Annotated in this window: 38 protein-coding genes and 2 tRNA genes (1 of these 40 only partly in view); 25 read left to right on the forward strand and 15 right to left on the reverse strand. The window is 61.0% G+C overall.

Annotated elements, in window-relative coordinates:
* A protein-coding gene (trmB, locus tag AWB64_RS02985; RefSeq protein ID WP_060817101.1) for a tRNA (guanosine(46)-N7)-methyltransferase TrmB crosses the window boundary here: on the forward strand, window positions 1-217 show its 3' end. 539 nt of this gene lie to the left of the window's left edge; only the last 217 of its 756 coding nucleotides appear in the window; its start codon lies beyond the left edge, outside the window; it ends in the stop codon at window positions 215-217.
* Between the two features lie 104 nt (window positions 218-321).
* Here the strand turns inward: trmB and AWB64_RS02990 are convergent, their stop codons facing one another.
* From AWB64_RS02990 to AWB64_RS03000, 3 genes are all read right to left on the reverse strand, one after another.
* Window positions 322-1155, reverse strand: a complete 834-nt coding sequence (locus AWB64_RS02990) for an undecaprenyl-diphosphate phosphatase (RefSeq protein ID WP_060817102.1) — start codon at window positions 1153-1155, stop codon at window positions 322-324.
* Window positions 1156-1236: 81 nt separating this feature from the next.
* Window positions 1237-1836 (reverse strand): DUF1439 domain-containing protein, encoded by a 600-nt coding sequence (locus AWB64_RS02995; protein ID WP_060817103.1) that lies wholly within the window; start codon window positions 1834-1836, stop codon window positions 1237-1239.
* 38 nt (window positions 1837-1874) lie between these two features.
* Window positions 1875-2189: a YkgJ family cysteine cluster protein gene (locus AWB64_RS03000; RefSeq protein WP_060817104.1), complete on the reverse strand. Its 315-nt coding sequence runs from the start codon at window positions 2187-2189 to the stop codon at window positions 1875-1877.
* Window positions 2190-2326: 137 nt separating this feature from the next.
* Here AWB64_RS03000 and hemN point away from each other — a divergent pair, with 137 nt between their 5' ends.
* The 3 genes from hemN (at window position 2327) to AWB64_RS03015 (ending at window position 8224) form a co-directional block, all read left to right on the forward strand.
* Window positions 2327-3700: an oxygen-independent coproporphyrinogen III oxidase gene (gene hemN, locus AWB64_RS03005; protein WP_060817105.1), complete on the forward strand. Its 1374-nt coding sequence runs from the start codon at window positions 2327-2329 to the stop codon at window positions 3698-3700.
* Window positions 3701-3821: 121 nt separating this feature from the next.
* Window positions 3822-4994, forward strand: a complete 1173-nt coding sequence (locus AWB64_RS03010) for an efflux RND transporter periplasmic adaptor subunit (RefSeq protein WP_060817106.1) — start codon at window positions 3822-3824, stop codon at window positions 4992-4994.
* Between the two features lie 14 nt (window positions 4995-5008).
* The gene (locus AWB64_RS03015) at window positions 5009-8224 is read left to right on the forward strand and encodes an efflux RND transporter permease subunit (protein ID WP_060817107.1); all 3216 of its coding nucleotides are present in this window, start codon (window positions 5009-5011) and stop codon (window positions 8222-8224) included.
* Between the two features lie 52 nt (window positions 8225-8276).
* On the opposite strand, the gene AWB64_RS03020 is transcribed toward AWB64_RS03015, so the two are convergent.
* Window positions 8277-8738 (reverse strand): DUF2442 domain-containing protein, encoded by a 462-nt coding sequence (locus AWB64_RS03020; protein WP_060817108.1) that lies wholly within the window; start codon window positions 8736-8738, stop codon window positions 8277-8279.
* Complete coding sequence (locus tag AWB64_RS32690; protein WP_075643224.1) at window positions 8722-8973, reverse strand: DUF4160 domain-containing protein; 252 nt, start codon at window positions 8971-8973, stop codon at window positions 8722-8724. The genes AWB64_RS03020 and AWB64_RS32690 overlap by 17 nt, the downstream gene beginning before the upstream one ends.
* 294 nt (window positions 8974-9267) lie before the next feature.
* On the opposite strand from AWB64_RS32690, the gene AWB64_RS03025 reads away from it, so the two are divergent.
* The 9 genes from AWB64_RS03025 to AWB64_RS03065 all read left to right on the forward strand — a co-directional run bounded on the left by AWB64_RS03025 (window position 9268) and on the right by AWB64_RS03065 (window position 21126).
* Window positions 9268-10656: an amidase gene (locus AWB64_RS03025; RefSeq protein WP_060817109.1), complete on the forward strand. Its 1389-nt coding sequence runs from the start codon at window positions 9268-9270 to the stop codon at window positions 10654-10656.
* A gap of 148 nt (window positions 10657-10804) precedes the next feature.
* Window positions 10805-11317 carry a disulfide bond formation protein B gene (locus AWB64_RS03030; protein WP_060817198.1) on the forward strand — a complete coding sequence of 171 codons (513 nt, stop codon included), beginning with the start codon at window positions 10805-10807 and terminating at the stop codon, window positions 11315-11317.
* A gap of 363 nt (window positions 11318-11680) precedes the next feature.
* Window positions 11681-13183: a xanthine dehydrogenase small subunit gene (xdhA, locus tag AWB64_RS03035; protein ID WP_060817110.1), complete on the forward strand. Its 1503-nt coding sequence runs from the start codon at window positions 11681-11683 to the stop codon at window positions 13181-13183.
* A 67-nt stretch (window positions 13184-13250) separates the two neighbouring features.
* Window positions 13251-15701 (forward strand): xanthine dehydrogenase molybdopterin binding subunit, encoded by a 2451-nt coding sequence (xdhB, locus tag AWB64_RS03040; RefSeq protein WP_075643225.1) that lies wholly within the window; start codon window positions 13251-13253, stop codon window positions 15699-15701.
* 9 nt (window positions 15702-15710) lie between these two features.
* Window positions 15711-16736, forward strand: coding sequence for a xanthine dehydrogenase accessory protein XdhC (gene xdhC / locus AWB64_RS03045; protein ID WP_060817111.1), 1026 nt, complete (start codon window positions 15711-15713; stop codon window positions 16734-16736).
* Between the two features lie 25 nt (window positions 16737-16761).
* A complete protein-coding gene (locus AWB64_RS03050; RefSeq protein ID WP_060817112.1) occupies window positions 16762-17790 on the forward strand; it encodes an adenosine deaminase in 1029 nt (342 codons plus the stop codon).
* A 14-nt stretch (window positions 17791-17804) separates the two neighbouring features.
* On the forward strand, window positions 17805-19166 hold the full coding sequence (locus tag AWB64_RS03055) for an NCS2 family permease (RefSeq protein WP_060817200.1): 1362 nt from the start codon (window positions 17805-17807) through the stop codon (window positions 19164-19166).
* A gap of 26 nt (window positions 19167-19192) precedes the next feature.
* Entirely contained in the window at window positions 19193-20536 is a 1344-nt protein-coding gene (gene guaD, locus AWB64_RS03060) for a guanine deaminase (protein ID WP_060817113.1), read from the forward strand.
* Complete coding sequence (locus tag AWB64_RS03065; protein WP_341845186.1) at window positions 20479-21126, forward strand: hypothetical protein; 648 nt, start codon at window positions 20479-20481, stop codon at window positions 21124-21126. The genes guaD and AWB64_RS03065 overlap by 58 nt, the downstream gene beginning before the upstream one ends.
* A gap of 69 nt (window positions 21127-21195) precedes the next feature.
* Here AWB64_RS03065 and AWB64_RS03070 read toward each other — a convergent pair whose 3' ends face one another.
* The 8 genes from AWB64_RS03070 to AWB64_RS03105 form a co-directional block, all read right to left on the reverse strand.
* Complete coding sequence (locus tag AWB64_RS03070) at window positions 21196-22260, reverse strand: 2-aminoethylphosphonate aminotransferase (RefSeq protein WP_060817115.1); 1065 nt, start codon at window positions 22258-22260, stop codon at window positions 21196-21198.
* A 5-nt stretch (window positions 22261-22265) separates the two neighbouring features.
* Window positions 22266-23441 (reverse strand): phosphonopyruvate decarboxylase, encoded by a 1176-nt coding sequence (gene aepY, locus AWB64_RS03075; RefSeq protein ID WP_060817116.1) that lies wholly within the window; start codon window positions 23439-23441, stop codon window positions 22266-22268.
* Window positions 23438-25144 carry a phosphoenolpyruvate mutase gene (gene aepX, locus AWB64_RS03080; RefSeq protein WP_060817117.1) on the reverse strand — a complete coding sequence of 569 codons (1707 nt, stop codon included), beginning with the start codon at window positions 25142-25144 and terminating at the stop codon, window positions 23438-23440. The genes aepY and aepX overlap by 4 nt, the downstream gene beginning before the upstream one ends.
* A complete protein-coding gene (locus tag AWB64_RS03085) occupies window positions 25141-25908 on the reverse strand; it encodes a phosphocholine cytidylyltransferase family protein (protein ID WP_060817118.1) in 768 nt (255 codons plus the stop codon). The genes aepX and AWB64_RS03085 overlap by 4 nt, the downstream gene beginning before the upstream one ends.
* A 21-nt stretch (window positions 25909-25929) precedes the next feature.
* Window positions 25930-26937: a flippase-like domain-containing protein gene (locus tag AWB64_RS03090; protein ID WP_060817119.1), complete on the reverse strand. Its 1008-nt coding sequence runs from the start codon at window positions 26935-26937 to the stop codon at window positions 25930-25932.
* Window positions 26934-27752 carry a HalD/BesD family halogenase gene (locus AWB64_RS03095; protein WP_060817120.1) on the reverse strand — a complete coding sequence of 273 codons (819 nt, stop codon included), beginning with the start codon at window positions 27750-27752 and terminating at the stop codon, window positions 26934-26936. The genes AWB64_RS03090 and AWB64_RS03095 overlap by 4 nt, the downstream gene beginning before the upstream one ends.
* On the reverse strand, window positions 27749-28447 hold the full coding sequence (locus tag AWB64_RS03100) for a CDP-alcohol phosphatidyltransferase family protein (protein ID WP_060817121.1): 699 nt from the start codon (window positions 28445-28447) through the stop codon (window positions 27749-27751). Before AWB64_RS03100 ends, AWB64_RS03095 begins: the two co-directional genes overlap by 4 nt.
* 211 nt (window positions 28448-28658) lie before the next feature.
* Entirely contained in the window at window positions 28659-29393 is a 735-nt protein-coding gene (locus AWB64_RS03105) for a DUF4136 domain-containing protein (RefSeq protein WP_082850342.1), read from the reverse strand.
* 251 nt (window positions 29394-29644) lie between these two features.
* Between AWB64_RS03105 and pepN the strand changes: the two genes are divergently transcribed.
* The 9 genes from pepN to AWB64_RS03145 all read left to right on the forward strand — a co-directional run bounded on the left by pepN (window position 29645) and on the right by AWB64_RS03145 (window position 40401).
* Window positions 29645-32356: an aminopeptidase N gene (pepN, locus tag AWB64_RS03110; RefSeq protein ID WP_060817123.1), complete on the forward strand. Its 2712-nt coding sequence runs from the start codon at window positions 29645-29647 to the stop codon at window positions 32354-32356.
* A 150-nt stretch (window positions 32357-32506) separates the two neighbouring features.
* Entirely contained in the window at window positions 32507-33532 is a 1026-nt protein-coding gene (locus AWB64_RS03115) for a class 1 fructose-bisphosphatase (protein WP_060817124.1), read from the forward strand.
* Between the two features lie 53 nt (window positions 33533-33585).
* Window positions 33586-33661 (forward strand) — tRNA-Thr (locus AWB64_RS03120).
* A 248-nt stretch (window positions 33662-33909) separates the two neighbouring features.
* Window positions 33910-34230: a YtcA family lipoprotein gene (locus AWB64_RS03125; protein WP_157766577.1), complete on the forward strand. Its 321-nt coding sequence runs from the start codon at window positions 33910-33912 to the stop codon at window positions 34228-34230.
* Window positions 34227-35276 carry a multidrug transporter subunit MdtN gene (mdtN, locus tag AWB64_RS03130; RefSeq protein ID WP_060817125.1) on the forward strand — a complete coding sequence of 350 codons (1050 nt, stop codon included), beginning with the start codon at window positions 34227-34229 and terminating at the stop codon, window positions 35274-35276. The genes AWB64_RS03125 and mdtN overlap by 4 nt, the downstream gene beginning before the upstream one ends.
* Window positions 35257-37299 carry an FUSC family protein gene (locus tag AWB64_RS03135; protein ID WP_060817126.1) on the forward strand — a complete coding sequence of 681 codons (2043 nt, stop codon included), beginning with the start codon at window positions 35257-35259 and terminating at the stop codon, window positions 37297-37299. The genes mdtN and AWB64_RS03135 overlap by 20 nt, the downstream gene beginning before the upstream one ends.
* A complete protein-coding gene (locus AWB64_RS03140; RefSeq protein ID WP_060817127.1) occupies window positions 37286-38839 on the forward strand; it encodes a TolC family protein in 1554 nt (517 codons plus the stop codon). Before AWB64_RS03135 ends, AWB64_RS03140 begins: the two co-directional genes overlap by 14 nt.
* A gap of 613 nt (window positions 38840-39452) precedes the next feature.
* Window positions 39453-39599, forward strand: a complete 147-nt coding sequence (locus AWB64_RS31850) for a hypothetical protein (RefSeq protein ID WP_167353895.1) — start codon at window positions 39453-39455, stop codon at window positions 39597-39599.
* Between the two features lie 193 nt (window positions 39600-39792).
* A complete protein-coding gene (locus tag AWB64_RS03145; protein WP_060817128.1) occupies window positions 39793-40401 on the forward strand; it encodes a chorismate mutase in 609 nt (202 codons plus the stop codon).
* Between the two features lie 10 nt (window positions 40402-40411).
* Here the strand turns inward: AWB64_RS03145 and AWB64_RS03150 are convergent, their stop codons facing one another.
* Entirely contained in the window at window positions 40412-41569 is a 1158-nt protein-coding gene (locus tag AWB64_RS03150) for an exonuclease domain-containing protein (RefSeq protein ID WP_060817129.1), read from the reverse strand.
* A 319-nt stretch (window positions 41570-41888) separates the two neighbouring features.
* Between AWB64_RS03150 and AWB64_RS03155 the strand changes: the two genes are divergently transcribed.
* Together AWB64_RS03155 and AWB64_RS03160 are read left to right on the forward strand one after the other, a co-directional pair.
* Window positions 41889-42176, forward strand: coding sequence for a hypothetical protein (locus AWB64_RS03155; RefSeq protein ID WP_244163912.1), 288 nt, complete (start codon window positions 41889-41891; stop codon window positions 42174-42176).
* A gap of 572 nt (window positions 42177-42748) precedes the next feature.
* Window positions 42749-43903, forward strand: a complete 1155-nt coding sequence (locus AWB64_RS03160) for a porin (protein WP_060817130.1) — start codon at window positions 42749-42751, stop codon at window positions 43901-43903.
* Window positions 43904-43984: 81 nt separating this feature from the next.
* Here the strand turns inward: AWB64_RS03160 and greB are convergent, their stop codons facing one another.
* Window positions 43985-44545 carry a transcription elongation factor GreB gene (greB, locus tag AWB64_RS03165; RefSeq protein WP_060817131.1) on the reverse strand — a complete coding sequence of 187 codons (561 nt, stop codon included), beginning with the start codon at window positions 44543-44545 and terminating at the stop codon, window positions 43985-43987.
* Window positions 44546-44684: 139 nt separating this feature from the next.
* Between greB and AWB64_RS03170 the strand changes: the two genes are divergently transcribed.
* Window positions 44685-44761 (forward strand) — tRNA-Arg (locus AWB64_RS03170).

Genomic DNA, 44761 nt, shown 5'->3' on the forward strand with positions numbered 1-44761 from the left:
GTCGCGGCTGAAACCGGGCGGCTACCTGCATCTCGCGACCGACTGGCAAAACTACGCCGAGCAAATGCTCGAAGTGTTATCAGCCGAACCGGCGCTGGAAAATACATCGGATGCGGGCTATGCGGCGCGTCCCGATTATCGGCCGGTAACCAAGTTCGAACGCCGGGGCCTGAAACTCGGCCACGGCGTGTGGGATCTGGTCTTCAAGCGGCGCTGATATCGCGCGGCCAAATGCAAAACGGGCCGTTCCGGCTCACGCTGGAACGGCCTGGTTCATTTGCATCGGCCATTTTGGAGTCGGCAAAAAGCAACCGCGCGAACTTACTCCGCCCAGCTCAATCCGCCGCTGTACCCCACGATCAGGATCAGCAAGCCAAAACCGATCCGATACCACGCAAACGCGGTGAAATCGTGCGTGGCGACATAGCGCAGCAGCCATCGGATACAGATGAACGCGCTGATGAACGCCGCCACCAATCCGACCAGGAAGAGCCCGAGCGAATCCACTGATAACGTCTTCCAGTCCCTGGCAAGCTCATACAGCGTCGCGCCGAAAATAATCGGGATCGCGAGGAAGAATGAGAACTCGGTCGCGACCTTGCGCTCCAGCCCGAACAACATTCCGCCAATAATCGTCGATCCCGAGCGCGACGTGCCCGGAATGAGCGCGAAACATTGGGCAAGGCCAACCTTCAGCGCGTCGGAGTAACTGAGGTTGTCGACCGAGGTCACGCGCGGAGCGATATTCCTTTCGCGGTTTCGCGCCTCGGCCCACAAGATCACAATCCCGCCCACGATCAACGCCACCGAAACGGGCACCGGCGCGAACAATACAGCCTTGATGTGTTTTTCAAGCAGCAGCCCCAGCACGATGGCCGGAACGGTCGCAATGATCACGTTGAGCGTGAACCGCCGTGCTTGCGGTTGCGTGGGAATCCCGGCCACGACAGCGCCGATCTTGCGACGGTATTCCCAGACAATGGCGAGGATCGCGCCGAACTGGATCACGACGTCGAACGTTTTTGCCTGCGCGTTCGTGAAGTTGAGCAAACTGCCCGCGACAATCAGGTGTCCCGTACTCGATACCGGCAAGAACTCGGTCAACCCTTCCACCACGCCCAGAATCAGCGCCTTGCAAAATAGAATCCCGTCCATCTGTCCGCCCTTTTGCCATGGTTCGGCCGTCGCCGGCCTGTCGTTCCGGCGCGCCGCGTGCGGACTTGCATCGAAAAAATGCTACTTTTCGACGATCTGCACGCGTATGCCGTTTGTAAGGACGGTGATTGTACCGGGTTCGTAATTCACTCCGGCAAACTGCAACTGTTCGGGCTTGAACGTGTAGATAGGGTAACGATCCAGAAACTGCGTCGCGATGACCGCGCCCGCCGCGTTGATCTGCTGGTTGTACTGCGCGGCGTCGCCCGTTACCTGGCTGTCGTCGACTGTCGGCGACATCAGGATGACCGAATGACTGGCGGCGTCGTAAGCAAGCTGACTCGACAGCGTAAAGACGCCCGTCACCGGATTTGGCATGAAAGGCGTTGCCAGACGCGCGTCGACTCGCACGGTAATGCGGTTGCGGTCCGGCGCGAGGCCGACCAGCGGATTGGCCAGCGTGACATCGAAAATCTGCGATGCCGTGCGTTGAAACGGAAACTTGCGCTGCACGGCGTCCTGGACTTCTGCCCGGCTGAACGTGTAGTGATCCGGAATGAACGGGAATATGGATGCAGCGCGCGCAGGGGTCACTCTTTGCGTTCCCAACGCCACCGCGCTTGCTCCGCCCAAAGCCGCGAGCAGGAACCGGCGCCGCTTCGGCGCAACGGCTTGAGTCATGCGAGATTCTCCAGTAACTTGAATGAGCATTCGACCATTCAGGCGCGCTCGGGTTGCGCGGGTTGTGCGGGTTTCGTATCGAATTCAAGCTGCTTGAGCCAGGCGAGCGCGTGGTCACGGGTGTTTCCGCACATTGGCTCCGATGGCTTGAGGCCCGAGCAACACGCCGGCCGCAGCGGATCGCCGAAAATCGCGCAGCGCAAATCCTCTCCGAGTTGCACGCAGCGCACACCCGCCGGCTTGCCGTTGGGCATGCCGGGAATCGCGCTCGAGATGGACGGCGCGATACAGCACGCGCCGCACGCTTCGCGGCAGGCATGGACGGACCTGATCGGATTGGGGACAACGGCCATGGGTCGGGCGGCTTTTCAATACATGTAACCCTGCATTGTGCCACCGCGTGTCAAGCCACGCGGCTGCGGCGTTATCACGCAAGAATCGTGGAAATTTGTCGGCTAGACTCGAACGATCTATTCATGGCCTGTCAGCAATGTCCCTCTTTCGCCCCGATCTGCTCACGAAATATGACGCGGCCGGGCCGCGCTACACGTCGTATCCGACCGCCGTTCAGTTCACCGAATCCTTCGATCGCGATCATTATCTACGGGCGGCGGCGGACAAGGACGCGGCATCGGCAGATCTTTCGCTGTACTTCCATATCCCCTTCTGCGACACGGTGTGTTTCTATTGCGGCTGCAACAAGATAGCAACGAAAAACCGCGGACACGCGCGGCCGTATCTTGATCGGCTAAAACGTGAAATTGCCTTGCAGGCAGCGTGTTTCGATACAGCCCGTCCCATCTCGCAATTGCATTGGGGCGGCGGCACGCCGACGTTTTTATCGCACGAGGAAATGACCGAGCTGATGGTCGCGACCGGCGAATCGTTCCGGCTCCTTCCGGACGCGCAAGCCGAGTATTCCATCGAAATCGATCCGCGCGAGGCGTCGGCGGAAACCATTGGCGTATTGCGGGAACTGGGCTTCAACCGGTTGAGCTTCGGCGTGCAGGATTTCGACCTGCGCGTGCAGCAAGCGGTCAATCGCGTGCAGCCGTTCGAGATGACCGAAGCGGTAATGTCGGCGGCTCGAGCGGAGCAATTCAAGTCGGTCAGCGTGGACCTGATCTACGGATTACCGCATCAAAGCGTGGAGAGCTTCAGCCGCACGCTCGATACGATTATCGGCCTGGCTCCGGACCGGCTGTCCGTATTCGGCTACGCGCATATGCCGAGTCTTTTCAAGATGCAGCGGCATATCGATGAAACCGCGCTGCCCTCGCCCGCCGTGCGTCTTGCGATACTCGAACGGGTTATCGAGAAGCTGACCGGGGCGGGTTACGTGTATATCGGAATGGATCACTTCGCGCTTCCCACCGATGAACTCGCGATTGCCCAGCGTGCCGGGACACTTCAGCGCAACTTCCAGGGCTACAGCACGCAGGCGGATTGCGACTTGATTGGCCTGGGCGTTTCGTCCATCGGCAAAGTCGGCGATGTTTATGCGCAGAACGCCAAGGACATGGCCGGATACGCGGCGGCAATCGACCGGGGCGAGCTGGCAATTGCGCGCGGTGTGCGGCTTGGCGCCGACGACCGCATGCGGCGCGACATCATCGCTCAACTGATGTGCCAGTTTTCGTTGCGCTTCGACGCCATCGAGGCGGTGTATGGCATCCGGTTTCCCGTGGCGTTCGCAAGTGAACTGGAACGGCTGAAACTGCTCGAAGCCGACGGACTGGTAGAAGTGACGCGTACCGGCATCAACGTGCTTGCCGACGGACGCATGCTGGTGCGCAACGTGGCGATGATCTTCGATCGCTATCTCGCCGGAAACGCCGAGCGGCGTTTCTCAAGAACAATCTGATTTGATCTGAACCTGGCCGCGCTTGCAGCGCCCGCCTGCTCGCGATACCTTTGGCAGCTTTGCCGCCCGTCGCCGTGAAACGCGCTATCGTGCGGCGTGCTCCACGTTCCACAGGCAGGCAATGCATTTATCTAGAAAACGGGCAAGCGTTATTGCGGCTATCGTTATCGTCATCCTGCTGGCGATTGGCGTCGTGCATTCGCTGCGCAAACGCGCAACAGCCAACGCACCGGCTCCTTCTTCGGCCAATGAACCGGTCATCGAATTCACGCAGGACGATCTCACTGCCGTCGCCCGCCATACGCTGTCCGAAACACTGCCGCTCACCGGCTCGCTGCGCGCGGTCACGCAGGCGGCAGTGAAAGCGAAAGTCGCCGGCTCGGCGCTCGATGTCCGCGCGCGAGAAGGCGATACGGTCAAGGCCGGACAAATCCTGACCACGATCGATGCCCGCGATTACGCCGCGCGTGCCGACCAGTCGCGCGGACAAATGGCCGCGATGGCCGGACAACTCGACATCGCGAAACAGACGCTGGAAAACAATCGCGTGCTTGTGGAAAAAGGCTTCATCTCGAAAAATGCCTTCGATACCGCCCAAAGCCAGTACGCCATCGCCGCGGCGAATCTGGCCGCGGCGCGCGCGGCGTTGTCGTCGTCGAACCTGTCGGTGGCGGACACCATCGTGCGCGCGCCGTTCGGCGGCCAGATTGCGTCGCGTAACGTGGAACCGGGCGAACACGTGGCGGTCGACGCCAAGCTTTTCGATATTGTCGACCTGACCCAGCTCGAACTCGAAGCACCCGTGCCGGTGGGCGAGATCGGACGCGTGCGGATCGGCCAGCCGGTGCTGCTTCGTTTCGATGGAATCGATTCTCCCGTCAACGCCACCGTCACCCGTATCAATCCGGCCGCGCAAGCCGGCTCGCGCTCGATCATGATCTACGTCCGCGTGGCAAATCCGCAATCGACCTTGCGCATCGGCATGTTTGGAACTGGCAGCGTGATTGTCGGCAGCACGGCGAATGCGGTGGTCGTGCCGGCGACGTCCGTTCGCACGGACGGCCCGCGCCACAGCGTCTATGCAATAACGAACGGCAAGCTGGTCGAGGTTCCCGTGACAACCGGCGCGACCGGCGACGCTGGAGGCTCAAGCTGGACCGAACTCGTGAATGCGCCGCTTGGCGAAGGCCAGCAGGTTGTGAAGAACAATCTCGGCGCTTTGCGTGTTGGCAGCGCGGTGCGTCTGGTGGGCGCCGGCGTGAACGCCGCGTCGTCACCCGTCACTTCCAGATAGCGGGGCCGCGGATCATGTGGTTCACGCGAATCAGCATCAACAATCCGGTTTTCGCCGCCATGATGATGGCGGCGTTTCTCGTGATCGGCCTGTTTTCGTATCAGCGGCTAAAGGTGGATCAGTTCCCCGACATCACGTTTCCTGTGGTTGTCGTGCAGACGGCGTATCCGGGGGCATCGCCGGAATCGGTCGAGTCCGACGTCACGCGCAAGGTCGAAGAAGCGGTCAACACGATCAGCGGTATCGATGAAATCTCGTCGCATTCGTACGATGCGCTGTCGGTCGTGATCGTCCAGTTCGACCTGTCGGTGAACGTGATGCAGGCGGCGCAGGACGTGCGCGATAAAGTGGCGCTGATCCGGCCCGATCTGCGTGACGGCGTGAAGGAACCGCGCGTGTTGCGCTACGACCCGGCCGATATGCCGATTGTCACCGTCGCGGTTTCGAACGCGCCGGGTTCGTCGCTGAGCACGCGCGATCTCACGACCACCGCAGACCAGATCGTGCGCAAGCGCCTGGAAACGGTGCGCGGCGTGGGATCGGTGAGCATTGTGGGAGGTGTGAAGCGGCAAGTTCGCATAGATGTCAGTCCCGACCGGCTGCAGGCGCTTTCCGTTGGCGTGGATCAGGTGATACGCGCCGTGCAGAACGAGAACCAGGAAATCCCGGCGGGGCCGCTGACATCGGCGGGTATCGAGCAAACCGTGCAGGTGAAAGGCCGTTTCCAGACGCCCGATGATTTCAAGCGGATCATCGTCGCGCGTCGCGGCGCGTCGAATGCGGGGCACGCCGTCACGCTCGATCAGGTCGCGCAAGTCGTCGACGGGCAGGAAGAACCCGACAGCATGGCGCTGCTCAACGGAAACCGGGCGCTGTTTTTATCGGTGATCAAGGCGCAGGGGGAGAACACCGTCGACGTCGCCAGCGGCATTCGCGCCGAAGTCGAGGCGCTGCAAAAGTCCGTGCCGCCGGGCGTGAAGCTCGACATTACCGACGATTCGTCGCGCGAAATCGAAAACAGCGTGAGCGAGGTCAAGGGCACGTTGCTCGAAGGCGCGCTGCTCACCATCGCGATCGTGTTCCTGTTCCTCGGCTCCTGGCGCAGCACCGTGATCACCGGCCTTACGTTGCCGATTGCGCTGATCGGCACCTTCGCGTTCATGTACATGGCCGGATTCACGATCAACGTGATCACGCTGATGGCGTTGTCGCTGTGCGTGGGACTGCTGATCGACGACGCAATCGTGGTGCGCGAGAACATTGTCCGGCATGTTCAGCTTGGCGCGGATCATCGCGCCGCCGCGCTCGATGGCACGAAGGAAATCGCACTCGCCGTGCTGGCGACGACTTTTTCGATCGTTGCCGTGTTCCTGCCCGTGGGGTTCATGAGCGGCATTATCGGACGGTTCTTTCATCAGTTCGGCGTCACGGTCGCGGCCGCCGTGCTGATCTCGATGTTCGTGTCGTTCACGCTCGATCCAATGCTTTCGTCGATCTGGCCCGATCCTGCGCTTCACGTCCGCGGCACGAAATATCTGGCGCGCTTTCTCGCGTATTTCGAGCACGGCGTGGAACGGCTCGCACGGTTTTATCAACGTCTGCTCGGATGGTCGCTCCGGCATCGAGTCGCGACCCTGGTGGTTGCGGCAGCGACTTTTGTCGGCAGCCTTTTTCTCGTGCCGTTGATTGGCACGGAGTTCGTGCCCAACGCCGATTTCTCCACCACGCAGATTGGTTTGAATACGCCTGTGGGAACGTCGCTGGAAGCGACCGCCGAAAAGGTCCGGCAAGTCGAAACCGTGCTCGCGCAGTACCCGGAAGTCCGTTACAGCTACGCCACCATCAACTCGGGCAACGCACAGGGCAAGAACAACGCGCTGATCACCGTGCACTTGAAGGAACGGCGCGATCGCACGCGGGGCGTGCAGGAATTGAACCAGGTGTTTCGTGAACGGTTGAAGAGCGTCGCGGGCATTGTCGTGACCGAAATCGGCATGTCCGACGGCGCGGGCTCAGCCAAAGCCGTCCAGTTCAGTCTTCAGGGTGACAACCTCGACGAGTTGCGCCGTCTTTCGGCCGACGCGCAACAACGCCTGCTGAAAATTCCCGGCCTTGTGGACCTTGACGCGAGCCTGAAAGACGACAAGCCGATTGTCGCCATCGACGTACGGCGCGAACTCGCCTCGGACTTGGGCGTAGGCGTGGCGGAAATCGGTCAGGCGCTGCGCCCGCTGCTTTCGGGCGACGCCATCAGCACATGGCGCGCGCCGGACGATCAGGATTACGACGTGAGCGTGCGGTTGCCATCGGCTGAACGGCGCAATGTTGACGACTTGTCGAGGCTCATGATCGCCACTAGCCGCACCGACGCCAACGGCGCGCCGCTGCTCGTGCCGTTGCGCCAGGTTGCCGCAATCGCTGAAACCACCGGGCCGGATGTGATCAGCCGACGGGATCTGTCGCGGGAAGTGGAAATCTCCGCGAACGTGACGGGACGCTCGCCGGGCGAGGTCGCCGCGGACGTCAAGAAGACGCTCGACGACATGCATCTTCCAGCCGGCTACCGATACCGCTTCGGCGGCTCCACAAAGAGCATGAACGAGTCGTTCATCTACGCGGTCCAGGCGCTGGCGCTCGCCGTCATCTTCATTTACATGATCCTCGCCTCGCAATTCGGCAGCTTCCTGCAGCCGCTTGCGATCATGGCGTCCTTGCCGCTGACGCTGATAGGCGTGCTAGCCGCGCTGCTGCTGTTCGGTAGCACCCTGAACATGTTTTCGATCATCGGCTTCATCATGCTGATGGGGCTCGTCACGAAGAACGCGATCTTGCTCATCGACTTCGCGAATCAGGCGCGGCGAGGAAGCTTGCTCGATGCTTCCGGCCAAGGTCACGCCATGAGTTACGCCATGACCCGCCGCGACGCGCTGCTTGAGGCCGCGCGCGTGCGTCTGCGGCCAATCCTGATGACCACGCTCGCAATGATCTTCGGCATGCTGCCGCTCGCGCTCGGTCTGGGCGAAGGCGGCGAACAGCGTGGGCCGCTTGGCCAGACCGTGATCGGCGGCGTGATTACTTCGTCGCTGCTGACGCTGGTTGTCGTGCCCGTGGTGTACACGGTCCTTGATGACTTCGGCGTGTGGGTATCGAGGAAATGGCGGCGCAACGGCAATTCCACAGCGAATGCCGGGACGCTCGAACGTCCACGCGATGCCGACCGATTGCTGTAAGCGCGGGTAGAAAATCCCCATGGCGGCTCGACCCCGGCCGCATGCGCGACGGCTATTTTTTCTCCCGGATCAAACTCGCTTCCTCGCTCCCCGTAACGGCCTTGCGCGGGCGCCCGCCGCGAGCGCCGTTCGCTCTTGCGGCTTCCGCCTTCACAGCGCTGCGGCTGGCACCGCCGGCCTTGCCCATTCGCCTCGCCATGAACGATCGGGATCCAAGCACGCCCGCGAGCAGCGGAAGAACGAGGATATCGGTGTCAACGGCGGGGAAATACAGGCCCGTGCCCGAACCCGTGATCTCGATCAACTCCAGGTCGTCATTCGACGCGTTTTCCAGGCCCTGAATCAACCGGGCCGGAATGGCAAATGATGCGCCGTTCGACAGTTCGATGGAAAGCCGCCCATCTTCTGGACGAAATATTGCGGCCAGCGCCACCGGATTCTCGGCGACGTACTTGCGCGAGCGCTCTTCGGCTTCGCGCATCTCGCGTTCGGTGATTTCAACTAAAGCAGTCATGAAGCGTCTTCCATTCAGTGCACAGCGAGCCGACTACGTTTTGCATCCGGCGGGCGAAGGTGTTGGCAGCGGTCTGTGAAAATCCGTGGTTCCTGAGCAAGGCTGGCGGTCCATGCGGACATTGCAAGTTAAAAACTGCATGTTGATCCCCGTCCAGCACATGTACGTGGGCAGGCAAGTGATCATTGAGGTAAATCACGACGCGGGCAGCGCCGATGCGAAAAATCGTTGGCATAGGTTCACTCTATCCGTTAGCAGCGCTCAAGTAAACCTAAGCGCTTAGGTTTTTTGGCACTGTTGTTTTCTACCTGCAGACAACCGCACGGCAGGCCGTAATCAAAGCTTATGGAACGTGCTGCACCGCCGCTATCAGCCGGATGGCTAACGTGCCCATTTTTCGGGCCAGCAGGCCATTGCAGCCGGGTATTCGTTACCGGGCTGGCTTAGAATGACAGCCACTTTCGGGGAAGGCTGGCTCACTGCGGGTTGCCAGTCGATGCCCCGTTCACGCCACTGATTCTGGTCGACCATGCCTATTACTTCGTCGCAAACTTCGCCGCAATTCGCACCGCTCGCGCAACTCGCTGCAGCCCTTCGCGACGGCAGGACCACCAGCCGGGAACTCGTTGAACAGGCGCTCGAACACATTGCCGACCCTTTGGGACAAGGTTCCACGGCTTTCATCCACGTCGATGCCAACAGTGCCCGCGCAGCCGCCGACGCTCATGACGCGCTGCGCCGCGCGGGCACTGTCCTTTCACCGCTAGCGGGCATTCCGGTCTCGATCAAGGATCTTTTCGACATTGAAGGTCAGGTCACGCGCGCGGGTTCCCGCGTGCTGGCCGACGCACCACCGGCCAGGGCCGACGCAGTCGCCGTCGCGCGGCTGCGCCGTGCAGGCGGAGTGATTGTCGGGCGAACCAACATGAGCGAATTCGCGTTCTCCGGCCTGGGCCTGAACCCGCATTACGGAACGCCGCGTTCGCCGTATCGGAGCGATGTGGCTGGCGACGAACGCATTGCCGGCGGATCGTCTTCCGGCGCGGCGGCATCGGTTGCCGACGGCATGGCCGCCATTGCGCTTGGCACCGATACCGGCGGATCCATCCGTATCCCGGCCGCCCTCTGCGGGCTGACCGGTTTCAAACCGACCGCCGCGCGCGTTCCCACGCAGGGCGGCGTGCCTTTATCCACAACGCTTGATTCGTTTGGACCGATAGGGTTGTCGGTAGCGTGTTGTGCGCTGGTCGACCGGATTCTGGCCGGCCGCGACGCCGTCGTGCCGGCAACCCGCCCGCTCGACGGCGTGCGTCTGGGCGTGCTGACCAACTTCGTGATGGATGGCGTCGACGAGACGGTCGCCAGCGCCTATCGCGCCGCTATCGGGCATTTATCGGCAGCGGGGGCGCTGGTGGAAGACGTGCGTTTTGGACCTCTCGACCGCATGGGCGAGATCAGCCGCTTCAGCTTTGCGGCCATGGAAGCTTACGCGTGGCACCGCCCGCTGCTTGCCGCACATGCGGACCAGTACGATCCCCGCGTCCGCACGCGAATCATGAAAGGCGCGCCGGCAAGCGCCGCCGACTATCTCGACCTCTTGCAGGCGCGCGCCGGCATGATCGATCAGGCGCGCACGTTGTGGCAGCGGTTCGACGCCATCGTGTGCCCCACCGTGCCCGTCGTCCCTCCACGCATTGCCGAGCTCGAACAGGACGACGAAGCGTTTGGCCGGATCAATGCGCTGATCCTGCGCAATCCGTCAGTCTTCAATTTCCTCGATAGTTGCGCGTTGTCGCTGCCCTGCCATCCGCGAGGCGACGCTCCCGTCGGCCTGATGCTGGCCGGCGCGCCCCTTGGCGACGATGCATTGCTTGCCATCGGCCGTGCGGTCGAAGCCGTGCTTGAAACCACCCGGTAGACAAAGCAATCGACCCGACACCTGAAAACGCCCCGCAAACCGTCCCGAATCCAGGATCGCGATAGAATTCCGTCGCCGGATGCGCACTTTCAGGTGCTTTTTTCTCGAACAATTCGGAAATATGAATAACTCCTTGAATCACTTCACCATGCACGGAGACGATCGCGTGATTCGCCGCGAGCGGCGGCTGCTGGTCTTGCTTGCCGTGATAAGCCTCGGGCTGGTTGGCGGGGCGCTGTATCTCCAGTTCGTGAAAGGCGAGGATCCTTGTCCGCTTTGCATCATCCAGCGCTACTTTTTTGTGCTGATCGCGGTGTTTGCGTTGCTGGGCGCGTCGTTCAAAGGCTGGCGCGGCATCGCGCTGCTTGAAGTGCTTGTCGCGCTTTCGGCATTGGGCGGCGTGGTCGCGGCCGCGCGGCACGTCTACGTGCAGGCGCATCCGGGCTTCAGTTGCGGCTTCGATGCACTCCAGCCACTGGTGGATTCCCTGCCGCCCGCGCAGTGGCTGCCACAGGTATTCAAGGTCGCCGGACTGTGCGAAACGCCGTACCCGCCCATTCTCGGTCTCTCGCTTCCGCAGTGGGGCCTGATTGCCTTTGCCGTGATGTTCCTGGCTGTTGCCGGGAGTTTGTGGACGAAGCGCAGATTGCGAGCATCCTGAAAGGGGGATTCGGCGATGGTTGGAGCCTTCGCCGAAACAACACAGCATCGATTTCCCGCACTTGGTCGATCAAAGCACCGTATAACCGGGAACATCCCGCGCGCGCACGCCATCCGGCCGTCTAGGCCAGAAATCCCCTCCGGCCCAGGGGCGCTTTCGCCCATCTCGCGTCAATCGTGGCCTCGCACGCTTTCTGCTCTCATTAGCTTCGTCACATAGTCTGGATACGTTCGCCGGAATATTTTCGAGATATTGCGGTGATATCTTATTTTCTGGATGGCGATCCACGTGCGCTCTTTCGGCTGGACTTTCACCGCCGATTTCGCGTAACGCGCGCCCGATCCGCAATGTCTCGGACTCTATATGACAACGCAAACCATCCGGTTCTTTCAGCACGGCGCACTGCGCGAAGTGCACGACGCCCCCGCCACCCGCACGGTGCTCCAGCATCTGCGTGAACACGATCAATGTACCGGCACCAAGGAAGGTTGCGCCGAAGGCGACTGCGGCGCATGCACGGTGGTTATCGGCGAACTCGATGGTGACGGGCAACCGGTCCTGAAAGCCGTCAACGCCTGCATCCAGTTCATGCCGACGCTCGATGGCCGCGCGCTCTTCACCGTGGAAGATCTGCGCGCGAAGGACGGCACGCTGCATCCGGTCCAGCAGGCCATGGTCGAATGCCACGGTTCGCAATGCGGCTTCTGCACCCCGGGCTTCGTGATGTCCATGTGGGCGCTCTATCAGAACCAGCCCGCCGGCGCCGGCATGCCAACCCGCGACGAAATCAACGCCGCGCTCTCCGGCAATCTCTGCCGCTGCACAGGTTATCGGCCGATCGTGGATGCGTCGCAGAAGATGTTCGAGTACCCGCGCGCACCACTCGATCGCGACGTGCTCAAGGATCGGCTCGAATCCATACGACGCAAGGACACGCTGGAATACATCGCGCCCGACGCACGCGGCGCCGCCTTCGGCCGTCCGACGTTCTTCGCGCCGGTAACGCTCACGGAGTTCGCGCGGCTGCGCGCCGAGCACCCGGACGCGCGGATTCTCGCGGGAAGCACGGACGTGGGCCTCTGGGTCACCAAGCAATTCCGCAATCTCGGCGATATTCTTTTTATCGGCAATGTGGCCGAGCTCAAGTCGCTTACCCGCGATGCACAGTGGCTGACCATTGGCGCGGCGGCGTCGCTGGAAGACGCTTACGGCGCGCTCTCGGCTGTTTATCCGGAACTCGCCGAGTTGTGGACGCGCTTTGCGTCGCGGCCGATCCGCAACGCCGGCACGCTCGGCGGCAATGTGGCGAACGGCTCGCCCATTGGAGATTCCATGCCCGCGCTGATCGCGCTCGATGCCGAAATCGTGCTGCAACGCGCCGCCAGGACGCGCAGCATGCCGCTCGACAAGTTCTACCTCGGCTACCAGAAATCCGCGCTGGAACCGGGTGAATTCGTGGCGGCGATTCGTGTGCCGCTGCCATCGGCGAACTTGCATTTCCGGACCTACAAGGTCTCCAAGCGCTACGACTCCGACATCTCGGCCGTGTGTGCGGCGTTCGCCATAACGCTCGATGGAACCCGCGTGAGCGCCGCGCGATTTGCCTTCGGCGGCATGGCGGCGACGCCGAAGCGGGCATCGAATGCGGAAGCCGTTTTGTTGAACCAGGAGTGGAACGAGGAGAACGTCGAGGCCGCCATGCGCGCGCTCGACATCGACTACCAGCCGCTCACCGACATGCGCGCGTCGAGCGCGTACAGAAGCAAGGTGGCGCGCAACGTGCTGCGGCGTTTTTTCCTCGAGACGCGCGCGCACGAGCCGCTCGCCCTTCACGACGTCAACGCGTTCGCGTTCGACGTGCAATGAGCCGCATGATCTTCATCAGCGCCGCAAGCCGCATAAACGCTGCACAAAAAGCCCCAAGGACCACGCGATGAACAAGCGTACCGATCCCCTTCTCGACAGCGCCGCCGACAGCGAAATCACGGCGCGCACCGGCGAAACTTTCGACGCGGCATCGGCGAAAAAGCCGGAGCGCGCGGCGATTGGCGTCGGCTTGCCGCACGAATCGGCGAATCTTCACGTAAGCGGCGAAGCGACCTACGTGGACGATATTGGCGAAGTGCGCGGCACGCTGCACGCAGCGCTCGGCCTCTCGCGGCATGCGCACGCGCGAATTGTCTCGATCAACCTCGACCTCGTGCTGGCCGCGCCCGGCGTGATCGCGGTCTTTACCGCCGACGACATTCCCGGCGAGAACAACTGCGGTCCCGTGCTGCACGACGACCCGATCCTCGCCCAGGACGAGGTGCACTATCTCGGACAGCCGGTGTTTGCGGTTATCGCGCAAACGCATGATCTCGCGCGCCGTGCCGCGGCGCTTGCGAAAAGCGAGGAAGTGATCCGCTACGAACCGCTCGACGCCATCCTCACACCGCGCGATGCCAAGGCGAAAAAAGCCTTCGTGCTGCCGCCGCTGCATCTGAAACGCGGTGATCCGGACGGGAAAATGGCGTCGGCGGCGCATCGGATCCAGGGCGAATTCGAAGTCGGCGGGCAGGAACAGTTCTATCTGGAAGGGCAGATTGCCTATGCCATTCCAAAGGAACATGACGGACTGCTTCTCTACAGTTCAACGCAGCATCCGAGTGAAATGCAGCATCTGGTCGCGCACATGCTCGACTGGCCAACGCACAACGTCCAGTGCGAATGCCGCCGGATGGGCGGCGGTTTCGGCGGCAAGGAATCGCAGTCGGGCATCTTTGCGTGCATCGCGTCGCTGGCGGCGCATTTGCTTCACAAGCCGGTGAAACTGCGCGCCGATCGCGACGACGACTTCATGATCACCGGCAAGCGCCACGACGCCGTCTACACCTACGAAGCCGGTTTCGACAACGACGGCCGCCTGCAAGGCGCGCGCGTGGAAATCGCGTTGCGGGCGGGTTATTCGGCGGATTTGTCGGGCGCCGTGGCGACTCGCGCGGTCTGTCACTTCGATAACGCGTATTTCCTGAAGGACGTCGATATCACCGCGTTGTGCTGCCGCACGAACACGCAATCGAACACGGCGTTTCGTGGTTTCGGCGGTCCGCAAGGCGCGCTCGTGATGGAAGTGCTGATGGACGAAATCGCGCATCGATTAAAGCGCGATCCCGTCGATGTCCGCCGCGTGAACTACTACGGTGTCCATGATCGCAACATGACGCCATACGGCCAGACCGTCGAAGACAACGTGCTCGAGCCGTTGACCGACGAACTGGTGGCATCGAGTGCTTATGTGCAGCGGCGCCACGCAATCGCCGCCTTCAACGCGACCAGTCCCGTGCTCAAGCGCGGCATAGCGTTCACGCCGGTCAAATTCGGCATTTCGTTCAACGTGCCGTTCCTCAATCAGGCCGGCGCGCTCGTGCATGTCTACAAGGACGGCTCGGCGCTCGTGAACCACGGCGGCACGGAGATGGGCCAGGGACTCAACACGAAGGTCGCGCAGGTCGTGGCGAACGCGTTGGGCGTGGCGCTGTCGAGAGTGCGCGTGACTGCCACCGATACCTCGAAGATCGTGAATACATCGGCCACGGCTGCGTCGACCGGCAGCGACCTGAACGGCAAGGCGGCGGAAGCCGCCGCGCTGACCATTCGCGCAAGGCTCGCGGAACTGGCCGCGAAACAGCTTGGCGGACGCGCGGAAGACGTGCGTTTTCATAACGGCGTGGTGGAAGCCAACGGCGGCCGGATGCCCTTCGATCAACTCGTCGCGGCGGCATATCTTGCACGCGTGCAGTTGTGGTCCGATGGTTTCTATGCCACGCCCAAGGTCAACTGGGATTCGAAAACGCTGACCGGCCAGCCCTTCTATTACTTCGCGTATGGCGCGGCAATCTCGGAAGTCGTCGTGGACACGCTCACCGGCGAATGGCGTTTGCTGCGCGCGGATATCCTCCACGACGCAGGCCAGTCGATCAACCCCGCGCTCGATATCGGTCAGGTGGAAGGTGGATTCGTGCAAGGCATGGGATGGCTGACCACGGAAGAACTCTGGTGGAACCGAGATGGCCGCCTGATGACGCACGCGCCATCGACGTACAAAATTCCTTCGGTAAGCGACATTCCCGCCGCCATGAACGTGAAGCTCTTCGAGAATCAGAACGTGGAGCCGACGGTGTTCCGGTCGAAGGCCGTGGGCGAACCGCCCTTGTTGCTCGGCTTCTCCGTGTTGCTGGCGATTCGCGCGGCCATTGCGTCGGCCGCGCCGGATTCCACCGATGCCCCGGCGTTGCGCGCGCCCGCCACGCCCGAATCCATTCTGAACGCTCTGGACGCGCAGGCATCGAAGCAAGTGTTCGAAGTCGCCGCGGACATCGCACAACCCGCCACGGTCAACTAGGAGCGCGCAATGCAAGCCTGGCTGCACGATCTGCAACACCTTCTCGCACACGGCGACGCCGTCGTGCTGGTGACGGTTGCGCGCGTGCAAGGCTCGGCGCCGCGCGAACCGGGCACCAAGATGCTCGTCACACGCGACGAAGCACGCCACACCATCGGCGGCGGGCATCTTGAATGGAAGGCCATTGAAACCGCGCGGCAAGTGCTGAAAGACGGCGCACGTAGTCCTCACATGCGCCGCCTCGAACGCTTTGCATTGGGACCGAGCCTCGGCCAATGTTGCGGCGGCTCGGTTGTGCTGGCGTTCGAGCGGCTGGATATCGGCGATCTGGGATGGGTGACGTCGCTGAACAAGCGCCTGGCGCAGGGACATTCGACCGTGCGCAGCGTCGGCTTCGGTCCTGTTCCGGATGCCGTGATGCTCTCCGATCCCGAGCCCGGCGTGAGCGAACAGGATTGCCTGCTCTGGGACGGCGCGGGATTCGACGAAAGCGGCGCCTTGCTGACTGAAACCATCGCGTTGCGGGAATTCTCCGTGGTGCTGTTCGGCGCGGGACACGTGGGCGCCGCAATCGTCAAGGTGCTGGCGAATCTGCCGTGCCGCGTGGTCTGGGTCGATGAACGCGACGAGACCTTCCCCGCGGTGGATCATCTTCCCGGCAACGTCACCATGGACGCAAGCGGCACGCCGGAATCGGCGGTGGACGAAGCGCAGCCCAACAGCTACTTCCTGGTGATGACGCACAACCACGCGCTCGATCTCGCGCTTGCCGAACGCATCCTACACCGCGGGGATTTTGCGTTTTTCGGCATGATCGGCTCGCATACAAAGAAGGTTCAATTCGAGCGCAAGCTGGCGGCGCGCGGTATCGATGCAATGCGCATTGGCCGCATGACCTGTCCCATCGGCGTGCCCGGCATTGCCGATAAAGCGCCCGAAATGATTGCTGTCTCCGTTGCAGCCCAGTTGTTGCAGAAGGTCGAGGAGCACGCCGCGCGCGGCTACAATTCCGCGCAGCATCCGCAAATCGCGTGATCCAGACCTTTTTGAGCACAACAACATGAATCCCACTCTTGCCGACAAGATCGCCCGCGCGCCCAAGGCCGAACTCCACATCCACATTGAAGGTTCGCTCGAACCCGAACTGATTTTCGAACTGGCGAAGCGCAACGGCGTGACGCTTGCGTACGATTCCATTGAAGCGTTGCGCGCGGCCTACGCGTTCACCGACCTGCAATCGTTCCTCGACATCTATTACGCGGGCGCAAGCGTGCTGCTGCACGAGCGCGATTTCCACGACATGACCATGGCGTACGTGGAACGCGCGCTCGCAGACCATGTCACGCACACCGAAATTTTCTTCGATCCGCAGACGCACACCGAGCGCGGCGTTTCGATTGCGACGGCGGTTGCGGGTATAGAAAGCGCGCTGGCCGAGGGCGAAAAACGCGGCTTGACGAGCAAGCTGATTCTCTGTTTCCTGCGCCATCTGCCAGAAGACGATGCGCTCAGGACGTTCGATGAAGCGTTGCCTTTGTTCGATCAATACAAGCATCGGCTGATTGGCGTTGGACTGGATTCTTCGGAACGCGGTCATCCGCCGTCGAAGTTCGAGCGCGTGTTTGCGAAGGCGCGCGATAAAGGTCTGAAGCTCGTGGCGCACGCGGGCGAAGAAGGACCGCCGGCGTATGTTTATGAAGCGCTTGATCTGCTGAAGGTGGATCGCGTCGATCACGGCGTGCGCAGCATGGAAGATCCGGCGCTGGTCGCCCGTCTCGCCGATGCCCGCATTGCGTTGACGGTCTGTCCGCTGTCGAACCTGAAGCTTCGTGTGTTCGACGACATGACCAAACACACGCTCAAGGCGCTGCTCGACCAGGGCGTCGCGGTCATGATCAACTCGGACGATCCGGCGTATTTCGGCGGCTACGTGAACGCCAACTACTTCGCGATCCAGGAGGCGTTGAATCTCACCGATCCCGAGGTCTACACGCTGCTTAAAAACAGCCTGGAAGCGTCGTTCGTGACGGACGCAGAACGCGACGCGATGGTCGCCAGGCTCGATGCCTATTGGCACGCAGCGGCCTGACGCGCGGGAACATCATGGCATCGATCACAAACGACACCACCACGCTCGAGCGTTTCTTCGGCATCCGCGCGGCAGGTTCGCGCACGAAGACCGAAATTGTCGCGGGCATCACGACCTTTCTCACGGCGATGTACATCATCGTCGTCAATCCCGGAATCCTGTCGCAAGCCGGCGTTCCCTTTCCTGCCGCGCTGACGGCGACCGTGATCGTCAGTTTCCTCGGCAGTTGCGCAATGGGCCTGTACGCGCGCAATCCCGTGCTGGTCGCGCCGGGCATGGGCATGAACGCGCTCTTTACATTCGTCATGGTCCACGGCGGCAAGATGCCGTGGCAAACCGCGCTTGGCTGCGTATTCTGGGCCGGCGTGATCTTCGCGGTCCTCGCGTTGTTCAACGCGCGCAAGCTCGTCGTCGATGCAATTCCGGCGAACCTGCGCCACGCCGTATCGTGCGGCATCGGCCTTTTTATCAGCCTGATCGGCCTGGTCAACGCGAAGTTCGTGGTTGGCGATCCGGTCACGATCGTGCATTCGGCATCGCTCAATCCGGTGGTCATCACGTTCCTGATCGGCCTTGCCGTGACCACGATCCTGGTGGCGCGCAAGGTGACCGGCGCTCTGATGCTCGGCATCATTTTCACGACCGTGATCGCGATTCCCATCGGCCGCTTCTGGGGCGACGGCACCGCTTACTGGCCCGCCGCCATCGCCACGAAAACCCTCGTGAACTGGAACGGCCTGTTTTCCGCGCCGGACTTCTCCGCGCTCGGTCAACTCGATATTTTCGGCTCGCTGAAGGTGATCTACTGGCCGTTCATCTTCGTGATGCTGTTCACGTCGTTCTTCGACGCGCTCTCGACCTTCATGGCGATCTCGGAAGCCGGCAAGCTCTACGATAAAGACGGCAACCCGCGCAATATCCGCGAGTCGATGATGGTCGATTCGTTCTCCGCCCTTATTTCCGCGCCGCTCGGCACGAGTCCGGCGAACGCCTACATTGAATCGGCGGCGGGGATTTCGGCCGGCGGACGCACCGGGCTCGTGGCGGTCGTCGCGGGATTGTGTTTCCTGCCTTTCCTGTTCCTCTCGCCGCTGCTTTCGCTTGTGCCCGCAATCGCGACGGCGCCAGCGCTCGTGCTCGTTGGCGTGTTCATGATGGAATCGATCACGAAGATCGAATGGGGCCGTTTCGACGAGGCCATTCCCGCTTTCCTCGCCATGATCCTGATCCCGCTGACCTACTCGATCACGGACGGCATTGCGTACGGTTTTCTCGCGTTTGTCGTGATCAAGTTCTTCACGGGCCGCAGAAAAGAAATCAAGCCGGCGATGTGGATTGTCGCCGCGCTCTCGCTGCTGCTTTTGACACAGCTATAACAAGCTTTACTGGAGACGTTTCAACCATGCTTTCGCCCAGCCGCCAAACCGCCTACCGCGCGCAGCTTCTCACGTTCCGCGGCGACCCCGCTTTCTCCGACAGCAACGCCGTGCATGAAACCGACGGCCTGTTGCTGGTGGAAGATGGCCGCGTGGTGGCGGCGGGCGCGTATGCGGCGCTGCGCTCGCGCATGGCGCCGGATGCAATCGTCAGGGAGCTTCGCGACAAGTTGATCGTGCCAGGTTTTATCGATTCGCACATTCACTATCCGCAGACCGACATGATCGCGTCGCCCGCGCCGGGTCTGCTGCCATGGTTGAACACGTACACGTTTCCGACCGAGCGCAAGTTTGAAGATCCGGCTTACGCGCGCGAGACGGCGGGATTTTTTATCGATGAACTGCTGGCTTGCGGCACCACGACTGCGCTCGTGTATTGCACGGTCCACAAGCAATCCGCCGATGCGTTTTTCAGCGAAACCGAATCGCGCAACCTGCGCATGATTGCGGGCAAGGTGCTGATGGACCGCAATTGCCCTGAATACTTGCGTGACACCGCGCAGTCCGGTTACGACGACAGCGCCGAACTCATCGCGCGGTGGCATGGCCGTGGCCGCCAGGAATACGCGCTGACGCCACGCTTCGCGCCGACTTCTACCGAAGCGCAACTCGAAGCCTGCTCGGTACTCGCCGGAAAGCACCGCGACATTTATATCCAAAGCCACGTTGCCGAAAACACCGACGAGATCAAGTGGGTCGAAAGCCTGTTCCCGGGGCATCGCAGTTATCTGGACATCTACGATCACTACGATCTGCTGCGCCCGCGCGCGGTCTACGGCCATTGTATTCATCTCGACGATACCGACCGCGAGCGCATGGCCGAAACCGGCGCGGTGGCCTCGCATTGCCCGACATCGAATCTGTTTCTTGGCAGCGGCCTGTTTGACATCGAACAAGCGGCACAGGCGAAAATGCCGGTGGCGCTCGCAACCGACGTAGGCGGCGGCACGTCTTTCTCGATGCTGCAAACCATGGGCGAAGCGCACAAGATTGCGCGGCTCGCGGGTCATCATCTGACGGCGGCGCGCATGTTCTGGCTGGCGACGACCGGCGCGGCGCAGGTGCTGGATATGGCAGACAAGGTCGGCACCTTGAAGCCTGGCAGCGAAGCGGATTTCGTGGTGCTGGATCCGGCCAGCACGCCCCTTCTCGCACGCCGCACTGCGCGCGCTGAATCGCTGGAAGAACTATTGTTCGCGTTCGCCATGCTCGGCGATGACCGCGCCGTGTTCGAAACGTATTCGGCGGGACGATGCGTGCATCGAAGGGCTGCGCGGCGTGGGGTCGCCGAGGAACGGGCTGCGGCGTAATCAAACTGAGCCAACGCGCCTTAAAAAGCACAAGCTGGATCGGACAAAATTGCAGATTGAGCGCGTTTCCCTGCTTCCCGGTAAAGTTTAGCCTTTGGTATCGCCCGAGCGCTTGTTCACCGGTCGTGAAACTACTCATGAAGCCACGCGTTAAACACCTTGGCCACGCCGTCCGGATCGGCCTGGCCGTTCTGATTGCCGTCACGTCCGCGCACGCCTCCGCTTATGCGCTGGATTCCCTGCTTGATTGCAAAGCGGACGCGCATGCGTTCATCGCGCCGCTGCAGCAGGATCACGTGATCGAAGCCACGCCCATGCGCGTGGAAGCCAACTCCATCAATGCGTTCAAGCCCACACGCGGCAGCCATCTCACTGCCTTCGATTTCGGCGTGTTCGCCGTCGTCGGGTTCCAAAAGGACGACGCCATCTTCAAGACAGGCAGCGGCGCGCCGATCGCCGAATCGGCGTATGGCGCGGTGGTTATTGGCGGGGAAGATTCAGTGAGAGAGAAGGTCCGCGCCGCCGGAAGCGATGCGATCATCCATCACGTGGCGCCGTTCATCACGGCGATTTTCTGTAACCGGGATTGATGGCATAAGTAATACAAAAGGCCGCGGCAGCCTGAAAGATGTCGCGGCCTTTTGCGTTCAAACATGCCCTTATGCTTGACGCACGATCTTCGCAATCGATGCAATCAGCCGGTCGATATCGGCTGGACCCAAAGCACCCATCGTCGAGATACGGAATAGTTCGTTCGACAAACCGCCCTGCCCCGCGTAGATCACAAAACCCTCGGTCTTCAACGCGTCGTGCAGAACCGGATATGTCACGCCCTTTGGCAGCCGGTACGCACGCAACACCACCGAGGATTCCTCCGCTGGCAACGCCCCTTCGATTCCCAACGCGGCCAATCCCGAACGCGCTTGCTCCGCGAGCCCCGCGTAGTGCGCGTGACGCGCCTCCAGGCCACCTTCGTCCTCGAACTCGCGCAGCGCTTCCACCAGCGCGTAATACGCGTGCACGGACGGCGTGAACGGCGTGTTGCGCTCGTCCTGCAATTTGGCGAGGCGCGTAATGCCAAGGTAATACGTGCGGCTCGCCGCGTGCTGCAGCGCTTCGCGCTTCGCGATCACGAACGCTGCGCCAGGCACGCCGTGAAGGCACTTGTTCGCCGTCGCGGCAACGGCCGTGATGCCGCCGCCATTGAAGTCGATATGCTCGGCGCCGAAGCTGCTCACGCCATCGAGCAACAAGCCGATACCGCGCTCCTTGCACGCCGCGCTCAACTCATCGATCTGGTTCAGACGGCCCGTCGTGGTCTCGTGATGAATGATGGCGACGTTCGTTACGCCATCCAGCTTGGCAATGATCGCGTCAGTATCCGGCGCTTCCATCCACGCATACTTCACGACTTCATGATCGATCCCGTACTGGGAGGCAATCTGCGCGATCCGTTCCCCATACACGCCGTTTTCGACAATCAACAAGCGCCCGCCCTGGCGGACCATGCCCGCGATCATGCACTCCACGGCGGCGGTGCCTGAACCCGTCATCAATACGGCCGTCCAGACCTTTGGATCGAGCGAGTAAGCGGCAAGCAAACGCGAACGCGCTTCGTCCTGCAGATCGAAAAATTCCGGCTCGCGATGACACAAGTCGGTTTGCAACAGGCTTTTGCGCACGCGCTCAGTCAGCGTGACGGGGCCGGGATTGAGCAGCAGCATGATGTCTAGCGTCCGATATGTTTTTGCAAACGTGCGCGCACGTCTTCCGGCGTGATCGACGGACGTGGCAAGTCGCTAGGCGTCCCTGTGTTGATCGACAGTCGCGCAAAGCGAACACCGTCGATATCTTTTGCTTCGAACAACTGATCAATAACCGAAAGATAGTCGCCGTCGAGCGCAAGCGCGTACCCGCACGCCGACGCAATGCGCGCGAATTCCACGCCGCGCGATACGGTCGCCTGACCGCCAGTGGACTCATGCGCGCCGTTGTCGAGCAGCACGTGCACGAGGTTCGACGGGCCGTATGCGCCAAGCGTGGCGAACACGCCCATGCGCATGAGCGCGGCGCCGTCGCCATCGAGCGCGATCACGTTCAGGTCAGGCCGCGAGAGCGCAAGACCAAGCGCCATGGGCGTCACGCATCCCATCGATCCGACCAGATACAACTGGTTCTCGCGGTCATCGATGGCGTAGAGTTCGCGCCCGCAAAATCCCGTCGATGCCAGCACGACAGTCGAATCTTTCGGCGTATGCGCGATCACGCGCTGAAGTGCGTCATGACGTGAAGAAAGTTCGCCGTTCCTGAATTGCGCCTTGACCTCGGCGCGCTCGTTCAAAGCACGCCGGCGCACACCGCTCAAGCCCTTCTTTTCAAGCTTGTACGGCGCCACGCTGCCCTTTTGCATCACCAGCGCGTACGGACGGCCAGTGCTGTCCATATGCGCGGTCGCGCGGTCGAGCGCGGGACCGATTGCGTCGGCTTCAGTGGGGAACAGTTCCCACGGAATGTCCATGGTTTCCAGCATGGCCGGCGTCACGGGACCCATCAGTGCGTGCTGGGGTTCATCGGCGACGCCCGGCTGGCCGCGCCACGTGACAATCAGCAATTGCGGCAGCCTGAACGTCCAGGTCAGCGAGGTCAGCGGGCTCACCGCGTTACCGAGCCCGGAGTTCTGCATCATCGAAACGCCGCGCCGCGCCCGATGCACACCCGATGCGCCCAGCGCCACGCCCGCGATCAGCGCAACGGCGTCGCCTTCATTCGCCGCCGACACATAATTCAGCGATTCGTCCTGCAGCACGTAATTGATGAACGGCGTCAGGTACGAGCACGGCACGCCCGCGTACCAGTCGAAGCCGCGCTCGCGCGCGGCTTCGACAAATTGTGCAGCTTCGATCACGCGCCAGCCTCCGCGCCCGCCGATCCATTCGAACCGTATGGCGCCTGTCCGTGCGCGAAATCGCCAGCTTGACGCAGTTCGTCGAGATCGTTCACGCCGCGCCAATGGCCGTGCACGTATTGCACTTCGATGCGCTCGCCCGCCGCAACCAGCGCGTTCAGCAGCGCAGCCATGTCTAGCTTGGCGAAGTCATCGCGCTGTTGCAGTTGTTCGAGCGTAGCGACCAGCCGCTCACGGCCCGCGCCGCGCACGTTGAGCAAGCCCATCCAGCGGCCTTGCGGCATTTTCGATTCCACGTTGGCAGGGCCGGCCGAACTGGTGACGCTTTCGAGCCAGACTTTCTGGCCGAACAGCGCGCGGTCATCGACGGTCGAGCAATACGCAAAGTCGGTTGATGCAACGCCTGCTTGCGGCGTCTGCGACGAATCCACGACCACGCAGAAATCACTGTCGGACTCGACCAGATCGCGAAGAATGTAGCTGCGGAACAAAAGGTCGCCGTAGGAAATCACGGTGTCCGCGGTGAACGACTTCGCCGCGCACGCGAGCGACGCCAGTTCGCCCGTCTGTTCGTGCTTCTCGTTGACGACCAGACGAATGCCTGACGTATCGATGGCGTCAGCGCGATAACCGCCCACCACGGTAATGTCGTTGATGCCTTCTTTCTTGAACGCTTCGACCAGGCGGCGCAGCAATGGCTTGCCTGCAATCGGGAGCATGACCTTGGGTTTGTCGGCGGTGACGGCTTCGAGTCCCGCGCCCCGGCTTGCCGCCAGCACAACCGCGTTGCGCGATGCACTCGCCGAAGACAAATACACGCTTTCAGCCGTCGAATATTCTTCGGCGTCCTGCAAACGGAAAATCTCGTTCACGCTTGCCACGCGGTCTTCCACGTTCACGAGCGTCTCGCTGCTGTGAATTTCCTTGGCGATTGCCTGCATGGTCGACGCCGCGCCGCGCAGCAAATGGTTCGCCCAGATCACGGTGCTGATGCCGGCCTGGCGGAACACATCGGTCGGCGTGCTGTAGTACTTCGTCGGCACGATAACGAGCGGTCCGCGGCCCGCCCATTCGCGCGCAAACGTGAGAATCTCGTCGGGCTTCGACAGCTTGCTGTGAATCAGGATGGCGTCGGCGCCAGCCTGCCGGTAAGCCTCGGCGCGCTTCAGCGCCTCTTCCATGCCCCAGCCGGCGATCAGCGCTTCCACACGCGCAACAATGGAAAAATTCGGATCGCTTTGCGAATCCTTGCCGGCCTTGATCTTGCCGCAGAATTCGTCCATCTCGGCAAGCGGCTGACGCTCGCCGTTGAGGAACGAGTTCGTCTTCGGAAACTGCTTGTCCTCAATACACACGCCCGCGATACCGCGCTGTTCCAGCTTCTTCACGAGCCGGCGGACATTGTTGAAGTTGCCGTAACCCGTGTCGCCGTCGAGCAGGATCGGCAGGTCGCTGGCGTCGGCCATGAACTCGAGCGTGTCGACCACTTGCGTCCAGCTTGCTTCGTTGTTGTCGCGCACGCCGAATTGCGCGGAAATCGTCAGGCCCGAGCCCCAGATCGCCTTGAAACCGGCTTCCTTGACAATGCGCGCGGACAAGCCGTTGTGCGCTTCCATCAAGAATTCAAGTTGATTGCTCTGCAGCATTTCGCGCAAACGAAGCGTGCGTGAATAGCCGACGGGTAATTGATATGGTGCGTTCATCGTAGTGCTCCAGCAAGCTGACGCAGTTGCGGCAAGACTTCGTCGGCCGCGCGTTTAACGTCGTTTTGAAAATCGATTTCGATCCATGGCGCGCCTGTCACGTCGGCGACGTCGAATACCTGGCTGCGTTCCAGCAGCAAATCGCGTACGGCTTCCTCGTGCGGCAAGTTGGCGCGGCCCGTCGCGACATATCCCGCGACGATTTCGGCCAGACGGCGTGCAGCGGTTTCATCGAAACGGAAAAATCCGACTGACTCGCCAATCACGTCGAACTGCAGATCGGCCAGCACCTGCTTGCGCAATTCCACCGGTACGCCATTCGCCACGCAAAGCTTCACGGGTTCGTCGCCGGCTTCGAAATCGCGGTCGATCAACAGGCGGTTCACCGGCCCCGCGCCCGCCACCAGCGGTTCGAGAATGCGCTCGTCGTACAGTACGTCGGCGTCCATCAGCAGCACGTCGCCGCCGCGCGTCAGCGCTTCGGCGGCCGTGTGCACGGACAACACGCTGCCAAGCGAAAACTCATTGTTGACGACGACTTCGGTACGCGGCTTCCAGTCGATCGCGGCCAGTTCTTCTTCCACGACTTCGTGCTTGAAACCGAGCACGAAAACGATCTCATCCACGCCCGCCGACTTCAGCAGTTGCAGATGACGTTCAAGCAGCGACGATTCGCCAAAACGCAGCAGGCACTTCGGCTTTTGCTGCCCTTCCGGCTGAACGAGACGTAATCCCATCCCGGCGGCAAGGATGATTGCGCGCATGATGATCCTATGGACAAGGCTTTATTCGATATCCGGCACGCGCGCGAGACGACGGCGCTGCCAGCCCTTTTCAGCGAAATGCAGATAAACGATGCCCGGCAAACCCAGCAGCAATTCGCGCGCGCGCTTGGCGAGCGAAAGTGCGAGCGCGGTTTCGGGCGGCAGGCCGATCAGGCGCGCGAGCAGCAGATAACCGCCCTCCTGCACGCCAAGCGAACCGGGCACGGCGAAGGCCGCACCGCGAATGGCCTGTCCGAGACTTTCAAGCATGAGGGCTTCGGCCCAGCCAACCGGCGAGCCAAGCAAATGCAGCGCAAGCCACACTTCGCCCGTGCCCACTATCCATCCAAGCAGGCTCAGCGCGAAACTCGCGGCAACCGGTCCAGGCTTCTTGTAGAGCTCGAGCACGGCGCCATCGACGGCCTGCGCACGCGACACCAGCGACGACCAGTCGCGTTTCTTCGAGAACCGCGCGGCGAACTGGGAGGCAAAGCGCGTTGCGCGGCCAAATAAACCGGCGCGCTGCGCAAAGAAGAATCCGACCACCATCAACGAACACACCACGATCACGATCAACACCGGCAGCACCATGCCCACGCCCGACGCATAACTGCTCAGCAACGCGAGGCCGATCATTGCGAAGATCATTTGTCCGACAGACTGCATGGTCGTGCTGACGGTGATGACGGCGGCGGCGTCGCGAGCACGCATGCCGCGCTGCGAAAGATACCGCACCATCAACATGGGGCCGCCGATCTGACCGGCCGGCATCAGGCTGTTGACCGACTCGCCGGTCCAGCGCGCGAGCAGTGCGTCGCGGAACGTGACATCGCATTGATTGCGGGCGAACAGCGTTTCGATCGCGAGCGCATCGATCACCACGGGCAGCAGATGAAACATCGCCACCGCGAGCAGGCCCCAGCCTGCTGCAGCGAGCGCCGTCGCAACGGAACCGAAACCCTGCCAGCCCAGCAGCGCGATGAACAACACCACGCCGAGCGACAGAAGGACAGTTCCAGCGCGGCTCATGCGGCGCCGTTCTTCCCGCCTTTGCGGCGGAACACCTGGCCGAAACCAAAATACGCGATCGAATCCTTCATGTTCGATACGAACCGTTGCCACGGCCGCATATTCGGATTCGTGACGTATTCGAAAGTGAGCGACACGCGGAATTCGTTCGCGCGAGCAGGCGTGATGCGATGGCGCAGCTTGTCGCCATCGAAGAAAACAAGGCCGCCGGGCGGAATCTGCACAGAACCCGGCTGATCCGCAATCTCGGGCGTGCGCGTGTGCAGTTCGTATTCGAGGCGGCACGACGAATCGTCCATCACGCCGAGCAGCAGCGTGTAACGGCGCCCGTCGTAATATGACGTGTCGTAATGCCAGCCGATGTGATCCCCTGCCTTCGTATAAAAGTACAACGCGTAGGCGTGCGGATCGTCGGCGGGCGATTCCTGAAGCGTGTCGCCGCTGATTTTTTCCAGCCAGCGAATCAGGACCGGCGACCGATACAACTCGGCAATAAACGGCGCCAGTTCATCGATGGCATGGCGGCTGACGCTGCCACCCTGCTTGTGGCCCGGCAAATAGTTGCGGTTGATGGCTGGCGTGACCGCATGCACCGCCTCGACCAGCTTTTCCGTGAACTCGCGCGGCAGAAAGTCTTCCAGATAAAGGAATGCGCCCTGGTCATCGAAGGCCTGATGACGCCTGGCCGTTTGCGGCTCGGGGGACGTGCGCTGGAGATGCGCGGCGAGGATCTCGTCGACCGCCTGCTTGCGTTCGCGCCCGGCAGCGTTGCCGCCAAACGTGTGCGCCGATGCCGGATTGACAGTTGAATTCATTGAACAGCCTGCAAGTCTTGGCCGTCGGCGTCTTTGCTGGACGTCGTGCTTCGTGCAACGCGGCGCACCACACGCTGATAATCCACCACGACCCACACGGCAAACAGCGGCGCGCCGATGGACGCCGCGACAAGGAACGGCGTCATGCCGTTGAACAAAGTCACAAAAGGCAGCAGATAAAGCACGTCTTCGGTTTCGAATCCCGCCACTGACGCCTGCTTCGTGCCGTTCTTACCCGCCATGGATTCAATCCGCATGCGCAGGAAAAAGATCAGTGCAACTGCAACGCCCGCCACACCACCAAGCCACTGCGCCGGGACGATCATGGAAGGATGATGTACGCCCACGTAAAAACCTAGGCCTACGAACAGCGCCACCGTCACCACGGAATCACACGCAAGATCGTAAAAATGACCGATCTTGCTGGATTGGCCGCTGATGCGCGCCAGTTCGCCATCAGTATGGTCGACAAAATTTGACACGGCGATCAGCAGAGCGCCAAGGCTGCATGTCCAGAAACTGCCTACCGATAAATAATAAGCGCCCACCATGCCGATCAGAAGGCGCAGTGTCGTCAAATGGTTCGGGGTAATCGGTGTACCGACGAGCGGCGTAACCAGGCGCCGGGCGAGCCGCGCGTCCCAGGTTGCTGGCTCAGGAGCGGCACGAAGCGTAGCGTTGCGGGGATTGTTCATCCTCGAAATATATCTTGTTTCGAATTTAATTGCATATAAGGGGCTGCCGGATTTGGTGCGCACGCCACTCACATCTGGCCACGGTGCAACGCTGGTTTTTAGCGGGAGTTTGGATGTTTCGAGGCGTGCAACTAAACGATGGCACCGGCGTCCCGCCCATGCCATGTCGGTATTTTTTTCTTTCGTTAAGCCAAGAAGGCTTTTACTGAGGCTATTGCACCGGCACTGGCACGCCCGCGGGAGCGCTTGCCGGACGGCTTTGAGTACCCGCCGCCACCGCCGTCTCATTGCTGGCGCCGCCGTTCTTATCCAGCGGAATCTTTACCGTGCGTACCGTGCCGTTGCCCAGAGGGAAGTCCGCCAGCGCGCTGCGGATCAGATACGGCATTGCCCGGAGCAGCGACGATTCGCCGCCCGAATTACTCGCGCTCACCTTGTACACCTCGCGCCCGCTGGCCCGGTCGGTCATCCGGATCTGCAGCGCGTGGACAAACACCGGGTAGCTTTGATCCACATATCCCGCGGGCCCCATGTCCCAGCCACCCCACGCTCCATAGCCGCCCCAGCCGTAAGGCCTTCCGTACCAGCCGCCGTACATGGGCCACGGATCGTAATAGACCGGCTGCCGGACGGTGATCATGTCGCCGCGAATAGAATACGAAAGTTCCACCCTGTAGTTCGCGTCAGCGTCCGGCACCTGGCGGAACGCATGCGTAGCAAGCTCATTGGCAACCAGCGCTTCATACGTTTTCTGTTCGATGCTGTTTTGCTGCTCTGCCGAACGCGCGAAGGCGTAAGTCCGGGTCGCGTCGGTTCCGGACCAGTCCGAAAATGCGGCGACCTGCGTGTGAACGTAGGTGGTGCACCCGCTCAACAGCGCGAAACCCGCGATCAGCGCCAGGCGCGCCGCCCCCTTCCATTCCCTGCACAACCGTCCGAACGTCATGGCAGACCTCATTCCTTCTGTTGATTTTTCGCAAGTCCCGTCATTGCAGATGCTCGTTTGCACAGCATGGATATTGCCCTGTTCCCCTTGTTAAGAGACCGTAATGCCCTGTTGAAGTTCGGGGAATAGGCTATCCGGCCGACCCCGAATCGGGCCCACGTTCTCCCGAGCCTTTGTACAATGATCCGATACAAGGCCGCCTCGATTCACTTAAAAACCGAGGCACCGCTCCCAACCCAATTCGAACCGACATGTCCAACTCGACCGCACCCGCCGTAATCCGCCGCGCCGACTACACGCCGCCCGCATTCCTGATCGACACCGTCGCGCTCGAGTTCGACCTCGTGCCGGAGCGGACCGTGGTCCGCAACACCATGCGCATGCGCCGCAATCCGCACGTCGCAGCGGCGGCCACGCTCGAACTGATGGGCGAGCAGATGGAATTGCTCGGCGCAATGCTCGACGGCCGCCCGCATGCTGACGTGCGTGTAAATGAGAACGGTTTGACGATAAGCAATATTCCAGACTCGTTCGAATTGACCATCGAAAGCGTGTGCAACCCGGCCGCCAACACCACGTTGTCCGGGCTGTATGTATCGAGCGGCAACTTTTTTACGCAATGCGAGGCCGAAGGGTTCCGCCGCATCACCTATTTTCTCGATCGCCCGGACGTCATGTCCACCTACACGGTCACGCTGCGCGCCGACAAGGCGGCGTATCCCGTGTTGTTGTCGAACGGCAATCTGATTGAAGAAGGCGACCTGGAAGACGGCCGGCACTTTGCCCGCTGGGAAGATCCGTTCAAGAAACCGAGTTATCTGTTCGCGCTGGTCGCGGGCTCGCTCGTCAAGCTCGAGCAACGCATGAAGACCGGCTCGGGCAAGGAAAAACTGCTGCAGGTCTGGGTCGAGCCGCACGACCTCGACAAAACCCAGCACGCCATGGATTCGCTGGTTCATTCCATTGAATGGGACGAACGGCGCTTCGGACTGGAACTGGATCTGGACCGTTTCATGATTGTCGCCGTGAGCGACTTCAACATGGGCGCGATGGAAAACAAGGGCTTGAACATCTTCAACACGAAGTACGTGCTGGCCAACCCGGAAACGGCGACCGACGTCGATTTCGGCAATATTGAAGCGGTTGTCGGTCATGAGTACTTCCATAACTGGACGGGCAATCGCGTGACGTGCCGCGACTGGTTCCAGTTGAGCCTGAAGGAAGGCCTGACCGTCTTCCGAGACCAGGAATTTTCCGCCGATATGGCCGCCGGCCTCGAGCCGGGCGCCGCAAGCGACGCGGCGCGCGCGACCAAGCGTATTGACGACGTACGCGTGCTGCGCCAGATGCAGTTTGCCGAAGACGCAGGCCCCATGGCGCATCCGGTACGGCCGGAAAGCTACGTCGAGATCAACAACTTCTACACGATGACCGTCTACGAGAAAGGCTCCGAAGTCGTGCGCATGTACCAGACGCTGCTCGGGCGCGACGGCTTCCGGCGCGGCATGGATCTCTACTTCCAGCGCCACGACGGCCAGGCCGTGACGTGCGACGACTTCCGCTACGCCATGGCGGACGCCAATGGCCGCGACTTCTCCCAGTTCGAGCGCTGGTATAGCCAGGCGGGAACGCCGCGCGTCACGGTGCGCACCGAATACGACGCGGCAGCGAGGCGTTACTCGTTGACGCTCAAGCAAGGTTACGGCGAAGCGTCGGAGGCCGCGCGCGCGACGCAAAAAGGTCCGTTGCTGATTCCCTTCTCGGTCGGTCTGATCGGCAAGGACGGCGCCGATCTCCCGTTGAAGCTCGAAGGGGAACACGAAGCGCAAGGCACGACGCGCGTGCTGGAATTCACCGAGCCGGAGCAAACCTTCGTTTTCGCCGACGTCGCCAGCGAGCCGCTGCCTTCGCTGCTGCGTAATTTTTCGGCGCCGGTGGTGGTCGAGTACGACTACACGAATGAACAGCTTGCATTCTTGCTGGCTAACGACAGCGACCCGTTCAACCGATGGGAAGCCGGACAGCGCCTTGCCACACGCGAATTGCTGACGCTGGCCGATCGTGCATCGAAGGGCGAGGCACTCGCGCTGGACGACCAGGTAGTCTCCGCGTTCGCGCACGTGCTGGACGACACAACACTCACGCCCGCGTTCCGCGAACTCGCGCTGATGTTGCCGTCGGAGGGATATCTGGCCGAGCAGATGGCGGTTTCCGACCCGGCGGCGGTCCACGCGGCGCGCGTGTTCGTGAGCAAACGTCTGGCAACGGGGCTGCGCGATCGCTGGCTCGCCGCGTATGAAGCAAACCGGACGCCGGGCGAATATCGGGCCACGCCGGACGACGCAGGCAAGCGCGGCTTGAAAAACCTCGCCCTCGCCTATCTGAGCCAGCTCGACGAGCCTGCGCGCGCCATCGAACTTGCAAGCGCGCAGTACGACGCGGTGAACAACATGACGGACCGGTCTGCGGCGTTGTCCGCTTTGCTGACGGCGGGTGCATCGGGCACCGTCGACACAACCGTCGCCGACGCCGCGCTCAGCGACTTCTACACGCGATTCGAGAACGAGCCGCTTGTCATCGACAAATGGTTCTCGCTCCAGGCCACGCAGCGCGGCGGCCCAGCGCGCAATGTGCTCGATATCGTGCGCAAGCTCATGCGCCATCCGGCGTTCACGCTGAAAAACCCAAATCGCGCGCGCTCGCTGATTTTCAGCTTCTGCGGCGCCAACCCGGCGCAATTTCATGCCGCCGACGGTTCGGGTTATGCCTTCTGGGCAGAACAGGTCATTGCACTGGACGCAATGAACCCGCAGGTCGCGGCGCGCCTCGCCCGCACGCTCGAACAATGGCGCCGATACACGCCCGCCTTGCGCGAGAAGGCGCATGCGGCGCTGGAACAGGTGGCGTCGAAGGTCAAGTCGCGAGATGTCCGGGAGATTGTGGAAAAAGCGCTCGGTCAATAATTCACAACGGCCAGCTTCTTCCCTGAAACCGGCGCTTCGGCGCCGGTTTTTTCTTCTATCGGACGCGCTCGGTTTTTGTGACATCAAGACACACAATCCGAGCAGGTAGAATCTGGGGCATTCGTCTTAACGCTCCCGGAGCCCAACGCAATGTCGACCCCTTCATCGATTTCCCGTCGCACCACGCTCACCAAATTATTGATCGAGCAGCAGCGCGAACATCAAAACCTCCCCGCCGACCTGCGTTTGTTGATCGAAGTCGTTGCGCGCGCGTGCAAGCAGATCAGCTATCAGGTCAGCAAGGGCGCATTGGGCGAAGCGCTGGGCACGGCCGGCAGCGAGAACGTCCAGGGCGAAGTGCAAAAGAAACTCGACATTCTGTCGAACGAAATCCTGCTCGAAGCCAACGAATGGGGTGGCAATCTCGCGGCAATGGCGTCGGAGGAAATGGAAAAAATCTTCCCGATCCCGAATCGCTATCCGAAAGGCAATTATTTGCTCACGTTCGATCCGCTCGATGGCTCGTCCAACATCGACGTGAACGTGTCTATTGGGACCATCTTCTCCGTGCTGCGATGCCCCGACGGCATGGAGCCGAGCGAAGAAGCGTTCATGCAGCCGGGTTCGGCGCAAGTGGCAGCTGGCTATGCCGTCTATGGTCCGCAAACCGTGTTCGTGCTGACCACCGGTTATGGCGTCAACTGCTTCACGCTCGACCGCGAATTGGGTTCGTGGGTGCTCACGCAAAGCAACATGCAGATTCCCGCCGAGACACGCGAGTACGCAATCAACGCGTCGAACAGCCGTCACTGGTATGCGCCGGTTCAGAAGTACGTGAACGAGCTGAACGAAGGCAAGAACGGTCCGCGCAAGGAAGATTTCAACATGCGCTGGATTGCGTCGATGGTCGCCGACGTGCATCGCATCCTGAACCGCGGCGGCGTCTTCATGTATCCCGCCGACAAACGCACGCCCGATCGTCCGGGCAAGCTGCGCCTTATGTACGAAGCGAATCCGATGGCGTTTATTGTCGAGCAGGCAGGCGGCGCCGCGACCGATGGCGAGCAACGCATTCTGGATATTGTTCCGACCAGCCTGCATCAGCGCGTCCCCGTCTTCCTGGGATCGAAGAACGAGGTTGAGCGCGTCACGCGTTATCACGCGGAAAAGAATTGATCCGGGGTCTTGCCAAACTCGGCGCAACGTCCTTATAATCTCGTTTCTCTGATGCCGGAATAGCTCAGACGGTAGAGCAGCGCATTCGTAATGCGAAGGTCGGGGGTTCGATTCCTCTTTCCGGCACCAAACAGAATCAAGCAAAAAGCCCAGTCTTCGGACTGGGCTTTTTGTTTTTGCGGCGACCATTTGGTTCTCGCACGAGAAAGACAATCTCCGTAAGCGACATCTCATAATTTCTAATTGCCGTACGTTTTGCGCCAATATGTAATAAGAGTTGTGCGATAGCGGAATGTGTCGAAATGCATGTGCCGCGCTGGTAAAGTGCCCTTGATTTTCATGGCCTTCATGGATTTCCCACAGTTCACCACGCCGCAATGCCGCTCAAGCCAAATCAAACAAGCTCCCGCGACCTGATCTCGCACCGCACGCGGTATCTTTCGGCCATCTCGACTGTCCCCTTCGCCTTGCAGGGATGCACGCTGCGTGGCGCACCGTCATATGAGATTTTCGGCGCCTATTTTCCGCTCTGGTTGTTGAGCGCGCTGATCGGCCTTGCCGGCGCGCTGATCGCTCATCGGATATTCGTTTCAACCGGATACGCGCAGATCGTTCCGTTTCAGCTTTTTGTCTGCATGTCCATCGGCCTCACGGTCGCCGTGCTTTTCTGGCTCTCGGGAACAGGACAGCTTTTATGAAAATGGCCGGCAAGCGCCAAATCTCACTCATGGGCCGCGTGATCGCGGGTGTGATCGTTGCATTCGGCCTTGCGGCCTTGTATTACGCATATGACCGGACAACCCGGTTTCCATCGACGGATGACGCGACGATCGATGCCGACGTGGTTCACGTCGCTTCGTCAGTGGGCGGCAAGATTGTCAGGCTGGCTGTGACAGACAACCAGCGGGTCACAAAAGGCGATGTACTCTTCGAGATCGATCCGGCTCCGTTTCGCCTCCTCGTCGCGCAGACCCAGGCCGATCTCGATCTGGCGCGCGCAATGCTCATCACGCGGCGCAAGACGATTGTCGGCGAGCGTGCGAATGCGAATATTGCAGGGGACCAATCCGGGAAGGCCGCGCGCAACTATGAACTGACATCGCGCAGTGTGCAGCGGCTTGCGCCGCTCGTGGCCAAAGGCTACGTCCCGATCCAGCAGTTCGACCAGGCGCAGGTCGCACAACGCGACGCCGCGCTGTCCCTGAAACAGGCACAAGAGCAAAAGCTCGCGACCTCGCAGACTATCGGCGACGAGGCCGGCGAAGTCGCCATCGTGCGTGCGCGCGAGGCCGCGCTCGCGATCGCCCAGCACAGCCTCGATTCAAGCATCGTGCGCGCGCCGGCCAATGGTTTTGTCACGGGCCTCTCGGTGCTCGCGGGAGAAACGGTCGCGCCGAGCCAGTCGATCTTCACGCTCGTCAACGCGGACGAATGGTTTGCCGTCGCGAACTTCCGCGAAACGGAACTCGGCCGGATCCAGCCCGGCGATTGCGCAACCGTCTATTCGATGATCGACCGAAGCCAGGCGATCCGCGGCAAAGTAATCGGCATCGGCGCGGGCGTTTCCGATTCGGACCGGATCAATCTGCCTCGCACCCTCCCCATCGTGCAGCAGTCGGTGAACTGGGTGCGTGTCGCCCAACGCTTCCCCGTACGGGTGCGTCTGGAAGAGCCAGCCGCCCGGCTGGTGCGGATCGGCGCAAGTGCAATAGTCGAGGTCCGGCATGGCGCGGCCTGCCGGTGATCTTGTCCGGCCAGGCGCCGCCGACCTCCTGAAACTGCTTGCGCCCTTTCCGGGACGAGCGGCGATCACGTTCCGCGTCGCGCTGATCTGCGCCCTGACGGTGTTCGTGACCAGCGCGTACGGCACCATGGAAGCGGCTATCTCGGCCTATGTCGTGTTCTTCCTGACCCTGCCCGATCGCGTGTTGAGCGTGGTGCAGAGCGTGGCGATGCTGGTGCTGGTCACCACGTTCATCGGGATCATTTTGGTTGTGTCCATGTTTGCGCTCAACGACCCGGTCTGGCGGGTTGCGTGCATCGCGGGATTATCGTTCGGACTGCTGTTCGTGACATCGGCGAGCAAGCTGCGGCCGGTGGGCGCGATCCTCGCCATGATCGTCGGCTTTTTGCTGGACGAACTCGGCAGCGTGCCGTTTGGCGAAGTGGCGACGCGCGCGCTGCTCTACGCCTGGTTGATGGTTGCAATTCCGTTCGGGATATCGGTTTGCGTCAACATGCTGCTTGCTCCGTCGCCGCGGCGGCTTGCCGGTCAGGAACTGGCGAAGCGCCTGCGACTCGCAGCACGCAGCCTCGCCGAGCCGGAAGCGACACGCGACGCGCTCACCGCCTGCCTGCGCGAGGGCGATGCGAAAATCGGCACATGGTTGAAGCTCTCGGTGCTCGAAGGCTCGACGGCGCGCGCGGACGCCGCGGCGCTCAAACAAGCGGTGTCGTCGACGCTCGCCATTCTGGTTGCTGCCGATCTGGCCGTCCGCGAACTGTCGAGCCGGCTGCCGGCGCCGTTTGCTGGCCCGATCATGGCGACGCTGGAGAATATGGCCCGCATGCTGGAAGCGGGCGGTTATCCAGTCGACATAGAACTCAACCTGCCCGACGCGACAGGGCTCTCGCCGCTGGCACGCATCGTCGCCGGGGATTTGCAGCGCGCGATTACCCGTTTTACCGTGATTGAAGAAGTTGAAGAAGTCCAAGAATCGAAGGCGGCAGTTGAAGCAGCAACTCCGCCGGCTGCCGAAAAGGCCGGTGGGTTCTTCCTGCCCGACGCGTTCACGAACCCCGACCATGTCCGCTATGCATTGAAGACCACTGCGGCAGCCATGTTCTGCTATTTGCTCTATACGCAAATCAACTGGCCCGGCATTCACACGTGTTTTATCACTGTCTATATGGTGTCGCTTGGCACGACGGCCGAAACCGTCGAGAAAATGACGCTGCGGATTACCGGATGCCTGATAGGCGCGGTGCTTGGCACGGCGGCGATCGTTTTCGTGATGCCTGTGACCACGTCCGTCACCGGATTGATGGCGATCGTGTTCCTTGGGACGTGGCTCGCGGCCTGGATCGCATTCGGTTCGCCGCGCATCGCTTATGCGGGATTCCAGATCGCCCTGGTGTTTTTCATGTGCGTGATCCAGGGCGCGGCGCCCGCGTTCGACCTGACCATCGCGCGTGACCGCACGATAGGAATTCTGATCGGCAACGTGGTCGTCTATCTCGTCTTCACTCGCGTGTGGCCCGTGAGCGTCGCCGCGCGCGTGGACGAAGGGATCGCCGCGCTGCAACGGCAGTGGGCGCAGATTGCGCGGCTGGCCCAAACCGGTACGCTGCGCGCGCAGGCCGCGAGCGCCATGGCGCAGCGCGGCGCACTGGAACAAGATCTCGCGCTGATGCATTACGAACCGTCATGGGTTCGCCCGGATTCGCAGTGGATCGCGCAACGCCGTTCCGCGCTCGCCAGGCTCGGCGCGCTCGAAGGACCGATGTTCCTGCTCGCCGAAAGGCTCGCCGAAAGGCTCGCCGAAAGGCAACCGGACGATACCGCCATCGACGAATGGATCAGGCGGCTCGATCCAGGTGCGCCGGGCGGAACCGCTGCCGCAGTGACGCAGCCACCTTTGCCGGAAGCCTCAAACAACGAGGCACACGCCGCGTTGCTGAATCTCGGTAATGCACGCCTCATCCAACTCGAACACGCCGCGCCCGATGACGCCGCGAAGGGCATCACGATTCATGCGCCGGCTTAAGCCCACTTTCGCCCTGACGATATTGGCCGCAGCGGGATTGGCCGGCTGCGCCACGTCGTCTCTCGACATGGCGCCGGACAGTCCCGACCGGCCCTGGCAACCGCAAACGGACGCAGCCGGCGCCATCGTGCCGGGTCCGGCGTCGGCGTCAACTTCAGCGTCGGCCCATGGCTACCAACTGCCCGCGAATCCCGCGCTCGCCGCCGTACCGCCTCCGCCGGCGCTTTTACCATCGCACGCGTACGGGCTGGCCGAACTGATCGACCTGGCGGAATCGGAGAATCCGCTCACCCGCATCGCGTGGAACGACGCGCGTAATGCGGCGCTCGCGGCAGGCATTGCGAAAAGCGCCTACCTTCCGCAATTGTCGGTTGCGGCAATGGGGCAGTACGCGGGCGCCCAAGGGCCGAATTCATCCTTGCTCGGTGACTCGTCAGCCAGTGGATCGGGACATGGCGCGACCTCGGTGTTGTCTCTGCAATGGCTTCTGTTCGACTTCGGCGGACGCGCCGCGCGCGTCGAGGCTGCATCGCAGGGATCGGTGGTGGCGAACATCGGCTTCACCGCGGTTCATCAGCAGGTGATCTTCGACGTCAGCGTCGCGTTCTATGCGTATCAAGCCGCGCGCGCCCGTATTGTCACAACGCGGCAAGGGCTCGATAACGCCGACGCCATCCTCGCCGCGGCGCAGGCGCGCTACAAGCACGGCATTGGTACGGTGATTGAAGTCGCGCAGGCCAATCAGAACCGCGCGCAGGCGAAACTCGCGCTGGTCCAGGCGCAGGGCGCCGAAAGCAACAGCTATCTGGCGCTCATCTCCGCCATGGGAATTTCTCCGCTGTCCAAACCCGTGATCGCCGAGATGCCCGCGCGGACCCTGCCCTCGCCGGCGAATGATTCGATCGAGCGGATCGTATCGGACGCCATTGCCCGAAGGCCTGACGTGTTGAGCGCTTACGCCGCCGAGCGCATCAATCTGGCGAAGGTGAAATCGGCTGAGTCGGAATTCATGCCGAAGGTTTTTCTCTCGGCGAACGGCGCATACAACACCGGCAGTTCCTCCATATCGGCCGTTCCGGGCATCGGTCAGCAGTTGCCGACCGTGAACCTGAGCGGCGGGCGTTATGGCGGCAGCGTGATCGTCGGCGTAACGATACCGCTGTACGACGGCGGCTTGCGCTCGGCAGTACTCGCGCAGGCGCGCAACGATGCCGACAGTGCATCGACACGCCTTGCCCGGAGCCGCGAAGAAGCGGTCCGGCAAATCGTCACGGCCCAGAACGCGCTGCAGACGAGCCTTGCCGCGCACGCTGCCGCCAGGGATTTGCTGGCCGCCGCGCAGACAACCTACGACGCAGCATTCGATGCATACAAGCACGGCGTCGGCTCGGTCACCGACGCGTTGCTCGCGCAAAATCAACTGCTGGCGGCGAACAATGCGGACTCGGACAGCTACAGCGGGGCGTTGTCCGCTGCGGCTGCGCTTGCGCTCGCCACGGGCTCAGTCGATTCGATACCCGCACAGTCAGCCTGGCAGTGAGCTAACGGCGTCAAAACCGGCAGTATCGTTTCTCCGTTGCGTTCAGCGTCGTGAACTTAAAGCGATGCTTTAAGCTCGCGACTTTAATTCCGTGTAAAAACAAACATTTTTGCGTCGCTCGGCCGATGTTTCGGATTTATCCAATTTGCCAACACGCGCTTGTATGCGCTGTGTACGCTTCCAGACATGTCGGTGAGAAAAAGTTTTTTAAAAGTTAATAAATCGGTCAACCGCGCAGAAATACTGCCGTTATCAATATTAGAAGAGCGCGTTATGCGACAGGTTGCGCCATGTCGCATCACGCGTTTGGCGCATCCAGTGAACGTTGAAACGGCTTGCGAAATATTTGCCGCAAAGCAGCATGGCAATCGGCAATAAAGGGATCGTGGTGAACTGTGGTTAATGCCGCGATGATTTAGAAGCGTCCGTGAAACGATGGAATTGCGTGATCGAGGAAACGCAAAGCGGGCTATTAACTGTGACATGCTTAAGTCACGCCATTGGTGTTCCGTTAAAGCAACAAAGGAACCGGGAAAAGTTCCAACCGCGCATTCGACGCTAGCGCGAAGCCAGAGTCGAGATTGATAATCGACCTATACAAGGAGAGCAAGTGATGGACGCCAAGCCGACCAAAATCCCGGCACCCGACAAGGTGCAATGTCCTGATCAAGAACCGATCGCAGTCGAATTTCTCGCGGAACTGCCGGAACATGTCCGGGCCTTTTTCGACGAACAGCGCAACCTGTGCGATTCGAAGTAATTGATGAAATTCGCCGCATGTGCCAGGCATATGCAGGCTTCGTGCAGACTTCAAACGGGTTGCGGCTTCTGCACGTCTGAACTACACGGCATCTCTTTTCGGCGACGCCGTGTTGCCGCGCGCGCGTCGCACGTGAAAACTTCTCCAAACGCCATGGGTTAAGCTGCAGCTCTTTGCGCGCTACCGGTCCCTCATGTTTTCCACTTTCATCTTGCGCTCGCTGAGAGCCGCCGCGTTTGTGGCCACGTCCGCGGCAATCATTGCAACTTTTCCATCGACGGTTCTTGCCGACGGCGACGATACGCCGCTCACGAATCTCATCGCGCTGTCGTCGCAACGGCTTGCCCTGGCCGAACCGGTCGCGCGCTGGAAGTGGGCGCATCACGTGCCCATTACCGATGAACCTCGCGAATCCGCGCTATTGGCAAACATAAATAGCCGCGCGAAAGCCGCCGGACTCGATCCAGCGTTCGCACAGGTCTTCTTTCGTGATCAGATCGAGGCAAGCAAGGACGTCCAGAGCGCGCTATTCGATAACTGGCGCAAATCGCAGCCACCAGAAGGCACGCCGCCGGATCTCGCCCGCGATACGCGGCCGCAACTCGATCGCGTGACGAATTCGTTGCTTGGCGCGCTGGCTCGCGTAGAGCCTTTGCGTCACACCGATAACTGTCCTTTACGGCTCGCCGGCAGCATCGCGCGCTGGAAACACCTGACGCGATACGACTCTGCCCAGAACGCACCGCTTGCCCGCGCGCTGTCGCACGTCTGCGCTTCGGGAGGTATTGGCGCCGTCGGTTGATCGAACTGCGTCAGGCGGACTCGATATTCGTCAGCAAGGCCGCGCCGAGCGGAATGACCTTCAATCCGCGCGACAAGCGCTCGCCGAGAATCCGGTAAGTCGACAGTTCGAAACTCGCGAGCGAACCGGTTGACATGACCGACGAACCCAGGCGCGCGGCTTCGTCGAGCGATGTTGCCGTGCCAAGGAATTGCCAGCCATCCACGACATGCCAGGCGCGCGCGCCCGTCGCGGCGTCCGCCTCTTCGATAGCAATGGCCCCGGCATAGCGCCAGGGCGCACCGCGCGGATCGTCGCGACGTGCCTTCGATACACGGTTGTGCGCCGGATTGAGCCGTGCGATCGAGCGCCCTTCTTCGAGCATCGCCCCGATTTCGCCGCCCGTCGCGGTCCACTCCACGCGCCTGACGAGTCCGGCAAGCCGCTGCTCCTTCGCTGACCGTTTCGCGCCCGACAAATGCGCGCGCACCCGCTGACGCAAGCGCACGCTTCGCCCTATATATAAGGGCACGTCGTTTTCGCCATAGAACACATAGACGCCGCAACCCGCTGGAATCCGCTCGATCGTGTCTTCATCTATATCGCCTGCCAGCCGGAAACGCCGCGTCACCTGTTCTATATGGCCGCGAAGAATGTCCGCGGAATGCGCGCTGTGCAGGTGCTGCCAGAACTGCCAGAGCAGATCGGCGTCGGCGAGTGCGCGATGGCGGGCGAACGGCACGAGCGCGTGCCGCTCGATCAGCGCATCGAGACCGTGACGGCGCTCGGCCGGATAGATCGCGCGCGACAACTGCACCGTGCACAGCACGTCTGGCTGGAACTTGATGCCGGTGCGCTTGAATTCGCTGCGCAAAAAACCGTGGTCGAAGCGCGCGTTGTGCGCAACGAACAACCTGCCGTCGAGACGCGCGAGCAAATCCTGCGCGATGACGTCGAAAGTCGGCGCATCGCGCACCATCGAATCGCTGATGCCGGTGAGTTGCTGGATAAAGAACGGAATGGGCTGCTGCGGATTAACGAGTGAACTCCACTGCGTCACGCCGGACGGTCCTACTTCAACCACGCCAATTTCAGTAATACGATGAACCCCGAGGCTGCCGCCCGTTGTTTCCAGATCGACAAAAACCAGCGGTTCGGCGCAAGCGGGAGACGGAACGATTGAGAGCAAGGCTGCGGGCCACTAAAAAAGAAATGGGCGCGAAGGCCGGGAAGCCGATACGCGCATGGATTCAATGAAACGATCGTCCATTTTAGCTCACGGCCGAACCGCCACATAATCCGCTAAGTCCGGCTATCGCGTTTGAAAGCCGAAAGGGCAATTGATCGCAACAATTGCGGTTTTAGAAGGTGAAGCTTAATGAATCGGAATTATTTACTTCGAATGTAACCGTGTTTATCCAATCGTAAGCGTTTACGAGTCTTGTTACCGAAGCGGTGTCTCGGCATCATAAACGTGTACCGCAAACACTTTTTAAGGAGGTCATGCTGTGACGACCGAACTCAAAAGCATGTTTTCGTGGATCAGGACTTTTGTAGTGCCGTTGCCCGCAGAAGGACGAGCCGAGATGGATAAATCGCCTCTGGCCGATTTCGATCCACGAGGTTTCCATCCGGTTTGGCATGGCGATCATTGGCAAAATCTGTTGTCGTCGCCAATGGACGCCCGTCATTACGTGATGGAAGACTGGACGATAGCAAGCCCACCGGTCTTTGATAACGCCGACACCGCCGATAAGCAGGAACAAGCTGAAGGGGATATGGAGCCTGCGTATTAGGCATTAGGCATTAGGCCACTAAGTAGATAACGTCTGAAGCCGATCGCACGCGTGATTTGCTTTGGACGAAAAAAAAGCGCGACTTGGAAGTCGCGCTGACAAGGTTTGGAGATCTTTTCCGTCAACGAAAAAGTCTGCTTTGGAAAGCAGCGATTTAAGTATAGCGGTGCATCAAGGAGTAATCATCCACAGTTCTGGCAATCATCTATTGCTGATCCGTCAACAATCGGCAATTCGGATTATTGGCGTTGTATTTTAACGATTAAACTTGTAGCAATTGCGCAACGTCATTCTGTTGACACCTGCCTCCCGCCCTTCCTAATCCCTCGCAAAGCCTTGCCAGTCAAGCCTTCGACAAGCTTTTCCCATCATTGCCGATAGCAGAATACTTTATTGCGGAAATCGGAATGCCATCGCTGTAACGCCGTCTTTACACTTCGTCTGGTCCGGAAACGACTGTGTCAATTGATTGCCACATGAAATCACCTGACAGCGCCTCTCGCAGCGCGTCGGAGTGAAGGTTTCCTTCAAGCCTGGGTTGTCAGACCCAAACTGCTCTCGGAGTTACAAAGATGAAGAAGACTCTTATGGTCGCCGCCCTGACGGGCGTATTTGCAACCGCTGCTCACGCACAAAGCAGCGTCACGCTGTACGGTTTGATCGACGCCGGCCTGACGTACACGAACAACCAAGGCGGCCAACACAACTTCAAGATGACGAGCGGCTCGGTGAACGGCAGCCGTTGGGGCCTGCGCGGCGCTGAAGACCTCGGTGGTGGCCTGAAGGCAATCTTCACGTTGGAAAACGGCTTCAGCATTGCTAACGGCACGCTGGGTCAAGGTGGTCGCGAGTTCGGCCGTCAAGCATTCGTTGGTCTGTCGAGCACGCAATACGGTGCTGTGACCCTCGGTCGTCAATATGACTCCGTGGTCGATTACCTCGGCCCGTTGGCTCTGACCGGCACGCAGTACGGTGGTACGCAGTTCGCACACCCGTTCGACAACGACAACCTCGACAACTCGTTCCGCGTGAACAACTCGGTCAAGTACCAAAGCGCGAACTACGCTGGCTTCAAGTTCGGCGCTCAGTACGGCTTCTCGAACCAGGCTGCTGGTTTCGCGAACAACCGCGCATACAGCGTTGGCGCATCGTATAACTACGGTCCGTTGAACATTGCTGCTGCTTACTTGCAACTGAACAACGACACGACCGGCGCCAACGTCAACACGGCTCTGTCGAACAGCGGCGGCGCAGTTGCTGGCGACAACACGTTCGTGGCTGGCACGCAGCGCACCTACGGTGCTGGCTTGAACTACGCGTTCGGCCCGGCAACGGTTGGCTTCGTGTTCACGCAAACGAAGCTTGAAGATGCAATCGGCATCGCTGGCGGCGCAATCGGCACGACCAACGGCATTCAGACCGGCAACTACATTCGCTTCAACAACTACGAAGTGAATGGCCGTTACGCACTGACCCCGGCACTGAGCCTGGCTGGTGAGTACACCTACACGGACGCACGTATCGATGGTCAGAAGCCGTCGTTCCATCAATTCGCCCTGCAAACGGCTTACTCGCTGTCGAAGCGCACTGACGTGTACCTGCAAGGCGAATACGTTCACGCAATCGACCTCGACGGCACGGGCCTTGGCGCTCCGATCACCGGCGTAGGCATGTCGTCGACCCCGAATCAAGTGTCGGCAACGGTTGGCATTCGTCACCGCTTCTAAGCTTTGATTCAGGTAGTACCGATATGAAAAAAGCGCCGCTTGCGGCGCTTTTTTTCGTTCCGGGCTCGCGTTCTGGCCGTATCAGTTTTTCGCCGGATAGCTCACGTCGAGAATGTCGATCTGCTGCGCGCCTGCGGGCGTATGCAATGTCACCGTGTCGCCAACCTTCGCTTTGAGCAACGCCCGCGCAATGGGCGATATCCAGCTTACGTGTCCAATGTCCAGGTTGACTTCATCGACACCCACAATGGTCACCCTCTGCTCTTCTCCATCCTCGCCGGCATAAGTAACCGTCGCACCGAAAAAGACCTGATCCACGTTCTCCTGCCTGCTGCTGTCCACCACTTCAGCCAGGTCGAGCCGCTTCGTCAGAAAGCGGATACGCCGGTCGATTTCACGCAAACGGCGCTTGCCGTAGATGTAATCGCCGTTCTCCGACCTGTCGCCATTCGACGCCGCCCAAGAAAGCAGCTTTACGACGTCCGGACGTTCCGTATCGAGTAGATGCAGCAATTCGTCGCGCAGGCGCTGATGGCCAGCGGGCGTGATGTAGTTCTTGGTGCCAGGCGGAACGCCGGCCGGCTGCTCGAGATCCAAGTCGTCGTCACTTTCGTCCGACTCTTTGACAAATGCTTTATTCATGGTGCAAACCGCTCAAAATGACGTGTAGAAGGCGAGATCGCCCCTTTCTGAAGGTAACACGAAGGAGATCGGCATTACGCAAATTGCGTCACAGCGCTTCCTTTTTTGGGAGAGCTTGGCTATACTCTTGGTCTCGCGTGCGGCTGTAGCTCAGATGGATAGAGTACTTGGCTACGAACCAAGGGGTCGTGGGTTCGAATCCTGCCAGCCGCACCA

The sequence above is a fragment of the Caballeronia sordidicola genome, assembly GCF_001544455.2.
GTDB lineage: Bacteria > Pseudomonadota > Gammaproteobacteria > Burkholderiales > Burkholderiaceae > Caballeronia > Caballeronia sordidicola.

What these genes read in the sequence shown, in the direction of transcription:
- AWB64_RS02990 (WP_060817102.1), bottom strand. Translation starts at nt 1,155, where the DNA reads ATGGACGGGATTCTATTTTGCAAGGCGCTGATTCTGGGCGTGGTGGAA.
- AWB64_RS02995 (WP_060817103.1), bottom strand. Translation starts at nt 1,836, where the DNA reads ATGACTCAAGCCGTTGCGCCGAAGCGGCGCCGGTTCCTGCTCGCGGCT.
- AWB64_RS03000 (WP_060817104.1), bottom strand. Translation starts at nt 2,189, where the DNA reads ATGGCCGTTGTCCCCAATCCGATCAGGTCCGTCCATGCCTGCCGCGAA.
- hemN (WP_060817105.1), top strand. Translation starts at nt 2,327, where the DNA reads ATGTCCCTCTTTCGCCCCGATCTGCTCACGAAATATGACGCGGCCGGG.
- AWB64_RS03010 (WP_060817106.1), top strand. Translation starts at nt 3,822, where the DNA reads ATGCATTTATCTAGAAAACGGGCAAGCGTTATTGCGGCTATCGTTATC.
- AWB64_RS03015 (WP_060817107.1), top strand. Translation starts at nt 5,009, where the DNA reads ATGTGGTTCACGCGAATCAGCATCAACAATCCGGTTTTCGCCGCCATG.
- AWB64_RS03020 (WP_060817108.1), bottom strand. Translation starts at nt 8,738, where the DNA reads ATGACTGCTTTAGTTGAAATCACCGAACGCGAGATGCGCGAAGCCGAA.
- AWB64_RS32690 (WP_075643224.1), bottom strand. Translation starts at nt 8,973, where the DNA reads ATGCCAACGATTTTTCGCATCGGCGCTGCCCGCGTCGTGATTTACCTC.
- AWB64_RS03025 (WP_060817109.1), top strand. Translation starts at nt 9,268, where the DNA reads ATGCCTATTACTTCGTCGCAAACTTCGCCGCAATTCGCACCGCTCGCG.
- AWB64_RS03030 (WP_060817198.1), top strand. Translation starts at nt 10,805, where the DNA reads ATGCACGGAGACGATCGCGTGATTCGCCGCGAGCGGCGGCTGCTGGTC.
- xdhA (WP_060817110.1), top strand. Translation starts at nt 11,681, where the DNA reads ATGACAACGCAAACCATCCGGTTCTTTCAGCACGGCGCACTGCGCGAA.
- xdhB (WP_075643225.1), top strand. Translation starts at nt 13,251, where the DNA reads ATGAACAAGCGTACCGATCCCCTTCTCGACAGCGCCGCCGACAGCGAA.
- xdhC (WP_060817111.1), top strand. Translation starts at nt 15,711, where the DNA reads ATGCAAGCCTGGCTGCACGATCTGCAACACCTTCTCGCACACGGCGAC.
- AWB64_RS03050 (WP_060817112.1), top strand. Translation starts at nt 16,762, where the DNA reads ATGAATCCCACTCTTGCCGACAAGATCGCCCGCGCGCCCAAGGCCGAA.
- AWB64_RS03055 (WP_060817200.1), top strand. Translation starts at nt 17,805, where the DNA reads ATGGCATCGATCACAAACGACACCACCACGCTCGAGCGTTTCTTCGGC.
- guaD (WP_060817113.1), top strand. Translation starts at nt 19,193, where the DNA reads ATGCTTTCGCCCAGCCGCCAAACCGCCTACCGCGCGCAGCTTCTCACG.
- AWB64_RS03065 (WP_341845186.1), top strand. Translation starts at nt 20,479, where the DNA reads ATGCGTGCATCGAAGGGCTGCGCGGCGTGGGGTCGCCGAGGAACGGGC.
- AWB64_RS03070 (WP_060817115.1), bottom strand. Translation starts at nt 22,260, where the DNA reads ATGCTGCTGCTCAATCCCGGCCCCGTCACGCTGACTGAGCGCGTGCGC.
- aepX (WP_060817117.1), bottom strand. Translation starts at nt 25,144, where the DNA reads ATGAACGCACCATATCAATTACCCGTCGGCTATTCACGCACGCTTCGT.
- AWB64_RS03085 (WP_060817118.1), bottom strand. Translation starts at nt 25,908, where the DNA reads ATGCGCGCAATCATCCTTGCCGCCGGGATGGGATTACGTCTCGTTCAG.
- AWB64_RS03090 (WP_060817119.1), bottom strand. Translation starts at nt 26,937, where the DNA reads ATGAGCCGCGCTGGAACTGTCCTTCTGTCGCTCGGCGTGGTGTTGTTC.
- AWB64_RS03095 (WP_060817120.1), bottom strand. Translation starts at nt 27,752, where the DNA reads ATGAATTCAACTGTCAATCCGGCATCGGCGCACACGTTTGGCGGCAAC.
- AWB64_RS03100 (WP_060817121.1), bottom strand. Translation starts at nt 28,447, where the DNA reads ATGAACAATCCCCGCAACGCTACGCTTCGTGCCGCTCCTGAGCCAGCA.
- AWB64_RS03105 (WP_082850342.1), bottom strand. Translation starts at nt 29,393, where the DNA reads ATGACGTTCGGACGGTTGTGCAGGGAATGGAAGGGGGCGGCGCGCCTG.
- pepN (WP_060817123.1), top strand. Translation starts at nt 29,645, where the DNA reads ATGTCCAACTCGACCGCACCCGCCGTAATCCGCCGCGCCGACTACACG.
- AWB64_RS03115 (WP_060817124.1), top strand. Translation starts at nt 32,507, where the DNA reads ATGTCGACCCCTTCATCGATTTCCCGTCGCACCACGCTCACCAAATTA.
- AWB64_RS03125 (WP_157766577.1), top strand. Translation starts at nt 33,910, where the DNA reads ATGCCGCTCAAGCCAAATCAAACAAGCTCCCGCGACCTGATCTCGCAC.
- mdtN (WP_060817125.1), top strand. Translation starts at nt 34,227, where the DNA reads ATGAAAATGGCCGGCAAGCGCCAAATCTCACTCATGGGCCGCGTGATC.
- AWB64_RS03135 (WP_060817126.1), top strand. Translation starts at nt 35,257, where the DNA reads ATGGCGCGGCCTGCCGGTGATCTTGTCCGGCCAGGCGCCGCCGACCTC.
- AWB64_RS03140 (WP_060817127.1), top strand. Translation starts at nt 37,286, where the DNA reads ATGCGCCGGCTTAAGCCCACTTTCGCCCTGACGATATTGGCCGCAGCG.
- AWB64_RS31850 (WP_167353895.1), top strand. Translation starts at nt 39,453, where the DNA reads ATGGACGCCAAGCCGACCAAAATCCCGGCACCCGACAAGGTGCAATGT.
- AWB64_RS03145 (WP_060817128.1), top strand. Translation starts at nt 39,793, where the DNA reads ATGTTTTCCACTTTCATCTTGCGCTCGCTGAGAGCCGCCGCGTTTGTG.
- AWB64_RS03160 (WP_060817130.1), top strand. Translation starts at nt 42,749, where the DNA reads ATGAAGAAGACTCTTATGGTCGCCGCCCTGACGGGCGTATTTGCAACC.
- greB (WP_060817131.1), bottom strand. Translation starts at nt 44,545, where the DNA reads ATGAATAAAGCATTTGTCAAAGAGTCGGACGAAAGTGACGACGACTTG.